The 55,389-nt window shown below is 68.9% G+C and carries 58 protein-coding genes (1 of these 58 only partly in view); 21 read left to right on the top strand and 37 right to left on the bottom strand.

The window, feature by feature from the left end:
* On the bottom strand, window positions 1-449 hold the start of the coding sequence (locus MVA01S_RS05220) for a nitrate/nitrite transporter (RefSeq protein WP_003933153.1). It extends 991 nt beyond the left edge of the window; 449 of the gene's 1,440 nt are visible here — the first part of the coding sequence; the start codon lies at window positions 447-449; its stop codon lies beyond the left edge, outside the window.
* Between the two features lie 152 nt (window positions 450-601).
* Between MVA01S_RS05220 and MVA01S_RS05215 the strand changes: the two genes are divergently transcribed.
* The 3 genes from MVA01S_RS05215 to MVA01S_RS05205 are packed head-to-tail and all read left to right on the top strand — an operon-like array spanning window position 602 to window position 3,734.
* The gene (locus MVA01S_RS05215) at window positions 602-952 is read left to right on the top strand and encodes a hypothetical protein (RefSeq protein ID WP_003933154.1); all 351 of its coding nucleotides are present in this window, start codon (window positions 602-604) and stop codon (window positions 950-952) included.
* Complete coding sequence (gene nirB / locus MVA01S_RS05210; RefSeq protein WP_003933155.1) at window positions 952-3,420, top strand: nitrite reductase large subunit NirB; 2,469 nt, start codon at window positions 952-954, stop codon at window positions 3,418-3,420. The genes MVA01S_RS05215 and nirB overlap by 1 nt, the downstream gene beginning before the upstream one ends.
* A gap of 8 nt (window positions 3,421-3,428) precedes the next feature.
* Window positions 3,429-3,734 (top strand): Rieske (2Fe-2S) protein, encoded by a 306-nt coding sequence (locus MVA01S_RS05205; protein ID WP_003933156.1) that lies wholly within the window; start codon window positions 3,429-3,431, stop codon window positions 3,732-3,734.
* Between the two features lie 50 nt (window positions 3,735-3,784).
* On the opposite strand, the gene MVA01S_RS05200 is transcribed toward MVA01S_RS05205, so the two are convergent.
* Complete coding sequence (locus MVA01S_RS05200) at window positions 3,785-4,411, bottom strand: TetR/AcrR family transcriptional regulator (protein ID WP_003933157.1); 627 nt, start codon at window positions 4,409-4,411, stop codon at window positions 3,785-3,787.
* Between the two features lie 104 nt (window positions 4,412-4,515).
* Here MVA01S_RS05200 and MVA01S_RS05195 point away from each other — a divergent pair, with 104 nt between their 5' ends.
* Together MVA01S_RS05195 and MVA01S_RS05190 are read left to right on the top strand one after the other, a co-directional pair.
* Window positions 4,516-5,445, top strand: coding sequence for a metal-dependent hydrolase (locus MVA01S_RS05195; protein ID WP_003933158.1), 930 nt, complete (start codon window positions 4,516-4,518; stop codon window positions 5,443-5,445).
* A complete protein-coding gene (locus tag MVA01S_RS05190) occupies window positions 5,438-6,601 on the top strand; it encodes a DUF7802 domain-containing protein (RefSeq protein ID WP_003933159.1) in 1,164 nt (387 codons plus the stop codon). The genes MVA01S_RS05195 and MVA01S_RS05190 overlap by 8 nt, the downstream gene beginning before the upstream one ends.
* Here MVA01S_RS05190 and MVA01S_RS05185 read toward each other — a convergent pair.
* From MVA01S_RS05185 to MVA01S_RS05165, 5 genes are read right to left on the bottom strand one after another with little or no spacing between them, the layout of a single operon-like run.
* A complete protein-coding gene (locus tag MVA01S_RS05185) occupies window positions 6,541-7,500 on the bottom strand; it encodes an alpha/beta fold hydrolase (RefSeq protein WP_003933160.1) in 960 nt (319 codons plus the stop codon). The genes MVA01S_RS05190 and MVA01S_RS05185 overlap by 61 nt on opposite strands.
* Before the next feature lie 24 nt (window positions 7,501-7,524).
* Window positions 7,525-7,917, bottom strand: coding sequence for a universal stress protein (locus MVA01S_RS05180; protein ID WP_040542945.1), 393 nt, complete (start codon window positions 7,915-7,917; stop codon window positions 7,525-7,527).
* A gap of 2 nt (window positions 7,918-7,919) precedes the next feature.
* Window positions 7,920-9,461, bottom strand: coding sequence for a tripartite tricarboxylate transporter permease (locus MVA01S_RS05175; RefSeq protein WP_003933162.1), 1,542 nt, complete (start codon window positions 9,459-9,461; stop codon window positions 7,920-7,922).
* Window positions 9,462-9,977 (bottom strand): tripartite tricarboxylate transporter TctB family protein, encoded by a 516-nt coding sequence (locus MVA01S_RS05170; RefSeq protein WP_003933163.1) that lies wholly within the window; start codon window positions 9,975-9,977, stop codon window positions 9,462-9,464.
* Window positions 9,974-10,957 carry a Bug family tripartite tricarboxylate transporter substrate binding protein gene (locus MVA01S_RS05165; protein WP_003933164.1) on the bottom strand — a complete coding sequence of 328 codons (984 nt, stop codon included), beginning with the start codon at window positions 10,955-10,957 and terminating at the stop codon, window positions 9,974-9,976. Before MVA01S_RS05165 ends, MVA01S_RS05170 begins: the two co-directional genes overlap by 4 nt.
* 125 nt (window positions 10,958-11,082) lie before the next feature.
* On the opposite strand from MVA01S_RS05165, the gene MVA01S_RS05160 reads away from it, so the two are divergent.
* Window positions 11,083-12,693 carry a sensor histidine kinase gene (locus MVA01S_RS05160; RefSeq protein ID WP_003933165.1) on the top strand — a complete coding sequence of 537 codons (1,611 nt, stop codon included), beginning with the start codon at window positions 11,083-11,085 and terminating at the stop codon, window positions 12,691-12,693.
* On the top strand, window positions 12,686-13,351 hold the full coding sequence (locus MVA01S_RS05155) for a response regulator (RefSeq protein ID WP_003933166.1): 666 nt from the start codon (window positions 12,686-12,688) through the stop codon (window positions 13,349-13,351). The genes MVA01S_RS05160 and MVA01S_RS05155 overlap by 8 nt, the downstream gene beginning before the upstream one ends.
* On the opposite strand, the gene MVA01S_RS05150 is transcribed toward MVA01S_RS05155, so the two are convergent.
* Genes MVA01S_RS05150 through MVA01S_RS05140 form a run of 3 tightly spaced genes read right to left on the bottom strand, consistent with a single transcriptional unit; the run spans window position 13,348 to window position 15,985 of the window.
* Complete coding sequence (locus MVA01S_RS05150) at window positions 13,348-14,358, bottom strand: extracellular catalytic domain type 1 short-chain-length polyhydroxyalkanoate depolymerase (RefSeq protein WP_003933167.1); 1,011 nt, start codon at window positions 14,356-14,358, stop codon at window positions 13,348-13,350. The two genes, MVA01S_RS05155 and MVA01S_RS05150, sit on opposite strands and share 4 nt — an antisense overlap.
* Window positions 14,355-15,074, bottom strand: coding sequence for an ABC transporter permease (locus tag MVA01S_RS05145; RefSeq protein WP_003933168.1), 720 nt, complete (start codon window positions 15,072-15,074; stop codon window positions 14,355-14,357). The genes MVA01S_RS05150 and MVA01S_RS05145 overlap by 4 nt, the downstream gene beginning before the upstream one ends.
* A 20-nt stretch (window positions 15,075-15,094) precedes the next feature.
* Window positions 15,095-15,985 carry an ABC transporter ATP-binding protein gene (locus MVA01S_RS05140; RefSeq protein WP_003933169.1) on the bottom strand — a complete coding sequence of 297 codons (891 nt, stop codon included), beginning with the start codon at window positions 15,983-15,985 and terminating at the stop codon, window positions 15,095-15,097.
* Window positions 15,986-16,238: 253 nt separating this feature from the next.
* Between MVA01S_RS05140 and MVA01S_RS05135 the strand changes: the two genes are divergently transcribed.
* The 3 genes from MVA01S_RS05135 to MVA01S_RS05125 are packed head-to-tail and all read left to right on the top strand — an operon-like array spanning window position 16,239 to window position 19,487.
* Entirely contained in the window at window positions 16,239-17,300 is a 1,062-nt protein-coding gene (locus MVA01S_RS05135; RefSeq protein ID WP_003933170.1) for a sensor histidine kinase, read from the top strand.
* Window positions 17,297-17,899: a response regulator transcription factor gene (locus MVA01S_RS05130; protein WP_003933171.1), complete on the top strand. Its 603-nt coding sequence runs from the start codon at window positions 17,297-17,299 to the stop codon at window positions 17,897-17,899. The genes MVA01S_RS05135 and MVA01S_RS05130 overlap by 4 nt, the downstream gene beginning before the upstream one ends.
* A 55-nt stretch (window positions 17,900-17,954) precedes the next feature.
* Window positions 17,955-19,487 (top strand): alpha/beta hydrolase, encoded by a 1,533-nt coding sequence (locus MVA01S_RS05125; protein WP_204249567.1) that lies wholly within the window; start codon window positions 17,955-17,957, stop codon window positions 19,485-19,487.
* Here MVA01S_RS05125 and MVA01S_RS32290 read toward each other — a convergent pair.
* Both MVA01S_RS32290 and MVA01S_RS05120 read right to left on the bottom strand, forming a co-directional pair.
* Window positions 19,436-19,708 carry an SGNH/GDSL hydrolase family protein gene (locus MVA01S_RS32290; RefSeq protein ID WP_306307745.1) on the bottom strand — a complete coding sequence of 91 codons (273 nt, stop codon included), beginning with the start codon at window positions 19,706-19,708 and terminating at the stop codon, window positions 19,436-19,438. The two genes, MVA01S_RS05125 and MVA01S_RS32290, sit on opposite strands and share 52 nt — an antisense overlap.
* Window positions 19,681-20,649 carry an SGNH/GDSL hydrolase family protein gene (locus tag MVA01S_RS05120; RefSeq protein WP_306307744.1) on the bottom strand — a complete coding sequence of 323 codons (969 nt, stop codon included), beginning with the start codon at window positions 20,647-20,649 and terminating at the stop codon, window positions 19,681-19,683. Before MVA01S_RS05120 ends, MVA01S_RS32290 begins: the two co-directional genes overlap by 28 nt.
* Window positions 20,650-20,924: 275 nt before the next feature.
* On the opposite strand from MVA01S_RS05120, the gene MVA01S_RS05115 reads away from it, so the two are divergent.
* Window positions 20,925-21,842, top strand: coding sequence for an NADP-dependent oxidoreductase (locus MVA01S_RS05115; RefSeq protein ID WP_060941548.1), 918 nt, complete (start codon window positions 20,925-20,927; stop codon window positions 21,840-21,842).
* Between the two features lie 115 nt (window positions 21,843-21,957).
* A complete protein-coding gene (locus MVA01S_RS05110; protein WP_003933010.1) occupies window positions 21,958-22,629 on the top strand; it encodes a GntR family transcriptional regulator in 672 nt (223 codons plus the stop codon).
* A gap of 14 nt (window positions 22,630-22,643) precedes the next feature.
* Here MVA01S_RS05110 and MVA01S_RS05105 read toward each other — a convergent pair whose 3' ends face one another.
* Genes MVA01S_RS05105 through MVA01S_RS05095 form a run of 3 tightly spaced genes read right to left on the bottom strand, consistent with a single transcriptional unit; the run spans window position 22,644 to window position 25,419 of the window.
* A complete protein-coding gene (locus MVA01S_RS05105; RefSeq protein WP_040542902.1) occupies window positions 22,644-23,573 on the bottom strand; it encodes a DUF5996 family protein in 930 nt (309 codons plus the stop codon).
* 1 nt (window position 23,574) lies between these two features.
* Complete coding sequence (locus MVA01S_RS05100; protein WP_003933012.1) at window positions 23,575-24,771, bottom strand: amino acid ABC transporter substrate-binding protein; 1,197 nt, start codon at window positions 24,769-24,771, stop codon at window positions 23,575-23,577.
* On the bottom strand, window positions 24,772-25,419 hold the full coding sequence (locus MVA01S_RS05095) for a hydrolase (RefSeq protein WP_003933013.1): 648 nt from the start codon (window positions 25,417-25,419) through the stop codon (window positions 24,772-24,774).
* 240 nt (window positions 25,420-25,659) lie between these two features.
* On the opposite strand from MVA01S_RS05095, the gene MVA01S_RS05090 reads away from it, so the two are divergent.
* The 5 genes from MVA01S_RS05090 to MVA01S_RS05070 are packed head-to-tail and all read left to right on the top strand — an operon-like array spanning window position 25,660 to window position 30,236.
* Window positions 25,660-26,547, top strand: coding sequence for a fumarylacetoacetate hydrolase family protein (locus MVA01S_RS05090; RefSeq protein WP_003933014.1), 888 nt, complete (start codon window positions 25,660-25,662; stop codon window positions 26,545-26,547).
* Entirely contained in the window at window positions 26,544-27,653 is a 1,110-nt protein-coding gene (locus MVA01S_RS05085) for a zinc-binding dehydrogenase (RefSeq protein ID WP_204249568.1), read from the top strand. Before MVA01S_RS05090 ends, MVA01S_RS05085 begins: the two co-directional genes overlap by 4 nt.
* 27 nt (window positions 27,654-27,680) lie before the next feature.
* Window positions 27,681-28,610, top strand: coding sequence for a VOC family protein (locus MVA01S_RS05080; RefSeq protein WP_003933016.1), 930 nt, complete (start codon window positions 27,681-27,683; stop codon window positions 28,608-28,610).
* Window positions 28,607-29,017, top strand: coding sequence for an N-acetyltransferase (locus MVA01S_RS05075; RefSeq protein ID WP_003933017.1), 411 nt, complete (start codon window positions 28,607-28,609; stop codon window positions 29,015-29,017). Before MVA01S_RS05080 ends, MVA01S_RS05075 begins: the two co-directional genes overlap by 4 nt.
* The gene (locus MVA01S_RS05070) at window positions 28,998-30,236 is read left to right on the top strand and encodes a glutaminase (RefSeq protein WP_003933018.1); all 1,239 of its coding nucleotides are present in this window, start codon (window positions 28,998-29,000) and stop codon (window positions 30,234-30,236) included. Before MVA01S_RS05075 ends, MVA01S_RS05070 begins: the two co-directional genes overlap by 20 nt.
* Here the strand turns inward: MVA01S_RS05070 and MVA01S_RS05065 are convergent.
* The 4 genes from MVA01S_RS05065 to MVA01S_RS05050 are packed head-to-tail and all read right to left on the bottom strand — an operon-like array spanning window position 30,217 to window position 34,540.
* On the bottom strand, window positions 30,217-31,950 hold the full coding sequence (locus MVA01S_RS05065; protein ID WP_003933019.1) for an aminotransferase class V-fold PLP-dependent enzyme: 1,734 nt from the start codon (window positions 31,948-31,950) through the stop codon (window positions 30,217-30,219). The two genes, MVA01S_RS05070 and MVA01S_RS05065, sit on opposite strands and share 20 nt — an antisense overlap.
* Window positions 31,947-32,714, bottom strand: a complete 768-nt coding sequence (locus tag MVA01S_RS05060) for an amino acid ABC transporter ATP-binding protein (RefSeq protein ID WP_003933020.1) — start codon at window positions 32,712-32,714, stop codon at window positions 31,947-31,949. Before MVA01S_RS05060 ends, MVA01S_RS05065 begins: the two co-directional genes overlap by 4 nt.
* Window positions 32,707-33,597 carry an amino acid ABC transporter permease gene (locus MVA01S_RS05055; protein ID WP_003933021.1) on the bottom strand — a complete coding sequence of 297 codons (891 nt, stop codon included), beginning with the start codon at window positions 33,595-33,597 and terminating at the stop codon, window positions 32,707-32,709. Before MVA01S_RS05055 ends, MVA01S_RS05060 begins: the two co-directional genes overlap by 8 nt.
* Window positions 33,587-34,540 (bottom strand): ABC transporter substrate-binding protein, encoded by a 954-nt coding sequence (locus MVA01S_RS05050; protein WP_051015379.1) that lies wholly within the window; start codon window positions 34,538-34,540, stop codon window positions 33,587-33,589. Before MVA01S_RS05050 ends, MVA01S_RS05055 begins: the two co-directional genes overlap by 11 nt.
* A gap of 293 nt (window positions 34,541-34,833) precedes the next feature.
* Between MVA01S_RS05050 and MVA01S_RS05045 the strand changes: the two genes are divergently transcribed.
* Window positions 34,834-36,093, top strand: a complete 1,260-nt coding sequence (locus MVA01S_RS05045; protein ID WP_003933023.1) for a cytochrome P450 — start codon at window positions 34,834-34,836, stop codon at window positions 36,091-36,093.
* Here MVA01S_RS05045 and MVA01S_RS05040 read toward each other — a convergent pair.
* Together MVA01S_RS05040 and MVA01S_RS05035 are read right to left on the bottom strand one after the other, a co-directional pair.
* Window positions 36,066-36,740 carry a GntR family transcriptional regulator gene (locus MVA01S_RS05040; RefSeq protein WP_003933024.1) on the bottom strand — a complete coding sequence of 225 codons (675 nt, stop codon included), beginning with the start codon at window positions 36,738-36,740 and terminating at the stop codon, window positions 36,066-36,068. The genes MVA01S_RS05045 and MVA01S_RS05040 overlap by 28 nt on opposite strands.
* Before the next feature lie 15 nt (window positions 36,741-36,755).
* Complete coding sequence (locus MVA01S_RS05035; protein WP_003933025.1) at window positions 36,756-38,300, bottom strand: GMC family oxidoreductase; 1,545 nt, start codon at window positions 38,298-38,300, stop codon at window positions 36,756-36,758.
* 69 nt (window positions 38,301-38,369) lie between these two features.
* On the opposite strand from MVA01S_RS05035, the gene MVA01S_RS05030 reads away from it, so the two are divergent.
* Complete coding sequence (locus MVA01S_RS05030) at window positions 38,370-39,197, top strand: MerR family transcriptional regulator (protein ID WP_003933026.1); 828 nt, start codon at window positions 38,370-38,372, stop codon at window positions 39,195-39,197.
* Here MVA01S_RS05030 and MVA01S_RS05025 read toward each other — a convergent pair.
* The 3 genes from MVA01S_RS05025 to MVA01S_RS05015 all read right to left on the bottom strand — a co-directional run bounded on the left by MVA01S_RS05025 (window position 39,187) and on the right by MVA01S_RS05015 (window position 41,288).
* On the bottom strand, window positions 39,187-39,999 hold the full coding sequence (locus MVA01S_RS05025) for an alpha/beta fold hydrolase (RefSeq protein WP_003933027.1): 813 nt from the start codon (window positions 39,997-39,999) through the stop codon (window positions 39,187-39,189). The genes MVA01S_RS05030 and MVA01S_RS05025 overlap by 11 nt on opposite strands.
* Before the next feature lie 87 nt (window positions 40,000-40,086).
* Entirely contained in the window at window positions 40,087-40,929 is an 843-nt protein-coding gene (locus MVA01S_RS05020; RefSeq protein ID WP_003933028.1) for an SDR family NAD(P)-dependent oxidoreductase, read from the bottom strand.
* Window positions 40,926-41,288: a hypothetical protein gene (locus MVA01S_RS05015; protein WP_003933029.1), complete on the bottom strand. Its 363-nt coding sequence runs from the start codon at window positions 41,286-41,288 to the stop codon at window positions 40,926-40,928. The genes MVA01S_RS05020 and MVA01S_RS05015 overlap by 4 nt, the downstream gene beginning before the upstream one ends.
* Window positions 41,289-41,335: 47 nt before the next feature.
* Between MVA01S_RS05015 and MVA01S_RS05010 the strand changes: the two genes are divergently transcribed.
* Entirely contained in the window at window positions 41,336-42,058 is a 723-nt protein-coding gene (locus MVA01S_RS05010; protein ID WP_003933030.1) for a type 1 glutamine amidotransferase, read from the top strand.
* Here MVA01S_RS05010 and MVA01S_RS05005 read toward each other — a convergent pair.
* Entirely contained in the window at window positions 42,040-43,389 is a 1,350-nt protein-coding gene (locus MVA01S_RS05005) for a TIGR01777 family oxidoreductase (protein WP_003933031.1), read from the bottom strand. The genes MVA01S_RS05010 and MVA01S_RS05005 overlap by 19 nt on opposite strands.
* Before the next feature lie 103 nt (window positions 43,390-43,492).
* Between MVA01S_RS05005 and MVA01S_RS05000 the strand changes: the two genes are divergently transcribed.
* On the top strand, window positions 43,493-44,164 hold the full coding sequence (locus tag MVA01S_RS05000; RefSeq protein WP_003933032.1) for a phosphoribosyltransferase: 672 nt from the start codon (window positions 43,493-43,495) through the stop codon (window positions 44,162-44,164).
* 6 nt (window positions 44,165-44,170) lie between these two features.
* Here the strand turns inward: MVA01S_RS05000 and MVA01S_RS04995 are convergent, their stop codons facing one another.
* From MVA01S_RS04995 to MVA01S_RS04940, 12 genes are all read right to left on the bottom strand, one after another.
* Complete coding sequence (locus MVA01S_RS04995) at window positions 44,171-44,566, bottom strand: phage holin family protein (RefSeq protein ID WP_003933033.1); 396 nt, start codon at window positions 44,564-44,566, stop codon at window positions 44,171-44,173.
* A 30-nt stretch (window positions 44,567-44,596) separates the two neighbouring features.
* On the bottom strand, window positions 44,597-45,415 hold the full coding sequence (gene wag31 / locus MVA01S_RS04990) for a DivIVA-like cell division protein Wag31 (protein WP_003933034.1): 819 nt from the start codon (window positions 45,413-45,415) through the stop codon (window positions 44,597-44,599).
* A 195-nt stretch (window positions 45,416-45,610) separates the two neighbouring features.
* On the bottom strand, window positions 45,611-45,901 hold the full coding sequence (locus tag MVA01S_RS04985; protein ID WP_003933035.1) for a YggT family protein: 291 nt from the start codon (window positions 45,899-45,901) through the stop codon (window positions 45,611-45,613).
* 122 nt (window positions 45,902-46,023) lie between these two features.
* Window positions 46,024-46,668, bottom strand: coding sequence for a cell division protein SepF (locus tag MVA01S_RS04980; RefSeq protein WP_003933036.1), 645 nt, complete (start codon window positions 46,666-46,668; stop codon window positions 46,024-46,026).
* Window positions 46,665-47,486 (bottom strand): YggS family pyridoxal phosphate-dependent enzyme, encoded by an 822-nt coding sequence (locus tag MVA01S_RS04975; RefSeq protein WP_003933037.1) that lies wholly within the window; start codon window positions 47,484-47,486, stop codon window positions 46,665-46,667. The genes MVA01S_RS04980 and MVA01S_RS04975 overlap by 4 nt, the downstream gene beginning before the upstream one ends.
* Entirely contained in the window at window positions 47,483-48,193 is a 711-nt protein-coding gene (gene pgeF, locus MVA01S_RS04970; RefSeq protein ID WP_040542906.1) for a peptidoglycan editing factor PgeF, read from the bottom strand. Before pgeF ends, MVA01S_RS04975 begins: the two co-directional genes overlap by 4 nt.
* A gap of 20 nt (window positions 48,194-48,213) precedes the next feature.
* Window positions 48,214-49,386, bottom strand: coding sequence for a cell division protein FtsZ (gene ftsZ / locus MVA01S_RS04965; RefSeq protein WP_040542908.1), 1,173 nt, complete (start codon window positions 49,384-49,386; stop codon window positions 48,214-48,216).
* Window positions 49,387-49,577: 191 nt separating this feature from the next.
* Complete coding sequence (locus MVA01S_RS04960) at window positions 49,578-50,471, bottom strand: cell division protein FtsQ/DivIB (protein ID WP_003933040.1); 894 nt, start codon at window positions 50,469-50,471, stop codon at window positions 49,578-49,580.
* Window positions 50,468-51,898 carry a UDP-N-acetylmuramate--L-alanine ligase gene (gene murC / locus MVA01S_RS04955; protein WP_003933041.1) on the bottom strand — a complete coding sequence of 477 codons (1,431 nt, stop codon included), beginning with the start codon at window positions 51,896-51,898 and terminating at the stop codon, window positions 50,468-50,470. The genes MVA01S_RS04960 and murC overlap by 4 nt, the downstream gene beginning before the upstream one ends.
* Window positions 51,895-53,061 (bottom strand): undecaprenyldiphospho-muramoylpentapeptide beta-N-acetylglucosaminyltransferase, encoded by a 1,167-nt coding sequence (murG, locus tag MVA01S_RS04950; RefSeq protein ID WP_040542910.1) that lies wholly within the window; start codon window positions 53,059-53,061, stop codon window positions 51,895-51,897. Before murG ends, murC begins: the two co-directional genes overlap by 4 nt.
* Window positions 53,058-54,638 (bottom strand): putative lipid II flippase FtsW, encoded by a 1,581-nt coding sequence (gene ftsW / locus MVA01S_RS04945; protein WP_003933043.1) that lies wholly within the window; start codon window positions 54,636-54,638, stop codon window positions 53,058-53,060. The genes murG and ftsW overlap by 4 nt, the downstream gene beginning before the upstream one ends.
* A 14-nt stretch (window positions 54,639-54,652) precedes the next feature.
* A partial coding sequence (locus tag MVA01S_RS04940; protein ID WP_303621341.1) for a glutamate ligase domain-containing protein occupies window positions 54,653-55,389 on the bottom strand: 737 nt, incomplete at its 5' end.

The raw sequence follows: 55,389 nt of genomic DNA, 5'->3' as shown, positions 1-55,389 counted from the left end.
GAGGAGGCGAAGTTGCCGCCGCCGAGACCGGCGAACGCGGCGACCACCATGTAGGTGGTGTAGGACGCCGGGTTCTTCATGTAATACAGCGTCAGCACCGTCGGGATCAGCAGCAGCAGCGCGCTGACGATCGTCCAGTTACGGCCGCCGAACCTGGCCGGGGCGATGGTGTACGGGATACGCATGAACGCACCGACCAGCGTCGGCACCGCGACCAGGTAGAACTTGCCCGCCGCGTCGATGCCGTAGACGTCCTGCGGCATGAACAGCACCATCACCGACCAGATCGACCACACCGAGAAGCCGACGTGCTCGGCGACGATGGACCAGATCAGGTTGCGTCTCGCGATCGATTTGCCCCCCGACTCCCAGGCCTCGACGTCCTCGGGATCCCAGGTGTCGATGTCGCGCGTTCGTTTCGCCATGGCCTCAGTGAAAGCCCAGGTCATTCCCTGTCCGTTGCACGTCGATGACCGGAGTGAAAACTCGCCCTCACACCGGCTCCGGGCTCACGGTGAGGGGTTCGCGCTGTGATCGCAGGGATCCACAGGCGTGTTGCGGGGGAAACGCCTCCGAAACACCCCGCTCCTAGCTTCGAGCCATGACCGACGGAAGCAGACCGCAGTTCCTGCAGGGGGCGTTCACGTTCGAGGGCGGCGGCTACGACAAACCGGTACCGATCGACGCGCCGCGCTACGTGGTGCCTGCCGGAGCCGTCACCCAACCGGTGTACTTCCGGGGCGGGAACTCCACCGAGGAGATGATCACCGTGGTGCTGTTCCGCGACGGGGTGCCGATGCGCTACTTCCCGATCGCGGCCAAGGGTGCCACCCACGTCGCGCTGCGGGTGGTCGAGGACCTGCTCGGCGACACCGTGCTGGAGCTGCACGTCGCCGCACCGGACGGGGTGAAGGGCACGGTGATGCTGGATCTGGGCCTGGTGGAGATCTGATGGCCCAGCGGCTGGTGGTGGTCGGCAACGGGATGGCCGGTGTGCGCGCCCTGGAGGAGGTGCTGGCGCGGGGCGGAGCCGACCATTTTCAGATCACCGTCTTCGGCGACGAGCCGTACGGGAACTACAACCGTATCCTGTTGTCGAATGTGCTTGCCGGGGTGGAGGATCCGGCTGAGATCTATCTCAACGCGATGGACTGGTACACCGACCACGGCATCGACCTGCGCGCCGGGGTGCGGGTGGTGCGGCTCGACACGTTCGCCCACCTGGTGCACGCCGACGACGGCACCACACTGCACTACGACAAGCTGATCCTGGCCACCGGCAGCCGCTCGTTCTTCCCGCCGATGGCGGGGCTGTGGGCCGACGACAAGACGCTGGCCGACGGCGTGTTCGGGTTCCGCACGCTCGACGACACCGCGGCCATGATCGCCGAAGCGAACACCAGGACCAAGGCTGTCGTGATCGGTGGCGGGCTGCTGGGCCTGGAAGCCGCGCGCGGACTGCAGAGCCGCGGCCTGACCGTGGAGGTGGTGCACGCCGCGCCGACGCTGATGAACGCCCAGCTCGACGACCCGGCCGGCGCGATCCTGCGCAGGTCGGTGGAGGACCTCGGGATCGGGGTGCACCTGGAGAAGCGGACCACTGAGGTGCGCACCGACGACAGCGGGCGGCTGCGAGGGGTGCTGTTCGCCGACGGGACCCGGCTGGACTGCGACATGCTGGTGATCGCGGCCGGCATCCGACCGAATGTCGGCCTGGCACAACGGGCGGGGCTGACCGTGGAACGCGCGATCGTCACCGACGACCACATGCGCTCGGTCGACGACGACGACGTCTACGTCGTCGGCGAGTGCGCCCAGCACCGCGGCCAGGTGTACGGGCTGGTGGCGCCGCTGTGGGAGCAGGCCAGGGTGCTGGCCGACCACCTGACCGGCACCGACCCGGCGGCGGCCTACCACGGGTCGCGGGTGGCCACCAAGCTCAAGGTCGCCGGGGTCGACGTCGCGGCCATGGGCGTCAAGGGGCCCGAGCATCCGGACGACGAGTTCGTGCAGTACAGCGAGCCCAGGCACGGCGTCTACAAGACCGTGGTGATCCGCGACGGGAAACTGGTGGGCGCCACGCTCGTCGGGGATGTGTCGAAGGTGGCGTTTCTGACCCAGGCCTTCGACAGCGGGCTGCCGCTGCCCGACGAACGGGTGTCGCTGCTGTTCGACATCGGCACCCCGGACGTCGCGGTGGGGGTGGCCGAGCTCGCCGACGACGCTCAGGTGTGCAACTGCAACGGCGTCTCCAAAGGCGCGCTGGTCTCCTGCGTGCGAGCCGGCGAGACGTCGGTGTCCGCGGTGATGGCCAAAACCAAGGCGGGAAAGGGTTGCGGGTCCTGCAAGGAGCTGGTGGGCCAGGTCGTCGACTGGGCGGCCGGCGGCGCGGTGACCGAGGATCCGTCGGCGTCCTGGTACGTGCCGGGCGTTCCGTACGACAAGGCCACCTTGATGCGTCATATCCGTGATCTCGAACTGCATTCGGTGTCTTCGGTTTTCGCGGCGCTGGCGCCCGACGGCAAGGAGGACGCCGGATCGAAGATGGCCTTGGCCTCGCTGCTGGAGATGATGTGGGCCGACGAATTCGTCGACGAGCGCGATGCCCGGTTCATCAACGACCGGGTACACGCCAACATCCAGCGCGACGGCACGTTCTCGGTGGTGCCGCAGATGAAGGGCGGGGTGACCGATGCCGCGCAGCTGCGCAGGATCGCCGACGTCGCCGAGAAGTACGCGATCCCGATGATCAAGCTCACCGGGGGTCAGCGCATCGATCTGCTGGGCGTGCGCAAGGAGGACCTGCCCGCAGTGTGGGCGGATCTGGACATGCCGTCCGGGTACGCCTACGGCAAGAGTTTCCGGACCGTGAAAACCTGTGTGGGCAGCGACTTCTGCCGGTTCGGTGTCGGTGACTCGACGGCGCTGGGCATCGCGATCGAGGAGCGCTTCAAAGGTCTGGCCAGCCCGGGAAAGATGAAGCTCGCAGTCACCGGGTGTCCGCGCAACTGTGCCGAGGCGCTGTGCAAGGACCTCGGGGTCGTCGCGGTCGACGGTGGCCGCTGGGAGATCTACGTCGGCGGCGCGGCGGGCGCGCACATCCGCAAGGGCGATCTGCTCGCGACCGTCGACGATGCCCAGACCGTGATCACCCTGACCGGCCGGTTCCTTCAGTACTACCGCGAGAGCGCCAACTGGCTTGAGCGGACCTACAAGTGGGTGCCCCGGGTGGGCATCGAGCACATCCGGTCGGTGGTGGTCGACGACTCCGAGGGCCTAGCCGCCGGCCTCGACGCGCGGATGCAGAAGTCCGTGGACGCCTACCGCGACCCGTGGCAGGACGGCCGCGAACCGTCTTCGGTGGGGCAGTTCCGTCCGGCGCTTCCGCTGCTGCCGCTCCCCCGGGTGCCGGTGCAGTGAGCGTCGGGGTGACGATCGACATCGGCCTGGTCGACGAGATCCCGGTCGGCGAGGGCCGCACGTTCGCGGTCGACGGGACGCAGATCGCGGTGTTCCGGCTGCGGGACGGATCGCTGCGCGCGGTCGACGCGGTGTGCCCGCACCGGGGCGGACCGCTGGCCGACGGTCTGACCGACGACTGCGTGGTGGTGTGCCCGCTGCACGGGCACACGTTCGACATGAGCACCGGCGCCGAGGTGTCCGGCGCGGAGCTGTCGGTGCGCCGCTATCCCGTGGAGGCCGCGGACGGGACGATCCGGTTGACCCTGCCCTGACGAGTTACGTGACGGGGTGGCGGTTTTCGCCGCTCTTCTGCGCCGTGGCGTTACGCAAGTGCGTCACCGGGTGACTGTTGCGCCAGGATCGCGCTGCCGAGCCAGCGTTTGAGGAAGCGTCGCAGCTCCTCGGGCGGCCGGTCCGGGTCGTTGGGCGCGACGAAGAACGACAGCATCGTGCGCAGCGTGAACTCGACCAACTCACCCAGCGCCGCATCGTCGTAGCCGAAGCTCTGCCAGTCGACGTCGAAGCGGGTGATCATGCGCATGCCGAAGTCGCGTGCCAGCGCCGAGGCGACCTCGCTGGGTCGGGCCGCCGAACTCGGCGCCGACAACAGGATCGCCAGATGCGGGATCGCGACGACGGCGTCGAGGGTGAACATGACGCCTTCGGTCATCGCGTCGGCGGGATCGTGGATTCCGCGGACGTGGGCGGCCAGCGAATCGAGGAACCCGTCGACCGATGCGATCGCGGCGGCACGCATGAGTTCGTCGGCGGTCGGAAAGTACCGGTAGACCGTCTGCCGGATCACCCCGAGGGACTCGGCGACGTCGGCGATGGTGATGGCTGCGCCGGTCTCGGCGATCAGGTCGACGGCGGCGGCGACGATGCGCTGCGCGGCCTCGGAGTCGGTGGCCGGCGGATCACCGCCCCAACCTCGGCGTTTGCGTGCCATCGTGGGTCCGACGCTAGCACAGGCGTTGACGCCGGACCGGCGATGCAGTAATCATACATTCACAGCCATCTCTGTATGATTACCGACGATTGTCGAGGACCGGTATGACCGACCTGATAGTGCGCAAACTGCGATTCGCCTTCGCCGAGCACGACGTCCCCTTCCTGTGGAACGAGGCCAACCCCGCGTTCTCGGCGATGGCCAATGCGGTGTCGTTCCTGGCCGTCGGCTTCGAGAAGATGATCGGCGGCATGATCCCGGAGGCGATGCCCCACATCACCGATCCGGCCGTCGCCGAGGAGGCCGATGCGTTCGTCCGGCAGGAAGGCCAGCACTCGATGGCCCACCGGCAGCACGTGAAGGGGTTGATCAGGGCCTATCCCGGGCTGAAGGGCACGCTCGACAAGGTCATCGACGCCTACGACGACATGACCGCCAACACCCCGCTGAAGTACCGGCTGGCCTACACCGCCGACCTGGAGGCCACCTTCACCCCGGTGTTCAAGCTGATGCTCGACCACGACGACACGCTGTTCGCCCCCGGCGACGACCGGGTCGCCTCACTGTTCCTGTGGCACTTCGTCGAAGAGGTCGAACACCGCAGCTCGGCGCTGATCATCTACGACGCGGTCGTCGACGACCCGTGGTACCGGATGCGGGTCGCACCCAAGATCTTCAGCCACGTCATGGACATCATCCGGCTGGTCTCCGAGGACTTCAACACCCACGTCCCGCTGGCCGAGCGCAAGGTCGACGCGATGTCGACGTTCCGCATCCACCGGCGCAAGAAGGCGCTGCTGCAACGACTTCCGTTCGTCGATGCGCCTTATGACGGCCCGTTCGCCAACGCGTTCAGCCATCTGCCGCTGCGCGAGCAGCTCGTCGCGCTCAACGGCGTGGTGCGCAGCCAGATCCCCGGCCACGACCCGACCCACGAGAAGCTGCCCGCGCTGGCCGACCGCTGGTTCGAACGCTACGCCGCCGGTTACGACGTGACCCAGTGGTACACCGCCAAGGAGGCCGCCGATGTCTGATCTGTGCACCCCCACATTCGCCGATCTCGCTGCGCGGCTGGGGTTCTCGTGTGACACCGCGGGCGGGCTCGTCGAGCTGCGCAACCCGTTCGCGCTGGAGAACTGGACGCTGCCGGTGCTGGAGCTGACCGTCGTCGTCGGCGCGGTGCTGGCCCTGGTCTATGCGATCCGGCGGCTGCGCAGGCACAACGATCCAACCAACATCGTGCTGTGGTTCGGCGCCATCGCCTACCTGCTCATCATCGAGCCGCCGCTGTACTTCCCCGCCGCGTTCGGTATCGCCGAACACGTCGACACGATGTTCGCGCACAACGTGTTCACGGTGGAGTTCCTGTGGGGCCGGCTGCCGCTCTACATCGTCGCGATCTACCCGATGATGGCCACGGTGGCGTTCGAGATCGTGCGCCGCCTGGGCGTCTTCCGCCGGTACGGCACCGTCGTCGGCGCGGTCTGCGTCGGGTTCGTCCACCACGCGTTCTACGAGATCTTCGACCACCTCGGCCCGCAGCTGCGGTGGTGGGAGTGGACGCTGGACCATCCGATGGCCCAGCCGTTCTTCGACTCGGTGCCGCTGCCCAGCGTGGTGGTGTTCGCGACGCTGTGGCCGATGTCGCTGGCGCTGTGCGTGCAGTTCTTCATCGGACGCCACATCGAGGCGGGCCGGCAGTTCACCGGCGCTCAGGTGGTGCTGCGCACCGTGGTGATCGGCGTGCTGGCCTCGATCGGCACGGCGATCCTGCCGCTGCCCGCCACCGCCGCGGCCGCCATCTCGGGCAGCACCACGGTGGGCGGGATCGTCTACGCCGCGGAGTTGGTCGTCATCAGCCTGGTCGCGATCCCGGTGTTGTACCTGCAGTGGCGGCGGCGCGCCGAAATCGCCGCGACACCGGGTGATTCCAGCCGGCTGATCTTCGGCTACGCGGTCGCGTATCTGGTGGTGCTGGCCGCGCTGTGGGTCGCGGCGCTACCGGCTCACCTGGGCGCGGTCGACGGCCTCACCGCAGCCGGTGACCCGATCGGCAGCCTGTGGTACACCGTGGTGTGCTTCGTGATCGCGGGCCTGAGCCTGGCCGCGGCGTGGACCACCGAACGCGTTCAGGACCGCGCGGCGGTGAACCAGTCGACCAGCGTGCCCGCGAACAGCGCGGGGTCCTGAGCGTGCATCGAGTGGCCCATCATCGGGAATGACCGGTAGGTGAGCGGCGCCCCGCTGTTCTCGACGAGCTCGACGACGCGGGCGGCCTGATCGTCGGTGGCGGCGCCGATGAGCGAGCCGGATTCGTCGTCGAGCATCCGGAAGTGGTGGGTGAACAGCACCGGCACCTTGACCTGGCTCAGCATCACCTGATGGGGGCAGCCCGTCGTGAAGGTGCCGCCGACGAACGCCCGACCCCACTCCGGGTCGTACTCCTTGAGGTGCTGCGGCGGCTCGGCGGTGCCGCCGGCCAGCGCGACGTGGGCCTGCCAGCCGGCGAGTTCCTGCGGTGCCCCGGCGACGAAACCGTCCCAGTCGCCGATGCTCCACTGGTCGCCCAGATACTTCACGTACAGCGCGAACAGCGGACCGACGGTGGACATCAGTCCCGGGCCGATCACCGGGTCGAGCTCGGAGCTGAAGAACGGCGGATCCTCGTAGCACGCCGCCAGCACCTGGCCCGGTTCGGCGAACGCCGACAGCCACGCGCTGAGCAGCCCGCCCGACGACAACCCGCTGACGAAGGCGGGCCTGCCGATCACCCCGTCGAGGAAGCGGACCAGATCGTTGCCGATGTTGTCCAGGGTGTACCGGCGCGGGGTGCGCGTGGAACGGCCCTGCCCGCGCAGGTCCACGGCGTGCACGTGGAAGTGCTCGGCCAGCAGGCCCATCGCGGGCTCGTAACCCCACCACGATTCGGTCTGGCCCGGGATCAGCAGCAGCGGCGACGCGGACGCGTCACCGGCGACCGCGTAGTTCAGCCGGACTTCGCCGGTGTCGAAGAGCTGCTCGGGATAAGCGTGCCCGACATAGGTGGACTCGGGTGCGTGCGGACCGAAAACGCCTGCGTACCTTCCCATGAAATCAGGGTGTCACACGGCTGATCACGACTCTGGAGGCTTGACCGCGAGCACCGGTTTCGGGCACTCCAGGATCACCTTCTGCGCGACGCTGCCGAGCAACAGCTTGCCCACCGGGTTGCGGTGCCGGATACCGACGACGAGCAGCTCGGCGTTCGTGCGGCGCACCACGTCCAGCAGTTCGTCGGCCGGGTCGACACCGACCGGCTGAAGAAGTTCGTAGTCCACGCCGCATTCGTCGAGCCGCATCTGCACGTCCTGGGTCTCGGCGTCCCCGGCGAACCGCGTGTCGACGTAGGACTCCCCCGAGGTCGCATTGACCACGACCAGACCCGCGCCGCGCAAGTTGGCCTCGGCGATGCCGTGTTCGAGCGCGGCGTGCCCGAACGGGTCCGCGGTGTAGCCGACGACGATGATGGTCATGAGTGCGACGCCTTCGCTTTCTGGTCCTTGTCGTCCTCGACGATCAGCAGGGTCTCCTCGCTGCGGTGCATGAGCCGCAGCACCAGCGGAGCCAGCAGCAGCAGCGCCATCAGCACGTAGGTGACGATCGCCACGGGTTCGGTGAACAGGCTGCCCCACTCGCCGCCGCCGAGCTGAAGGCTCTGCCGCAGCTGACGTTCGATGCGCGGCCCCAGGATGACCCCGATGATCAACGGCAGCACCGGAAGTCCGAAGCGGCGCATCATCAGACCCATCAAGCCGAAGATCAGCAGCAGTACCAGGTCCAGCGGCTGCAGGTTGACCGCGAACGCACCGAGGGTGGCGAAGAACAGGATCCCCGCATAGAGGTAGGGCCGTGGCGTGCGCAGCAGTTTGGCCCACAATGGCGCCAACGGCAGATTCAGCGCGAGCAGCAGGAAGTTGCCGATGAACAAGCTGGCGATCAGCGTCCAGATCAGCAGGGGTTCCTTGTCGAACAGTGTGGGGCCGGGCTGGATGCCGTAGGACACGAACGCCGTCAGCATCACCGCGGCGGTGGCGTTGGTCGGCAGACCCAGCGACAGCATGGGCACCAATGTGCCTGCGGCCGAGGCGTTGTTGGCCGCCTCGGGGCCCGCGACACCTTCGATGGCGCCCTTGCCGAAGTCCTCGGGATGCTTGCTCAGCCTCTTCTCGGTGATGTAGCTCAGGAAGGTCGGCAGCTCCGCGCCGCCGGCGGGCAGCGCACCGAACGGGAACCCGTACGCGGTGCCGCGCAGCCACGGCTTCCACGAACGCTTCCAGTCGTCCTTGCCCATCCACGGCCGGCCGACCGGGATGACCTGGACCGGCCGCCGCCGCAGATGCGCGGCGACCCACAGCGCCTCACCGAGGGCGAACACCGCCACCGCGATGACGACGATGTCGATGCCGTCCGACAGCAGCGGCAGACCGAAGGTGGCGCGCGGCTGACCGGTCAGTGAGTCGATGCCGACGACACCGATCGCCAGGCCGAGAAGCAGCGAGATCACGCCGCGCATCTTCGACGAACCCAGCACCGCGGTCACCGCGACGAGGGCGAACAACATGATCGCCAGGTAGGACGGCGCACCGAGGGTGACCGCGAACCGGGAGATCGCGGGCGCGAACGCGGCCAGCAGCGTGGTACCGATGGCACCGGCGACGAACGACCCGATGGCAGCCGTGGCCAGCGCCTGCGCGGCTCGGCCGGCTTTGGCCATCTTGTTGCCCTCTAAGGCGGTGATCACCGACGAGGACTCCCCCGGGGTGTTCAGCAGAATCGACGTCGTCGAACCGCCGTACATGCCGCCGTAGAAGATGCCGGCGAACATGATGAACGCCGCGCTCGGGCTGACGTTGTAGGTGATCGGCAGCAGCAACGCGACCGTCATCGCCGGGCCGATGCCCGGCAGCACGCCGACGGCGGTACCCAGCAGGACGCCGATCACGGCGTACATCAGATTTGTCGGCGTTGCCGCCTCGGCGAACCCCTGAAGGAGCCAGTTGAAGTTCTCCATCTACAGAATCCCGTCCAAGATGCCTGCGGGCAGCGGAATCCCGAGCCCGGAGTAGAACGCGTAGAAACTGGCGATTCCCAGCACCGCGCCGATGGCGAAGTTGCGCACGTAGTGCTTGCTGCCCAGCACGGTTGCGCACCCGCCGAAGAACAACGCACTCGCGATGGTCCAGCCGAGCGGCTCGACGAGCACGATCAGCAGGACGAACAGTCCGACCAGGAGTCCGACGGTGCGCCAGTCGCTGGGCATGTCGGGGTCGATGTCCTCGCCCGCGTCGGCCTCACCCTTCAGCCCCCGCGGGATGGCCACGGCCAGAACCACGGCCATCACCAGCAGGGCCGCCCCGATGAAGATCGGAAAGAACCGTGGCCCAACAGGATCGACCTCGGCGTAGCCGCCCGGCATGGACAGCGCGTCGTAGACGAGGAACGCGCCGACCAGAACCATGACGGCGCAGACGATGTACTGCGCGTAATCGGGCGTGACCTTCTCGTCGGTTCCAACCTCGGTGCTCATACCAGCCCCAGATCTGTCAGCGTCGATTCGACGCGCTGGTCCTGCTCTTCGAGGAAGCTCTCGAATTCCGGGCCGGTCATGAAGGCGTCCGTCCATCCGTTCTTCACCAGCGCCTCCTTCCATGCATCGGTGGCATGCAGTTCTTCCAGGATCTTGACCATCGCGGCGCGGTCGTCATCGGAAATGCCCGGTGGTGCAAGCACTCCGCGCCAGTTGGTGAAGGTCAGGTCGATCCCGGACTCCTTCAGCGTCGGTGCGTCGACACCTTCGACGCGCTCGTCTCCGGACACCGCGAGCACGCGCACCTGACCGGCCTCTATCTGGTCGACGTACTCACCGAGGCCGGACGTACCCGCAGCGATCTTGTTGCCCAGCAATGCCGTGAGCAGGTCGCCACCGCCGTCGTAGGAGATGAAGTTGACCTTCGTCGGGTCGACGCCAGCGGCTTTGGCCGTCTCCATCGGGAACAGGTGATCGGGGCCGCCGGGATTGGAACCGCCGCCGACGGTGACCTTGGCGGGATCGGCTTTCCACGCGGCGATGAAGTCCTGCACCGTCTTGAACGGCGAGTCGGCCGGAACCAGGATGCCCTCCTGTTCCTCGACCATCTTGGCCAGCGCGGTGGCGTCGGACGCGCGGGCGGTGGAGCCGTTGGTGAAGACCGCGCCGACGACGCCGAGCCCCATCATCATCATCAGGTCGCCGTTGCCGCGTTCGTTCATCAGGCGCGCCATCGCGACGGTGCCGCCGGCGCCGATGACGTTGAACACCTCGACGCGTCCGGTGATCTCTTCGTCCTCCATGATCTTGACAGCGGTGCGCGCGGTGAGGTCGTATCCACCGCCGGGGCTGTTGGGCACCATCATGCGCAGGCGGTGCAGGCCGGTCTCCTCCCCGCGGGTGACCCCGCAGGCCGAGAGCAAGAGCGTGGCGATCATGGCGATGACCACGCCCACGATCGTCCGGCGCCGTGCGAACATGTCGTCCCCAATCACTTAGTGGTGATGCTCAGCAATACTGGACCCCGACAGTGACCTACGTCACCTATGTGAACGCAAAGGAAATAGTGGTCATTAAGAACACGAGGTCAGCGGCCGCCGGCCTGATGCGGGGACGCAGCCTCGCCGGGCAGTTCCTGGCGTTCCAGCTGGTGGTCGTCGCGGTGGTGCTCGTCGCCGTCGCCGGGGTGTCGGTGGCCCAGTCCGAGGGCGAGTTCCGTGAGGTCCGGGGCCAGCGGATGATCGCCGTCGCCGAGAACATGGCCTCGACGCCGATCGTGCGCGAGCGCACCGAACAGCATCCGGCCGACCCGTTCGTCGCGCGCACGCTGGCGCCGGAGGTGGACCGCGCGGTCGCGTTGTCCGGCGCCACGCTGGCCGAGATCCTGGGTCCCGACGGCACCGTGCGGGTGTCCTCGGATCCGTCGCGCGGCGGTGCCCGGGTCGACCTGGGGCCCAGCCGTGCCGACGAAGGCCGCGCCTGGTTCGGCGATGCCGACATCGACGCCACGCACAGCCTGGTCGGCCAGGTGCCGATCCTGTCCACCGACGGGCAGGTGCTGGCGGTGGCGTCGGTGAGCGAGGCCTACCCGTCGATCTGGGCGCTGCTCAGCGGGGCCGGTGAAGGCCTGCTGCTCTATCTGGGCCTGGGCGCGGCGCTGGGCCTGGTCGCGTCGTGGCTGCTGTCCCGCCGGATCAAGCGGCACACACGGGGCCTGGAGGTGGCCGAGATCGCCAGCCTGGCCGACCACCGCGAGGCCCTGCTGCACAGCATCCGGGAAGGGGTGATCGCGGTGAACAACGAGGGCGAGATCACCCTGCTCAACGACGGCGCGCGCGACCTGCTCGGGGTGCCCGACGACGCGGTCGGGCTGCGGGTGGGCACCGCCGGGATCGACCCGGCGGTGGTGTCGTTCCTGGCGGCCGCCGAGGACGGCGAGGGTTCCGGCGGCGCCGGCGACACGGTGATCGCGACCAGGACGCGGGTGCTGACGTTGAGCCGGCGGCCTGCCACCAGTCAGGGCCGCCGGATCGGCACGGTCATCACGATGCGCGACAGCACCGAACTCGCTGCGCTGCAAGGCCAGTTGTCGTCCCACAAGAGCGTCACCGACACCCTGCGGGCGCAGACCCACGAGTTCGCCAACCAGCTACACACGATCTCCGGTCTCGTGCAGCTCGGCGAGTACGATGCCGTGCGTGATCTGGTGGGGACCTTGACGCGGCGGCGCGCCGAGATCAGCGACGCGGTGACCCAACGCATCTCGGATCCGGCGGTCGCGGCGCTGCTGATCGCCAAGACGTCGCTGGCCGCCGAGAGCGACGTCGCCCTGTCCCTGGACCCGCAGTCGCATCTGGCGGTGCTCGACCCCGCGCTGGCGACCGACGTGATCACCTTGCTGGGCAACCTGATCGACAACGCCGTGGACGTGTCGGTGGGTGCGCCGCACGCGCAGGTGACGGTGTGCATCGATGACCGCGACGGGTTGGCGATCTCGGTGCTCGACTCCGGACCCGGTGTGCCCGAACATCTTCGCGAGGCGATCTTCGCCCGCGGGGTCACCTCCAAGCCCGAGGTTCCCGGGGGACGCGGCATCGGCCTGGCGCTGGTGCGCCTGGTGACCGCGCAGCACGGCGGCACGATCGAGGTGGACGACGGGCCCGGTGGCGGAGCCCGGTTCCTGGTGCGACTGCAGGCGGTGTCGCACCATGCGTGACGTGCTGGTCGTCGACGACGACTTCATGGTCGCCGAGATCCACCGCCGGTTCGTGGACCGGGTGCACGGGTTCCGCGCTGTCGGCGTCGCCCGCAGCGGCGCCGAGGCGCTGACCGCGACGAGGGAGCTACGGCCGGCGCTGATCCTGCTCGATGTGTACCTGCCCGACATGACCGGCCTGGAGGTGTTGCAGCGCTTGCGTTCTGAACGCGACCGGGTGGACGTCATCATGATCACCGCGGCGCGTGAGCTCGACACCGTCCGCGGTGCGCTCGACGGCGGCGCAGCTGACTACCTGATCAAGCCGTTCGAGTTTCCCCAGCTGGAGACCAAACTGCAGGCCTACGCCACCCGGGCCGACGCGCTGCTGTCGGCGAGCGGGGCCGACCAGTCGTTGATCGACTCGCTGTTCGGAGCGCCGCAACCCGCACCGGCCAAAGTGTTGCCCAAGGGCCTCGGCGCCGAGACCGGCGAACTGGTGCTGGCTGCCGTGCGCGACGCCGGCGAAGTGTCGGCCGCCGAATGCGCTGACCTGGTCGGGATCTCACGGGTCAGTGCGCGACGCTATCTGGAGCACTATCTGAGCGTCGGCGCGCTGGAGCTTCGGCTGCAGTACGGGGTGGGCCGGCCGGAACGCCGGTACCGGATCGTCGGCTAGCGCATCGGATGACGTCTCGCGAATTCCCACGCGAGATCGCTGGCGGCCGGGCCGGTCCGGTCGGTGAACAGGCCCTGGCCCGCCGGGCCCGGGTAGGCGTGGCCCATACCCTCGACGAGGTACGACTCGACCAGTGTTTCACCCCGCGATGTCGACAGAGCGCTTCGGGTGTAGGCACGCCGGCCCGAGCTTGCCGGCACGGTCTCGGATTCTTCGACCAGGCCCAGGCTGTCGTTCAACAGGCCGTCGTCCACCAGATCGTTCACCGCCGTCCAGTGTGCGACAAGCCGCGTGGCCACCGGGGCTGGCACCACGTCGTCGGTGTCCCCCTGGATGACGAGCAGCGGCACCTGCCGGGCCCGCTCCCCCATCTGGGCCCACGCCTGGCGGGCGGTGTACACCGGCGGGGTGGCGTCGGGATTCTCGGGATCGACCTGGTTCAAACCGTATTCGCCGCCGGCGACCGACACGACGGTGGCGAACACGTCGGGATGGGTCGTCCCGAGGATCACCGCGGTGCCCGCGCCGGAGGAGGCCCCGACGACGTGCACCTGATCCGGATCCGCGTGGTAGTCCGCGACGACCTGCCGGGCCACGCCGGCGAGCAGAGCGGGTTCTCCCGTATACCGGTGCTGCTGCCGGGGGTCGCCGGAGTTCCAGCAGTTGAGCTTGTTCTGGAACATCCGCTGGGTCGGGTAGACGACGATGAACGCCTCCCGGTCGGCGACGCTGTTGAACTGCGTCGTGGCTTTCATCGAGTTCCACCCGAATCCGGTCATCCCGCAGCCGTGGATGGCCATCACCACCGGGAGTCTGGTGGTGCCGTCGTACTGGGGCGGCAGGTGCACTTGATAGCGCTGGCGGTCGCCGTCGAGGGTGTACACGTGGTTGCGGTCGCCGTCCTGCATCCACCAGGGCAGGCCCAACTGGACAGCGGCAGTGCCGAGTCCCGTGGCGGCGACGAGGATCGCCACGATCGCGGACAGGATCCACCGCCGGCGCGTCATCGTCGCGGCTCCCAGCGGAACAGCCTCGAGGCCAGCACGGTCGCCACCGCCGCCCAGGACAGCGTCGGCACCAGCAGCAGCGCGGATTCCGTCACCGGCACGCCTCCGTTCCACGCGTCGAGGATCATCTCGGTGGCGGAACCTCCCGGCAGCAGCCGCTTGAGCACCGCCATGTTCTCGGTTCCGGTGATGCCAACCCAACTCGCCACGGCGATGATTCCCAGGCTCAACGGCAATGTGGTGACCTGCGCGTGTTCGGGTGACCGGGTGACCCCCGCGGTGGCCATGCCCAGGACGAGCATCATCGCCCACGTCGAGGCCACGGCCCCCACCAGCAGCGGTACGTTCGACGGCGCGCCGCTGATCGCGGCGAACACCGCCAGGATGACGGCCACCTGGAACAGCGAGATCGCGGCCAGCGGCAGCATCAGCCCCCCGAGAATCGCCGGGTCGCCGGCCGCGGTCGAGCGCAGCCGCTTGAGGAACAGACTCTGCCGGCGAGCGGCCAGGGTGGTCACCGTCGCGGCGTACAGGGTGAACGCACCGATGGTGAAGACGATGACCGCGCTGATGTATCCGAGGCTGCCGATCGACGCGAACAGGTCGCGGTAATGGATGAAGAACGCACTGGCCGCCACGGGCATCAGGAAGCTGGTGATCAGCACGGCGCGGTTGCGGAGGAGTTGTCGCAGTTCGCTTCCGGCGATGGTGAGCATGGGAACCCCTTCTGCGGTGGTCACTGGGCGCCCGCACCGATGGCGCGGAAGACGTCGTCGAGCCGGGTGGGAGCGGCGGAGAGCCCGACGAGTTCGATCCGGTGCGCGCCCGCCCAGTCGAGAAGGTCCTTCAGGTCGGCCTGCAGGGTGAACGTCTCGATGACGTAGGTTCCGTCCGCTCTGCCGGTCGCTGCGCGCGGCGGTGCGGGAGCGTCGTGGGCGAGTGAGAACCGGATGACCGCCGGCAGGGCGCGGGTGAGCTCGGCGACTGTTCCCTCGCGGTGCAGAACTCCGCGGTGCATCAGGCCGATCCGGTCGGCCCGCTGCTGGGCCTCTTCCAGATAGTGCGTCGTGAGCACGATGGTGGCGCCGTCGGAACGGAGTCGGTGCACCGCGTCCCACAGCGCGTCCCGCGAGTGGATGTCCAGGCCCGTCGTCGGTTCGTCGAGGAAGATCAACTCCGGCCTGCCGTACACCGCGGTGGCGAAGTCGAGGCGCCGTTTCTCACCGCCGGACAGTTGAGACACCCTGACCTCGGATTTTGCGGTGAGGTCGACGACGTCCAGCACCCGCTCGGCGGAGTCCGAGCGGCCGGTGAGCCGTCCGATCAGCCGAACGGATTCCGCGACGGTCAGATCCGGGGAGAAACCGCTCTCCTGGAGCATGATCCCCACCCGGGGGCGCACCGCACGCCGGTTTGCGGGGTTCTCTCCGAAAATCCGGACGGTGCCCGAGGACGGACCGCGGTGCCCTTCGACGACCTCCAGGGTCGACGTCTTGCCTGCCCCGTTGGTGCCCAGGAGCGCGTAGAGTTCGCCCGGCCGCACGTGGAACGAAACGTCCTTGACCGCATGGAAATTGCCGTACACCAGGTTCAATGAATCGACATCGATGACGGGACTCGAAGGCATGCGCCCATTCCAGCGCCGACCGGCCCGCCGCGCCAGGCTGGTAGCGTCATTTCATCGGAGTGACATTACGGCGCGTTGCTTGTGACGCTGCGTCACTACCGGCTCGGGCGCCGGGAGCCGATGATGAGTAGTGGCCTCATTCGTCGTACAGGTGAAACCGACCGTGACAACGCACCCCGATAGTTCTGCGCCGCAGCTGTTCTCGTCTCCCAGGCCCGCGGCGGCACGCCGTAGGTTCCGCACTCTCAACCTGATGTTCTTCCTGCCCGGTTTCGCCGCGGTCGGGGCATTCCTGATCGCCAGGCAGGCGCAGACCTGGCAGCAGGCGGTGGTGCTGGGGCTGGGGGTGGCTGCGGCGCTGCTGGCGTTCGAGCGGTGGACCGCCGACGCGCTGGCCCCTGTCGCGCTGCCCTGTCTTGCCGTGGCGGCGGCGGTGTGGCCGTTCGGCGCTCTGCTGATCGACAGCGTGGAGCAGGGGGCGTTCTTCGCCATCACCATGGTGGGAAGCCTGATCGTCCCGACACTTCCCCGCCACCGCGCACTCGCGGCGTTCGGCCTGGTGGGCTATGTGGCCGCGGTGGGAGTGCTGGCGGTGGCGACCACACCGCAGGCCGGTACCGGCGAGCTGATCGCCGACGTCATCGTCCCGACCGGTGTCACCGCCACGGTGACCGGTCTGATGTTCCCCAACAGGCGTTTCTACGACGTCGTGGCCGAACTCGAGGAAACCCGCGAACGGGATGCGGAGTTGGCGGTGGCGCGGGAACGGGTGCGCTTCGCCAGTGACCTGCACGATATCCAGGGACACACGCTGCACGTGGCCAAGCTCAAGATCGCGTTGGCGCAGAAGCTGATCCACCGGGACGCCGCGCGCGCCGAGCAGGAACTGTGCGAGATCCACGATCTGATCGCCGACACCATCGCCCGGACCAAAGAACTGGCCTACGGGCAGCGGCGGCTGAACCTGTCCGTGGAGCTGGAGAACGCACGCAATCTGCTCGAAGCGGCGGGTATCGACGTGCAGGTCGACCGGTGCGCCGAGGTCACCTCCCCCGCCATCGACCTTCTGGCACAGGTGTTGCGGGAGACCACCACCAACATCCTGCGGCACTCCCGGGCCACCCGCGCGCAGATCGTGCTGACCTCGCACAGTCTCACCGTCGTCAACAACGGCGTCAGCGAGGCGGTGCTACCGGAGTTGCACGGGCTCGCCGCGCTGGCCCAACGGGTGGCGGATCGCGGTGGCGAACTGACCGCGGCATTGGACAACGGCCACTTCCATACGGCGGCAACGTTTCCGGAGCAAGCTTCGTGACCACCGTGGTACTCGCCGACGACGAGGTGCTGCTGCGCAAGGCGCTCGCCTCACTGCTGCCCCTCGAAGGCGACATCACGGTGGTCGCGGAGGCCGTCGACGGGGCCGACGCGGTCCGAGCCACGCTGTCCCACCAGCCCGACGTGCTGGTGATCGACCTCGAGATGCCCGGGGTGGACGGCCTGGCGGCGGTCGCCCAGATCCGCCGGGTGTTGCCCGACCAGCGGATCCTGATGCTCACCCGGCACGCCCGGCCGGGGGTGCTGCGCAGCGCGTTGAAACTCGGAATCCAGGGGTTCGCCAGTAAATCCGCCGAACCCGCACATCTCGCGGCGATCATCGCCGCGCTGCACGAGGGCCGCCGATGGATCGATCAGGACGTCTCGGCCGCGGCGATCGTCGACGACTGCCCGCTGACCGACCGCGAGATCGACGTGCTGCGCGTGACCAGCCAGGGCTACTCGGTGGCCGAGATCGCCGCACAACTGCACCTGGCGCAGGGCACGGTGCGCAACTATCTGTCCAGCGCCATGCAGAAGACCCAGACCCGCACCCGCCACGAAGCGGCCCGGTACGCCCGCGAACACGACTGGCTGTGAAGCACATGACGTGGCGTCACTGGCGGCGCGGCAGGCCCACTCCCATCCTGGGAACGTGAACACTTCCCGCCTGTTGCTGCTGATGCTCACGGCCACGCTGACCGCCTGCGGCACAGGCACTTCCACGACGTCGACGCCCTCCGGTCTCGGACGGTTCCACAGCCAGCAGATCGCGTGGGAACCGTGCGGCGGTTACGCCACCACCTCCATCGAGACTGCGGTCTTCGACCGGGCGACGACGGCACAGTGCGGCTATCTCGAGGTTCCGCTCGATTACCGGGAGCCCCACGGCGACACCGTGCGCCTCGCCGTGATGCGGGTGCCCGCCGTCGGTGAGGCCGTCGGTTCGCTGGTGATCAATCCGGGTGGGCCCGGCGGGTCGGGCTTGTTCGCCGCCGCCGCGACGGCGCTGTCGTTGCCGGGAAGCCGGGTCACCGACCGGTTCGATCTCGTCGGTTTCGACACGCGCGGTGTCGGCGCCTCGGAGCCGGCGGTCGACTGCTTCACCGATGCCGAGGCCGACCGGGGTGACATCGTGCTGACCACCCAGGGCACGACCGTGCAGTGGACAGCGGAGGACACCAGGCACGTCTTCGAACGGTGCGCGCAAGGTTCGGGCGGCGCTGACGTCCTCGCCGGCCTGGGCACCCGCAACACCGCGCGCGACATGGACGTGCTGCGGGCGGTGCTCGGTGACGAGCGGTTGACGTTCCTGGGCCAGAGTTACGGGACGCGACTGGGCGCGGTCTACGCCGAGCAGTTCCCCCGTAACGTCCGCGCGATGGTGCTCGACGGGGCCATCGACCCCAGCCAGCGGACCTTCGAGCGCCGCGTGGGCGCCTTCTCCGGGTTCCAGCGTTCCTTCGAGCAGATGGCCGCGTTCTGCGCCACCCGGCCCGGCTGCCCGCTGGGCACCGACCCGGCCGCGGCCACCGACAGGTTCCACGAGATCGTGCGTCCGCTCTACGCCGCGGCGATACCGGCGCTGGACTCCGAGCTCGACTTCGACGGCGCCGTCGGCGGGGTGATCTCCGGGCTGTACTCCGAGGCGGCCTGGCCCCGCGTCATCGCCGGGATCGCGCAGGTGCAGCAGCAGGGACGCGGTGACGAACTGCGGCAACTCGGTTACGACTTCGCGCTGCGCGACGCCGAGGGCAACTGGACCAATTTCACCGAGGCGCTCTACGCCACCAACTGCATGGACGAGGAGCGGCTCAGCGAGCGTGACGGGAACACGTTGCGCGCCCGCATCTTCGAAGCGGCACCGTTCATGGATCCCGGGGTCGTCCTGACCGGCGCCCGCGACGGGTGCGAGCACTGGCCGGCCGAACCGACGCTCGGCTTCCCCTATGCCACCGATATCGACGGCCTTCCCCCGACGCTCGTGGTGTCGATCACGGGCGACCCGACCACCCCGCATGCCGGGGGCATCCGGCTGGCACAGACTTTGGGCAGTGCGCTGCTCACGGTGGAAGGTGAGGGACACACCATCGTGACGGCCGGAACGAACCAGTGCGTCAACGACATCGCCGCCGATTACCTGGTCGATCTGGTGTTGCCGGACGAGGGCGCGACCTGCCGGCTGTGAGCGGTGAGCGCGACGAATCGCTGCGCGATGAGGCGGTGAGTGGCGGCATCGGGGTGCAGGTTGTCGGGCAGCGGATGCGTCGCCTCGTCGCCCGGTCCGTACAGGTCGAGACCGTCGACGTAGGACAGGTGCGGATCGTCGGCCTGTCGCTTTCCCACGATCTCGGCGAGCTGCTCACGGATGCCGCGCAGGGTCAGACGACGCAGTCCCGCGTTCGGCACGACGGCATCGCCGGGTCCCCCACCGCGACGAAGCGCACCACGCCCGCCGCCAGTGCTTCGACATCGAAACTCCCCGGTCCCGGGGTGGACTCGTGGATCGGGCAGTGCAGTGGTCCGATGACGATGAGTGGCGTTGTCGGGTGCCCGTCGCGGATGGTGTCGAGGAACCCGTGCACGGCGGGGCCGAACGCGCGCTTGCGCATCAGATCCGAGTTCACCAGGTTGATGCCGATCTTCACGCTGATCAGATCGGCGGGACGATCGCGAATCACCCTGGCCACGAACGGATCCAGCATGGCGCTGCCGGAAAACCCCAGGTTCACCAGATCGAGGTTCCCCGCCGCGGCCGCCAACGCGGGCCAGGTGGTGCTGGGGGTGTCCGCATTGGAGCCCTGACTGATCGAGCTGCCGTGGTGAACCCAGGTGGGCCGGCCGGCCGACACGGGCTCGATCGGTGCGTCGGTGCGCACGCCGACCAGTTCTGTTCGCTCGTAATGCGGCAACCACAGCTCGAGCGTCTTGTCGTGCGACGCCAGCCCGTCGAAGCGCAACGTCGCCGCCCCGCCCGACTCTGTCTCGCTCGCGCCTGTGGACGGATCGATACGCACCAGGTCACCGCCGAACACCGCCGCGTGCCGAACCCGCCGATTGTCGATCAGCAGATCCACGACACCGTCGGCACGTGGCGGCACACCTGTCAGCACCACCCGCGTGCGCAGGAGGTCGAGTTCGATCACGGTCGCGGCGGTGCGCACTGCCAGCCGCACGCCCGAGGGCTGCGCTTGCGCACTCAACAGCTGTGGATCGTCACATTGCGCACGCGCGGCGCGCGGCAGACGGTGCGGAAGCCAGCCGCGGCCGGTGTCCTCGAGTTCCGCGAGTCCGGAGAACAGCTCGGCGGTAAGCGGATGCGACATCAGATCGAGGCTCCGTGAGGTCATCCCGACACGCTACGTATCCCCGATGCTGCGACGCAGCGGCCAAGAATGCCGGAGATAAATATCGATATTAGCCGCGAATATCGTGGAGAGGTGCTAGGTTGGGGAAGCGAGTCGTGACACGCACGGCCATGCCGGGAGGAACGAACGCATGAATGAGGTTCGGCCCCTTCGCTTTCCCACCCACCGAGAAGACTGAGCATGCCGGCCATCACGACAGACACGCTCACCCTGCCCGATTCGGCGTGATCCCCGCACAACACCAGGAAGATGAGTAGATGGCACGGACAGTTCAGTTCTCCGAATACGGCGGTACCGAGGTGCTCCGGGTCGTCGACGAGCCGGCGCCGGACGCCGGGCCGGGACAGGTGCGCATCGCGGTGCGGGCAGCAGGCGTCAACCCGATCGACTCGAAGATCATGCAGGGTTTCATGCAGGAGATGATGCCCCTGGACCTGCCGGCCGGGCTCGGGTCCGATGTGGCCGGGGTCGTCGACCAGGTCGGCACCGGCGTCACCGCGTTCCAGGTGGGCGACGAGGTCATGGGAAGTTCCCTGTCCCCCGCGATTTCCGAGTACGCACTGGCGGATTCGGCCAACCTGATCGCCAAACCCGCCGAGATCGGCTGGGAGGTCGCCGGCAGTGTGGCCGGCGCAGGCGGCACGGCATGGACCGTACTGAACCGTCTCCAGGTCCACGAGGGTGAGACCCTGCTCATCCACGCCGCGGCCGGCGGGGTGGGGACGTTCGCGGTTCAGCTCGCCGTCGCACGAGGCGTCCGGGTGATCGGCACGGCCGGTGAACACAACTTCGACTACCTGAAATCGATTGGCGCCGAGCCGGTGAGCTATGGCGACGGACTGCTCGACCGCGTGCGCGCCATCGCACCGGACGGGGTGGACGCCGTCCTTGACGCCTCCGGCCGCGGCGAGATCCCGGTCTCCATCGAACTTGCCGGCGGCCCGGAGCGGGTGCTGACCCTGGTCGCGTTCGATGCCGCCGAGACCGGGATTCAGATCTTCGCCGGCGGCACCGGCGACGACCGGGGGCCGGCACTGCGAGAGATCGTCTCGCTGATCGCGAAGGGTTCGCTCACCGTCCCCATCTGGCGCGCCTTCCCGCTGGACGAGACCGCTGCCGCGCTGGAGGCCAGCAGTGCCGGGCACCTGCGCGGCAAGATCGTCGTGCTGCCCTGACCGCCGCAAGCTCTTCCGGTCGGACGTCGACACCGGCCGTCTATCGCGTTACTCCACCGTAATCTCGATACACTGGCGCCATCGACCATCATTTGAGGGCAGGAGCTGTCGCCCCATGACGCGGACCACAGAGGTGTACGACACCCTCCTGGCCGAATTGCTCAACGGGCAGCTCGCCCCCGGTCAGAAACTTCTGCTGGTCGCGATCGGTGAACGTCTCGGCGTGAGTCAGTCCGTGGTGCGCGAGGCGCTCACCCGGCTTGCCGCACAGGGCTTCGTCGTCGCGACACCGCAACGCGGGTTCAGGGTGCGGGAATTGTCGGTCGACGACATCGTCTGTCTGACCGAGACGCGGGTCCAGGTGGAGACCGCGGCGCTGCGGCTGGCCATCCAGCGCGGGGACGTGCACTGGGAGGCGGGCATCCTGACCTCGCATCACCTGCTGGATCAGACACCGTTCTTTGCTGAGGACCGGACCGTCAACGAGGAATGGAACGTCCGCCACCGCGAGTTCCACCGCGCTCTGCTGGCCGGATGCAAGAACCCCTGGATGGACCGGGTCACGCAAGCGATGCGTGACAATGCCGAGCTCTACCGGCGGTGGTACCTGGTGCTGGCCGACGGGCATCCGCACGACTTCGCGATCGAACACGACAAGCTCAAAGACCTGGCCCTGGCCCGGGACGTCGACGCCGCGGTCGCACTGCTGACCGAACACATCGAGAGGGCGCCTCGCGAGCTCATCGCGTACGCGACCGAACACGGCGTCGAGGGCTTCCAGGGCTGACGCGGTCGGCGACCTCAACCGGCGCGGCGGCCGGGGTCGACCTCCAGCGCCTCACGGTCCCATCCCGCCAGCTCCGCGGCCGCACCGTAGGTGAACTCAAGGAAGTCCAGCACACACTGATCCGGATCCTCTGCCGCCCGGGCTGTTTCGTACGGAAGAAGGTACTGGCGCAACTCCTGGTGGTAGAAGACACCCTCGGGACGGCCGGCGAAGTCGGCGTAGCCTTCCGGTTCGGGGTACGCGTAGGAGTAGAACGCCCCTTCGTCCCCACCTCCCGGCCAGAACCCGCAACTGCTCAGCTCGTGGGAATAGCCCTCGACCATCACCCAGTCGGCACAGTTCGGTGCGCCTCCGGGATGGCGGGGCGCGGGCCGGCCGGAGAACCGACTGCAGGCCAGATCGAAGGATCCCCAGAAGAAGTGCACCGGACTGACTTTGCCGGCGAACCGGGAACGGAACTGCCCGATCACCCGGTCGGCCTGCACGAGTTGCTGCCAGAACGCGTGGGCTGCGGCGGGATCGTAGCCGACGTGCTCGTCCTCGGCGAACGGAATCGCAGGATCAACCTCATTGGGCCGCTTGGTGATTCGCGTCGCGACGCCCAGGCGGTCGAGCAAAGCCAACGTCTCGTCGTGGAACTGCGCCACGGATCGGTCGCGTAGGTCCACACGGTCGGAGCCGCCGTCGCTCACCCGCACCGACAGTGTGTGGTCCAGGAAGTCGAACTCCATGTCGAAAAGCCGGGTGCCCACCGGGATGGCCGACGTGGTCAACCCTCGCGGCGAGACGTACAGCGGTACCTGCCACCAGTGGTTCAGCAGCGGCGCATGCGCCAGCCGCACCTTGCCCACGATCTGGGTCCACATGTGCAACGATCTGCGCGTCGACTCCCACTCGTCAACGCGCAGGGACGGCCATCCGCCGCCCGGTGTGGAAAGGGTCATGTCAGCCTTTCGATGGGACGGCTTCAGCGTAAGGGAAGTCGAGGTCGCCGGAACTGACATTGCGCGGCGCCACCACCACCTGCCGGGAGCCGTCACGGAACTGGGCGGCGTCGTGGCCGGAGATGCCCCGGAACTGGACCTGCAGGACCCTCGGCTGCGCCCACTCCCCGTTGGCGCCGAACCTGACGTCGCCCATCACGGTGTGAAAGGTCGCGGCTCGCGCGTACTCGGAGAGAGCGGCGTCGTCGATGCCTCCGGTCGCTTCGACGGCCCGGGCGAGCACCTGCATCTGCGCGTACGCCGGCGGCGCCATGTAGTGCCCCAGGACGTCGACGCCGGCGTCGGTGGCGCGATTCTGGTAGGTGGCGAGCATCTTCTCGACACCGGGGAACGTCATGGCGGGTCCGGGCACCCAGTACTCGTAGTTGACGAACCCGTTGAGCAGCGGCCCCAGCGCGGCGCGCACTTCGGCGTTCTGCGGGCCGATCATCGCGCCCCCGACCATCTTCGGGCGGAACCGGTGGGCGCTGATGGCGCGCACCAGCCGGATCGAGTCGTCGAGGTAGGAGCAGAGGAACAGGACGTCGCAACGGCTGTCCGCGACAGCATCGAGGACGGGCCCGAAATCCTCGGTGTCCAATGGATACGTGGCCTCGTGCACGATCTCGATGCCGTACTTCTGCGCGTTGGCCCTGGCGCCGAGCACGGGGTTACGCGAGAACTCGGCGTCGGCGGACAGCAGCGCTGCGGTGGTCGTCCGCGCCTGCTGTTCGGCGGCGAGGGCGAAGAACCCTTCGGTGAGTGCGGCATTGGGATCGGGTCCGGTGGGGATCATCGCGAAGTAGTTCGGGTAGCCGAGTTCGTTGTTGACCCCCAGTCCCATCAAGCCGACGAAGAAGCGCTGTCGCTCCATGATCACCGGCATCGCCGGAAGCAACGTGTTGGTGCCGTACCCGCCGATGACGAGATCGACGCCGTCGTCGTCGAGCAGACGCCGGTAGAGCCCGGGAACCTGTGAGGCGTCGCCCTGGTCGTCGTAGCAGAGCAGTTCCACGGGGCGGCCCAGCAGCCCGCCGCCGCGGTTGACGTCCGCCAACCAGATGTCATGGGCAAGCCGCGCCGACCGGGCGTTGCCGGCCACCGGGCCGGTCAGCGGCATGCAGTACCCGATACGGATCGGCGCCGAAATGTCGGACACTCAGACGTCCGCGCGGTCGCGGGCAGTGAGAAGCTGCGTCTCCCACGCGTAGGCGATGCCGCTGCCGCCGCCGTGCTCCAGGATGACGTCGGTGAAGCCGGCCGCGGTCTCCTCACGCGCCCAGTCCCGTTGCCACTCCGACAGCACCGCGAGCCAGGTGATCGGGACCGCGCCTGCGGCGACCATGCGTCGCACCGCCATGTCGTGGGATTCGGCGGACACGCCGCCGGAGGCGTCGGTGACGATGAAGACGTCGTAGCCCTCGGCGAGGGCCTGGATCGTCGGCATCGCCAGACACACCTCGGTCCACAGCGCGGCGAGAATGAGCTGCTTGCGGCCGCTCGCCTTGACGATGTCGACGACCTTCTCGTCCTCCCAGGTGTTGATGAAGGTCCGGTCGATCGGCTTCTGGTCGGGGAAGACATCCTGCAGTTGCTTGATCAGGTAGCCGCCGCGCTCCTCGAGCACGGTGGTCAGAATCGTCGGCACGTCAAAGGCTTTCGCCCCCTTCGCCAGTCCCACCACGTTGTTTACGATCACCGCCGGGTCATGGCTGTTGAGGTTGGTGAACTGGTAGGGCTGGTGGTCGATCAGCACGACGATGCTGTCCTGCGGACGCAGTAGGGCGTCGAGACCGGTGTTGGGCATGGGAATTCTCCTTCAGTGATTGCGCGATCAGCCCACACCCGGGACCACGTGAACCGCCACTGCAGTTGTCGTCCAAACCCATTCAGCGGACGGAGCGGCACACCGCGGTTCTCCACAGCCGGTGTCGGTGCGGCCAGCCAAACAGCATTCCGTCGATCTGTCAACGTAATATCGATATTTATTGTTTTATCGTGAATCGCATCGTAAGGTCGAGGGCAACGACGCAGGGAGAACCACCGCATGGCCGACGCCGTCTGGGCACTCGCGCAGTACCGCACCGCACGCGGTGTCGCGACCGGAATCCTCGCCGACGGTGCCCTCCTGGCCGCGCCGCGCACCCTGGCCGACCGCACCGTCATGGAACTGCTTCACGAGTGGGACCACTGGTCCGAAGCCCTGCGCACAATCGATCTGGGCGCCCTGACCCCCGTCGACGGGGATCTGGTGCCGCCGCTGACCTATCCCGGTAAGGTGATCTGCGCAGGCGCGAACTACTACGATCATGCCGACGAGATGGGGGTCGATCGACCGGATGCATCGGCCGATCCGTTCTTCTTCCTCAAGGCGCCGACCACCACGATCATCGGTCCGAGCGCCACGGTCGCGGTTTTCGACGACGCGCGCTCGCAGGTTGATTGGGAAGCGGAGCTGGCCGTGGTGATCGGCAACCGGTGCCGCGACGTCGACATCGCCGACGCGGTCGACGTGATCGCCGGATACGCTGTGGCCAACGACATCTCAGACCGTGGGTCCTTCCACCGAAGCAACGCGGTGGCCGCGCCGTTCGAATGGGACTGGCTCGCCCACAAGAGCCAGGACGGATTCTGCCCGCTCGGCCCAGGCCTGGTTCCCGCCTGGCTCGTCCCCGATCCCCAGTCGCTCAAGATCCGTCTCGACGTCAACGGCCACGTCAAACAAGACTCCACCACCGCGCAGATGGTGGTGTCCGTCAACGGCCTCGTCGCTGCCGCCAGCCGCGTGATGACCCTGGAGCCTGGTGATGTCCTCCTCACCGGAACTCCCGCCGGCGTCGGCATGCCGCGCAATGACTTTCTGCGCCCCGACGACGTGATCACCGTGGAAATCGAAGGCGTCGGGCGCATCTCGAACAAGGTGGTCGCCAAGTGAGGCCCGCGGCAGACACTGCGGTCCCGGGCTGGCCCACGCCGGCGGCGTCGATACCCGCGACGATGCGGGCGGTCACCTTCCACGAATTCGGCGGTCCCGACGTGCTGCGCGTCGACGAAATACCCACCCCCAGGCCAGGTCCCGGTGAGGTTCTGCTCCGTGTCGCCGCCGTGAGCGTCGGGCGGCTTCTCGACGTCGTGGCGCGGTCCGGCCGCCACCCGTATGCGAAGTACACGTTCCCGCACGTGCTGGGCGCCGAACATGTGGGTGTGGTCGCGGCGGTGGGAGACACCGTGACCGGGGTGGCACCCGGCGACCGGGTGGCGACGTTTCCGCTCGTCACCGACCCCGCCTGCCCGTTCGTCGCCGCGGGCCACCCCGAGTTGTCGCCGACCGGCCGGATCATCGGCACCCACCTGCCCGGCGCCTACTGCGACTACATCGCGGTACCCGCCACCAATGTGTCGGCCGTGCCCGATGACATCAGCCCAGCCGACGCGGTCGCGCTTGCACTTGCCGGCGCGGTGGCGATGAACCAGTTCACCAGGGCGGGACTCGAACCCGGGCACCGGGTGATCGTCCAGGGAGCCTCCTCGGCGCTGGGATCCACCACCGCACTGCTGGCGCGCCATCTCGGCGCACGGGTGATCGTCACCTCACGCAGTGAACACAAGCGCGCCAGGCTGCGGGCACTCGGTTTCGACACCGTTCTCGAGGGGGCCTCCCCGACCTTCGCCGCCGACGCCCGCGCCGCATTCGACGGCCACGGCGCCGACCTCGTCATCGACAACCTCGGCGACCCGCGCGTGTGGGCCAACGGAATGGACGCCCTCGCCATCGGCGGCGCCATGGTGTCCTCGGGCGCGTTCATCGGCCGGACCGTCCCCGTGGACCTGCAGCGGCTCTACACGCTCGGGCAGCGGGTCATCGGTGTCCGCACCGGCAACCTGGCCGCGGCCGACCGGGTGTGGAAGGAGGCCGCCGCAGGTTTCCGCAGCGTCGTTGACCGCACCTTCGCGATGTCGGAGGCCTCCCGCGCGCACGAGTACGTCGAATCCGACGCCGGGGTTGGTCGTGTCGCGCTGCTCACCGAACCCCCGTCATGACCCTGCCGTGGCGAGAAAGGCACCGAAATGAGCGCTGAAACACCGCCCGCGAACTCCGCGGCCGAACCCGCAGCTCCGGTGTCCAAACTCGGCTACGTCACGTTCGACACGCCCGACGTGCAGCGGATGACGTGGTACTACACCGAGGTCCTCGACTTCGAAGTCGTCGAACAGGCCGACGACTACGCGTATCTGACCACCGGCGCCGATCACCACTGCGTCATCCTCCGCAAGGCCGAACAGGCCCGCGCGCGGTCGGCGGTCGGCTACGAGGTGTGGGGTTCGGTCGCCGACGCCCACCGCCGGCTGCACGACGCCGGCTACCAGACCGAGCGCCGATCCGACGTCGCGCCGGGAACTCCGGATGTGGTCGTCATGAGTGAACCCTCCACCGGCGCCGAACTACATCTGTTCGAGAGCCAGTCACCCAGCGGTGTCGACGGACGGTCGATCCTGCGTCCGGCCAAGCTCGGTCACGTCGCCGCGTTCACTGCCGAACTCGAACAACTGCAGAGCTTCTATCAGGACCTGCTGGGCTTCAGATGGTCGGACACCATCGGCGACTTCTTCGTTTTCCTGCGGTGCAACGCCGACCACCACGCCGCCAACTTCCTGCGCAGCACCGCCAGGACGGGCATGCACCACATCGCCTACGAGATGCGCGATCCCAATCATCTGATCGCCATGGTCGACCATCTGGCGAAGAACGACTTCCGGTTGCACTGGGGGCCGGGCCGTCACGGTCCGGGCCACAATCTGTTCACCTACCACCGGGACCCCGACGGCAACACCGTCGAACTGTTCACCCAACTCGACGTCATCCACGACGAGTCCAAGGGTTACTTCGAGCCCCGTCCCTGGCACGAGCAGTATCCGCAGTATCCGCGCACCTGGGAAGTCGACATCGCCACGATCAACATGTGGGGCCCGATCAACGAAGAGGAGTTGAAGCGATGACCCGACAATCGACCGACAGCACCGGTGCACAGGTGACGGTGGACCTCGACGAATCACCACCGGTCAGCGCTTACGTCCTACGCCTGGCCGACGGAACACGGCCCGGCCGTGCTGAATTCGTCGATCCCCCCGACACGGCCGGTGAGCGCATCTTCTTCCACACCGAGGTCGACGAGGAGTTCAGCGGGCGGGGTCTGGCGGGTCTGCTGCTGCGCGCGGCGCTGGCCGACAGCATCGGCAAGAACCTCACCGTCGTCCCGGTGTGCCCGCTGTTCGCCCGCCACCTGAAGAGGCACGGCGGTGAGTTCCTCGCCGACGGCGGCCGATTCCGCCGGCCGACGAAAGCCGACCTCGCCCTCGTCAGCCGCACTGTGCGTGAGGAGGGGCATGCGGTCACCGATTCCTGACTACCTGACCGAAACACTCGGCGACATCGCGTCGGACACCTCGGGGGCACCGGCGGACTACATTCCCGAACTGGCGACGGCGGACCCCGAGCGGCTCGGCGCCGCCTTCGCGATGGTCGACGGAGCGGTCTACGGCGCCGGAGACGTCAATATCGAGTTCACGATCCAATCGATCTCCAAGCCGTTCGCCTACGCACTGGCGCTCGCCGATCGCGGCTTCGACCCGGTGCTGGCCAAGGTCGGCGTCGAACCGTCCGGTGAGGCCTTCAACGAGATCTCGCTCGAAGGCGGCTCCGGGCGTCCGCTCAACCCGATGATCAACGCAGGCGCCATCACCACGCACTCACTCGCCGGGCCCGTGGGGCTGGACGCGGCGGAACGGTTGCAGCGTGTGGTGGACGGCCTTTCGGCGTTCGCCGGCCGCCGCCTGACAGTCGATGAATCGGTGTGCGCCTCGGAGATGGAGCACGCCCACCGCAACCTGGCCATCGCCCACATGCTCCGCAGCTACGGCGTGCTCACCGAGGACCCCGCCACCGTCGTCGAGGGCTACACCCGCCAGTGCTCCCTGCTCGTCACGACGCTCGACCTGGCGGTGATGGCCGCGACGCTGGCGAACCACGGAGTCAATCCGCTCTCCGGTGAACGCGTGGTGCCCGAGCCCGTGGTGCGCCAGGTGCTCAGTGTGATGTCCACCTGCGGAATGTATGACGCCGCCGGCGACTGGGCGACCCAGGTCGGTATCCCGGCCAAGAGCGGTGTGGCCGGGGGTCTGATCGGCGCGCTTCCCGGACAGCTCGGGATCGCCACGTTCTCACCACGTTTGGACGCCCACGGGAACAGCGTCCGCGGAGTGGGCCTGTTCGGCCGGTTCTCGTCCGACATGGGTCTGCACGTGATGGAGGTTCCGGCCGCCGGCCGCGCGGTCGTGCGGTCCAATCACGTCGCCGGTGCGGGACCCGACGCGGTCCGGGTCATCGAACTGCAGGGCGGGATTCGCTTCGCCGGCGCCGAGCGGGTGGTGCGCGAGGTCACCGACACCGCGCCCACAGAGAACCGGGTGGCACTGGATCTCACGATGGTGTACTCGATCGACGACGTCGGCCGTCGGATGCTGCTGGAGATCGTCCGCCGGCTCACCCTCGACGGTCACCAGGTCGCCCTGATCGACCCCGAGGGCATCCTGCCCGTCCCCGAGGTCAGCCCCGAATCTCGTTGAGGTAGTTGTAGATCGTGTACCGGGTCACGTCGAGTCGGCCGGCGACGTGGTCGACCGAATCCCGGATCAGGAAGAACCCCGCCTCGTCGAGTTCACGGACCACGGCGGCCTTCTGCTGCTTCTTCATCTCGGACGGCTGCACACCGACCTTCGCGATCGCCCGGTCCACCAGGAATCGCTGCAGGCTGTCGACGTCCGGCGGGAAGCTCTCGTCGCGGCGTCGGACGTCCTCCGAAATCGCCTCCGATAGCTCGCTGTTCACGCACAGGCAACCGATGGCGACCCCGTCGGCGTCGCGCAGGAACAGGGTCGACGAACGGATGGGGCGCCCGTCGGGGTTGTTCGTCCGGTAGTTGATGAGGTCCTGGGTGGTCCCCCGCCGGATCAGGCCGAGTAAGAGGTCGGTCATCGGTCCGCCGACGGTGCGGTGGGTCAGATCGCCGGCGATCGCGGCGATCGAGTCGGGCAACCGCGAGAAGTCGTGCAGCAGCACCTCGTTGCCAGGGCCCAGCATCGCGGCCAATCCGTGCACGGCCGGGATCAACGACGCCAGCACGTCATGGGTGGCGGCGCCCGTCGCGGCCGGGGCCGGCCTCGAATCCGCCCTGCCCGGGGCGGCCAGTGACCTCAGCGCCGCCCGGAGCCGTTCGGCGACGTCCGGGGACGTCGACGCGTGCGGGGAGAGCCGGATGTGGTCGGGCCGCACGGTGGCCGCGATTCCGGCGGCACTCAGCGCGGTCCCCGTCTGCTCGGCCGGACAGTCGGGCAGCGCGAACGCGAGAATCCCGGCACGCCGGCCACGTTCGGAGACGATCCGCGCCCCGCACGAGAGCAGGACCTCTTCCAGTGCGTCGACGCGCTCTGCGATGGTGGCGGCGATCGCGCCGACACCGGTGTCCTCCACCAACTCCAGGGCCGCGGCGAACGCCCCGGAGGTCACCGGGCTCAGATTCGAGATCGACCAGGCTGCCGCGGTCCGGTCGGGCGGATGGATCGTGTTGTCGAACAGGCCGGGATCACGGGCACCGGTCCAGCCCGAGAGCACCGGATCCATCCGCTCCAGCGCCCGGTCGGACAGCATCGCGAACCCGGTGCCCCACCCCGCCCGCAGCCACTTCTGCCCGCCGACGACCAGGATGTCGGCGATCTCCCAGGGCTCCTCGACCACCCCGAAACCCTGGATGCCGTCGACGACCAGCAGCCGGTCTCCGACCACGTCGCGCAGCGCGGCCAGGTCGGCCCGGTAGCCGGTGCGGAAATCGACCGCACTGACCGACACCACGGTCACGTCCTCGCTCAACGCGGCGGCCACCCGGTCCGCGGTGACGTGGCCTTCCGGCAGCGCCCGCACGGTCAGCCGGCCCGCCTGTTCGGCGCGGGCCCACGGGTAGGTGTTGGCGGGGAACTCCGCGGCCGAGACCAGCGCGGTGCCGCCCGGGGCGTTGAACGCCGCCTGCATCAGCCCGAGACTGGTGTGCGGCTGCAACACGATGTGGTCGATGTCGCTGCGGCACAACCGGGCTGCGACCGCCTTGGCGCGGGTCTCTTCGCGCATGAGTTCGTCCACGGTGGAGGGACCGGCCTGGGTGGCCTTCTCCAGCAGCCGGGCGGTGGTGTCCAGCACGGCATGCGACGGCGGGCCGAAGCGGGCGAAGTCCAGATAGCCCTCCGGCTCGGAGAACTGCAGCCGGTAACGCGGGGAAAGAGGCTTCACGCAAGCACCCGGGCCAGGAACTGTCGCGTGCGCTCATGCTCGGGATCCTTCAGAACGCGCTCCGGGGGCCCGGTTTCGACCACCGAACCGTCGGCCATGAAGACGATCTCGTCGGCGGCCTCGGCGGCGAACCCGATCTCGTGGGTCACCACGACCATGGTCATTCCTTCGTCGACCAAGGTGTTCATCACCGCGAGCACCTCGCCGACGAGCTCCGGGTCCAACGCCGAGGTGGGCTCGTCGAACAGCATCAGTTTGGGTTTCATGGCCAGCGAGCGCGCGATCGCGACGCGTTGTTGCTGACCACCGGACAGCTGCGCCGGATAGGCGTCGGCGCGTGGGGCCAGGCCGACCCGGTCGAGCAGTTCGAGGCCGTCCTTGCGCGCGGTGTCCGGCGGAACGCCGAGAACGCGGATGGGGCCCTCGATGACGTTCTCCAGCGCGGTGCGGTGGCCGAAGAGGTTGAATCGCTGGAATACCATGCCGATGTCGCGTCGCTGCCTGGCGACGTCGCGTTCGCGAAGCTCGTAGAGCTTGCCGTTGCGCAACTCGAAGCCGATCGGCTTCCCGTCGACCCAGACCTGACCGGCGTCGATGGTCTCCAGGTGGTTGAGGCAGCGCAGGAACGTGCTCTTGCCCGCCCCCGACGGACCGAGCAGACACACCACCTGGCCGCGGTGCACCTGCAGATCGATTCCCTTCAGTACCTCGGTGTGTCCGTAGCTCTTCCGGACGCCGAGGGCCTGCAGCAGCGGTTCAGACACGGGCGCTCCTCATCAGCGGGATGGCGCGCAGCGCCCGGCCCGCCTGCGCGGCGGCACTGCGCTCACTTCCCCCGAACGTGCGCTCCAGATAGTGCTGGCCGACACTGGCGATCGTCACCACCACCATGTACCAGACCGCGGCGGCGAAAAGCGTCTCCATCACCAGCAGGTTGTGCGAGGAGATGTTGTTGGCCGCGTGCAGCAGCTCGGTCACCCCGATCACCGACGCGATCGACGTGCCCTTGAGCATGTCGACGAAGTCGTTGCCGGTCGGCGGGATGATCACCCGCATCGCCTGGGGCAGCACCACTCTGCGCAACGTCATCGCCGGGCCCATGCCGATGGACTTCGCGGCCTCGACCTGCCCGGAGTCCACACTGTTCAAACCGGCGCGCACGATCTCGGCCATGTAGGCGCTCTCGTTGAGCGCCAGCCCGAGCAGTGCCGCGGTGAACGCACTCACCAGCACGTTGGTCGGTTCGTCGACGAGGTATCCGCCGAACGGCAGCGGAATCGAGATCTGCGGGATCACCAGCGCCAGGTTGTACCAGATCAGGATCTGCAGCAGCACCGGCAGACCGCGGAACAACCAGATGTAGCCGCCGGCGAACCATCGGGAGACCGGGTTGGCACTGCGCCGCATCAGCGCGATCACGATGCCCAGGACGATGGCCACCGCCTGCGCGATGACTGCGAGCAGCACCGTGTTGACCAGGCCGACGAGCATCACCCGGTAGACGACGAAGTCCGGCACGGACGCCCAGTCGATCTGTGCGCGCGTCAGCGTGACGAGGACCAGCGCGAGCAGGCCGACGATGATGCCCGCGCTGAGCCACCGTCCCCAGTGCCGGAGCCGGACGATGGGCAGCGGCTCAACCGCCATTGATCGCCGTCTGGGTCAGCGCGCCCTGCTCGACACCCCAGCTCTGCAGGATCTTCAGATAGGTACCGTCCTCGATCAGCGAACTCAGTGCCTGGTTGACCGAATCACGCAGTGCGGTGTTGGTTTTCGCGAACCCGATGCCGTACGGACCGCCCTCGATCGGCGGCCCGGGAACCACGTCGAACGCGTTTCCGTCGTTGGCGGTCCTGGAGATGTAGACCGCACTGGGCAGGTCGTTGAGAATCGCCGCGACCCGGCCTGTGCGGAGCTGGTTCTGGTTCTGCGTGTCGCTGTCGGTCGCCGTGACGTTGATCGCGGGCTCGCCGGCCTGCACGCATTTCTCGCTCTGGGCGGTGGCGAACTTCTGGTGGCTGGTGCCCTGCACGACGGCGATGTTCTTGCCGCACAGTGTGTCCGGACCGGTGATGCCCTCCGGATTGCCCTTCTGCACCATGATCGTGATGCCCGAGGAGAAGTAGTCGACGAAGTCGATCTGCTGCTGACGCTCTTTGGTGTCGTTCATCGCGGCCATCGTCATGTCGATGCGGCCGGACTGCAGGCTGGTGATCAGCGAGCCGAATGCCATGTCCTGGTAGGCCATCTCCACGCCGAGCTTGGACCCGATGGCCTTGGCGAGATCGACCTCGTAACCGATCGGGGTGGTGCCGTCGCCGGCGTAGAAGTTGTTCGGCGCCGACTGGATGTTCGAGCCGAGGTTCACCGTCTTCGACTCGGCGATCGCCGGCGGGAGCGCCGCCGACAGTTCGGGGTCGGGTTGGATCTCGGCGATCAGTGCCGCGTTGTCCGGGATCGCCGCCTGCCCTTCGGTCGCCTCGGGTTGCCCGGCGCCGGTCTGGGATCCCCCGCACGCGGTGAGCCCGACGGCGAGGACCCCCGAGAGCAGCACGGTGAGTCGAAGACGACGTGTTGACGGTGATCTCATTTGGCCTCCAGGTGTGATGCCCGCAAAACTACAACAAAAAGTTGAAGTCGTCTCTACAAACAGTTGAAGCCCCCGCCCGTCCCCGCCGAAACCGCATTCCACGCGGTCCGCACGTGCTTTTTTCCACCTCAGATGCAATCTGGGCGGAAGCGGGAAGCTGCGCACGAAACGACCCGTACGTAGTCCTACCGTCGGAGCCCTCCCCCAAACAGGTAGTCGACCACCCACGACGCCTGCGCCCACCGACCCTAGCGTCGGACGGTATCGGCACCACCGGACCGAGAGGGTTATCGATGAGCATCGATGGCATCACCGCCGTGAGCATTTTCGACGCGGATCTGCCCACCGTCGACTACGAGAGCGCCGAGAGCCCGGCCGAAGCCCATCGGCGCCTCGCGGCGGCCCGCGCCCGCGCGCCCATCGCGATCGGATCGCACGGGCTCGAGGCACTCACCTACGAGACCGTGCGCACCGTACTGCGCGACGATCGCTTCCAGATCCCGAAGGGCTTCGCGCTCGCCGCACAGGGCGTCACCTCCGGGGAGCTGTGGGACATCGTCGTCCGCGGACTGCTCAGCCTCAACGGTGAGGAGCACCACCGTCAAAGGCGGCTCGTGGCAAAGGCATTCACCCCCCGTGCCGCCGGCCGTCTGCGGAACACCTGCGCCGACGTGATCGCCGAACTGGTGTTCCGGGTCGCCGGCGACGGGCGCTGCGACGCGGTGGCGGACGTCGCCAGGCACTACCCGATCCCGATCATCTGCGAGCTGCTCGGGACCCGGCGCGAGGACTGGGACCTGTTGTCCGACTGGGCCGAAGACATCTTCAAGGTCTTCGACTGGAACGTGGTCGAGGACGGTCCGGTGATCGTGCGGGCATGGCGCGCACTGGAGGCCTACCTCGACGAGATGGTCGCCGGACGACGCGGCTCCCTCACCGACGACCTGTTGTCGGACATGATGCGCGCCGAGATCGAGGGCGACCGGCTGACGCACGCCGAGCTGCTCACCCTCGGCGCGACCCTGCTGATGGCCGGCACCGACACCACCCGCAACCAGCTGGCCGCCGCGCTCGAGGTGTTCTGCGACCACCCGGAGCAATGGCGACTGCTCGCCACAGATCCGGATCTGGCAATGGCCGCGGTGGAGGAGGCGATGCGCTACTCCCCGGTCATCTTCGCGACGCTACGGGTGGCGGTCGAGGACGTCGTCCTCGCCGGCTACACGATTCCCGCGGGCACCCCGGTGCTGGCCAACATCGCCTCGGCCAACCGCGACGACACGGTCTACGCCGAACCCGGACGATTCGACATCACCCGGAACGACGCTCCGGCGATCCTGACCTTCGGCGGGGGCATGCACTACTGCCTCGGCGCGCATCTGGCTCGCATCGAACTCACCGAGGCGCTGACCCTGATGGCCCGGCGGATGCCGCAGATCCGGCGGGACGGACCGTCGTCATGGAAGCCGCTGACCGGGATCACCGGACCGGCGACGTTGCCGATCGCGTTCGGCGACGGCTTCGCTCAGAGCTCCGCGGACGGCTCCGACTGATCGACCAACTGTGACAGCGTCTGCCAATTACGTTGTGTCGCAGCGGCTGCGCCTTCGGCGTCACCTTTGCGGCACAGTGTGATGATCTGCTTGTGCTGGGCGATGGAATCGCGCCCCGACAACGACGAGAACCGCAGATACTCCACGCGCCGCAGCACCGGGGTCACCTGTTCGAGCACCTGACCGATCACCTCGTTACGACACGCCTCGACGGCCACCTGATGGAACGCGTCGTCGCTGCGCAACGCAGCCTCGGCATCGGATGCCGAGACCGCGTCGGCAAACGCCTTGTTCGCCCGGGTCATCGCGTCGTATTCGGCTTTGCCCATCAGTGGGACCGCGGTGCGCACCGCGAGCGCATGCATCGCCGCGGCGACATCCTGGGCGTTGAGCACTGCCTGGCGTTCTATCGAGGCGACCACGGTGGACCGGCCCGGAATGGTGTGCACCAGACCTGATGCCTCCAACCGGGCCAGCGCCTCCCGTATGGGCGTCCTGCTGATTCCCAACCACTCTTCGAGGTCCGGGTCGCGCAACTTCTCGCCGGGAGCCAACGTGCCGTTGATGATCGCGTCGCGGATCGAGAGGTAGGCCTGGTCGCGTAACAGCGATCGGCGGTGTTTTCCCCGCTCGGTCGGCACCGGCACGCAAAGTATCGTATATCAGCCCCGGATCAGGTCAGCGCCCTTCTCCCCGATCATGATCGTCGCGGCGTTGGTGTTGACCGACACGACCCTGGGCATCACCGACGCGTCCACCACCCGCACGCCGTCGAGGCCGTGCACCCGCAACTGGGGATCCACCACCGCGGCGGGGCCCGACCCCATCATGCAGGTGCCCACCGGGTGGAAATAGGTGCCGGTGGCGGTGGCCAGGAACGCGCGCAGCGCCTTCGGATCGGCGGCCTCGGGCCCGGGCAGTACCTCGCGGCCACGCCACTGGGCAAACGGCTCGGTGGCCGCGATCTCACGGGCCACCCCGATACCGTCGACCATCCGCCGTACGTCGGACTCCGCGCCGAGGTAGTTCGGGTCGATGAGCGGCGCAAGCTCCGGTTGCGGCCCCGCCAGACGGATCGAGCCGCGCGCCTCGGGCGCCATCACCGCGACCCCGAACGTGAAACTGTTCGCCGGTGCCGACAGGTGCGGAGGGACGAACGGCAGGTGGATGAACATCAGCTGCATGTCCGGGCCGTCGACCGAGGGACCACTGCGCCACACCAGCGACGTCTCGGCGTGGTTGTTCTGTCCGACGGGTAGCGGCTGCGCGGCTTCGTACACCACCCCGCACACCGGGTGGTCGTGCAGATTCCGGCCTACCCCGGGCAGGTCGTGGACCACGTCGACGCCGACGGCTTCGAGTTCGGCCGCCGGACCGACACCGGACAGCAACAGCAGTCGCGGCGAGTCCACCGCACCCGCGCTGACAATCACCTCCGCCTCTGCGTATGCCGACAAGGACCGTCCCGCCCGATCGAATTCAACTCCTGTGCAACGGTTTCCGTCGATGATCAGTCTGTGTGCCCGAGCGCCGGTCAGCACGGTCAGATTGGGCCGCCGGCCCCGCACCGGGTGTAGATACGCCGTCGCAACGCTCTGCCGTGTGCCGCCGGTGATCGACAGATCGTGCCAGCCGACGCCCTCGGCACATGCGCCGTTGGGATCGTCGGTGACCGGGAAACCGGCCGCGACGGCACCCCGGAGGAACACCTCGGACAGCGGGTTGGCCGCGTCCGGATGTGCCGGCGCCGGCCTCATCGGGCCGTCTGTGCCGCGATAGCGCCGATCACCGCCGTCGACCGTCTCCATGCGCTTGAAGTACGGCAGCACCGACTCGTAGTCCCAGCCGGGACAGTTCCAGCTGTCGAAGTCGTTGGGGTGCCCCCGCAGGAACACCATCGCATTGATGCTGCTGCTGCCCCCGAGAGTGTGGCCTCTCGGCCAGTCGTGCCGCAGGCCGGTGGTGCCCGCCTGGGGGACCGTGCCATAGGCGTAGTCGACCTCGGTCCCCCACAATGCCGGCCACACAGGCGGCGCGGCGATCTCGGGCCTGGTGTCCTCGGGGCCGGACTCCAGCAGAAGAACCCTGACGCCCGGGTCCTCCGACAACCGGGCCGCCAGCACGCAACCCGCCGAACCGGCGCCGACGATGATGTAGTCGTACCGAGTCGTCTCGGACCGATTCGACTCCGAGTTCAAGACAGTCATGAAATTCCTTTACTCACAGATGTGTTCGATAAGTTCCATACAAAGAAACGCGGGAAAGGAGCGGTTCGCATGCATCCAGGGCTGAGCATCGGCGAATTCGCCACGTTGACCCACCTGAGCGTGCGGACGCTGCGCCGCTATCACCAGGCGGGCCTGTTGGAGCCGGCGTGGGTCGACGACTTCACCGGCTACCGCTACTACACGGCCGAGCAGATCCCGACCGCACAGGTGATCCATCGGCTGCGCCAACTCGATGTGCCGCTGGCCGAGGTCGAGTCCATCCTGTCGACCGACGACCCCCGGCAGCGCACCGAGGTGATCTCGGCCCACCTCCGCAGGCTGGAGGCCGAACTCGACCGGACCCGCGCCGCCGTCGTGTCGCTGCAGCGCCTGCTCAATCCGGAACCGGCCGAGATCGACGTCGAGTTGCGCTCCGTGCCTGCCCGCACCGTCGCCGCCATCAGCGGCATTGCCAGCCAGGAAGATTCGCTGACCTGGTATGACTCGGCGATGGCCGAGTTGGATGCCGCCTTCGGTCCGGAGGAACGTACCGGGCCGCCGGGCGGGCACTACGACAACGAATTCTTCACCCACGGGTCCGGCCTGTTCACCGTCTTCCGCCAGGTCCGCCGTCCTCGCGCATCGGGGCGCATCGAAGTGGTCGACCTGCCGCCCGCCGACCTCGCCGTCACGGTGCACGCCGGTGCACACGATGACATCGACGTCACCTACGGCAGGCTGGGCACCTGGGTGGTCACCCACGCGCTGGCCGTCGACGGGCCCATCCACGAGATCTACTCGGTGGGCCCCCGCGACACGCCCGAGTCCGCCGACTGGCGCACCGAGATCGGTTGGCCCGTCTTCCGTCTCGCGGACGGCCCGACGGTCAGCTCGTGACGGCACCGGCCGCGGCGCCGATCAGCTCGGCGACGGCTCCGGGCTGCGACACGGTCACCGCGTGGGAGGCGTCGACCTCCACGGTCTGTGCGTTCGCGCGCTCACCCATGAACCGCCCGGCCTCGGCCGGCACGGCAAGATCCCCGGTCGCGACCAGGTTCCAGGACGGGACGCTCTTCCATGCCGCCTTGGTGGCCGGATCCTCCAGCGCGGTCGCGGCGATGGGCCGCTGGGTCGCGGCCATCGTCGTGGTGAGGTTCTCGGCGACGTCGGCGGCGAACACCTTCTGGAACTGGTCCTGCCGGATGTAGAGGTCGTTTCCGGTGCCGCCGCCGGGAAGCGGGAACGGCACGGTGTCCAACGCGGGACCCAGCTCAGCGCCGGGGAACCTGGCGGCCAGCTGTGAGGTGCTCTCCCCCGGCTCCAGGATGAAGCTGGCGACGTACACCAGCGCCTTCACATTCGGCGCGCCGTCGGCCGCCTCGCTCATCACCGACCCGCCGTAGGAATGACCTGCCAGCACGACAGGTCCGGAGACGTGGTCGACGACGCTGCGCACATAGTCGGCGTCAGGACGCAGACCGCGCAGCGGATTCGCCACCGCCACAACGGGGTACCCCTCGGAACGCAGAATCTGCACCACCCCGTTCCAGCTGGACGAATCGGCGAAAGCGCCGTGTACGAGCACCACGGTGGGCTTGGCGGCCGCGGCCTCGGGCTCGGCGGCCGCCCCACCGCACGCACTGAGCGCGGTGAGCGCCACGCTCGCGGTCGCCACCGCGAACACCTGTCTGATCTTCATCGTCATCCTCCATCGAAGTCACCAGCCCGGGGCTAGTCGCAATATATTGCATATTGCTTGCCGGGTAAAGCGCCTCCGATCCCGCGACTATTCCCCGTCTGGGAAATCCGCCCCCCGGGAGAGGTTTTCGTTCCGGCGCAATTCGGCCAGCGCGCTCTCCAGCGTGTCGGCCACCGCGTCGAATCCACCGCTGCCGAGCACCAGGCGCTGCGGCGGCGGCTCCTGCGCCATGGCGGCGAGCACGGCGCGGGCACCGCGGCCAGGGTCACCGGGCTGCTTGCCGTCGGCCGAGACCATCGCCTCACGGACCTCGCGCAACATCGGCTGATACTCGGGGATCGACTCGCCTACGGGCTCGTCGGCGAACCCGGAGTAGGCCCGGGTGCGGAACGCCCCGGGCTCCACGGCCAGCACCCGGATCCCGGTCGACGCCAGCTCGTCGCGAAGCACCTCGGTAAGCCCCTCAAGCGCGAACTTGGTTGCGCTGTAATAACCGAAGCCGGTGGTGCCGCGCAGTCCCGCCACCGACGACATGTTCACGACCCACCCGCTGCCCCGCGCCCGCATCCCCGGCAGCGCGGCCCGCAGGACGGTCGGCACGCTGAAGAAGTTCAGCTCGAACATCGCCCGCACCTGGTCTTCGTCCATCCCCTCGACGGAGCCGAACCAGCCGCGGCCTGCGTTGTTGACCAGCACGTCGATGCCGCCGAAATGGTTCTCGGCGGCGCGCACGGCGGCGCGCACCTGGTCGCCATCGGTGACGTCGGCGGTGACCACCAGCACGCGGTCGCCGTGCCCGCGGGCCCAGCTGACCAGTTCAGCGGGCCGGCGCACCGTCACCGCCACCCGGTCCCCGGCCTCCAGCGCGGCCTCGGCGAGGGCCATGCCGAATCCGCCGGGTGTACCGCCGGTGATGAACCAGGTCTTCACGGCTCGATCACCAGCCGGCCGACCAGCTCACCGGCCATGGTGAAGCGGTAGTGCAGATCGGCCACGCCGCCGGGAAAGTCACCCTCCAGGCGTTGGAGCACGTCGTATTCGCCGGCACCGGTCTTCGCGGCGGCGCGGAACTCGGTGGTGTAGGTGTACTCGCTGCCCGCGGTGGTCAGCCAGCCGGCGACCGCGGCCCGGCCGGTGTGGGTATGGCCCTCGTCGGTGACGGTGGCCTGGTCGGCGAACGCGGCCAGCGCCCCGTCCGCGTCACCGTCGCGGTGTGACGTGAGATACGTGATGACCGCCGCGGGCAGGTCTGCCCACGCGATCGATTCCGAGTGTGTGTCCGTTGCCATGTGTCCACGGTGAGGTCTCCCCTCGGGGGAGAGTCAATAATGGCTGCGTGACATCCAAGGTTCTGTTTCTGGTCAACGAGCACATCGCGACCGAGGCGTTGCTGGGCGACGCGTTCGCCGCGGAGGGATTCGACGTCGACACGTTCGAGGTGGTGCCCGCCGAGCGCGCCGACGACCCCGCCGGCGAGGTGGCCTTCCCCGACCCGGCCGGTTACGACGTGATCGTCCCTCTGGGCGCCAGCTGGCCGGTGTACGACGAGGCGTTGCGCCATACCTGGGTGGGCGCCGAGATGCAGTTGCTCCGGGACGCCGCGGACGCCGGAATCGCCCTGCTGGGAGTGTGTTTCGGCGGCCAGCTGCTGGCACAGACGTTCGGCGGATCGGTGGCGCGGTCACCGCGGCCGGAGATCGGCTGGTACGACGTGCTCAGCGACCGGCCCGAGATCGTCCCCGGCGGACCGTGGTTCCAGTGGCATTTCGACCGCTGGACCCTGCCGCCCGGCGCGACCGAGATCGCGCGCACACCGAACGCGTCGCAGGCATTCGTGCTGGGCCGCACGCTCGCGCTGCAGTTCCATCCCGAGATCGACGCCGATCTGCTCAAGATCTGGCTGGCCGCCGACCGCGACGGCGAGGTCCTCGCCGCCGGCCTGGATCACGACGTACTACTCACCCGCACAACAGAACTCGCTGAGGACACCGCGCCCCGGATCCAGGCGCTGGTGCGCGGGTTCCTGACCCACGTGGCCGGTCACCCACGTCCGAGCTGATGCGCCAGCGCGTCACCGACGTCGGGGTGGCGGAACGGATGCCCGGCCGCCAGCAGCTTGGCCGGCACCACCCGCTGGCTGGCCTCGGCCAGCTCGCGGGCACCGTCGGCGCCCAGCAGGATCCGCGGACCCAGTGCAGGAACCGGTACCACGGCGGGCCGGTGCATCACCCGCGCCAGCTCCCGGGTGTACTCGGTGTTGCGGACCGGCTCCGGCCCGACCGCGTTCACCGGCCCGTCGAAGCGCTGGTCGTAGAGCACCCGGTGGTACACGTCCACGAGGTCGTCGAGGCCGATCCAGGACAGCCACTGCCTGCCGCTGCCCAACCGTCCACCCAGCCCGGCCGCGAACAGGGGGCGTAACAGTGCCAGCGTGCCGCCGTTGGCGGCCTGGACGATGCCGGTGCGGACCCTGACCACCCGCAACCCGCCGTCGCGGGCGGGGTCGGTCGCCGCCTCCCAGTCGGTGACCACATCGGCCAGGAAGCCCTCGCCGCGCGTACTGTCCTCGGTGAGCTGGGTGTCACCGCGGTCGGCGCCGTAGAACCCGATCGCCGAGGCGCTGACGAACGTGTGCGGCCCGTCGGGCGCGGACGCGGCGGCCCTGGCCAGCAACCGGGTCGGCGCGATGCGGCTGTCCCGGATCGCGGCGCGGTGCTTGTCGGTGAAGCGGCCCGCGATCGACGCGCCGGCCAGGTGTACGACGGCGTCGACGCCTGCGAGCAGCTCCGGCGCCGGATCCTCTGGCTCCCAACAACGTTCGTCCTCACTCTGGGCGGGGCCGCGGACCAGCCGGATCACCCGGTGCCCACCGCTACTGAGGAACGCCGACAGCGCAGAGCCGACCAGGCCGGAGGACCCGGTGATCGCCACGGTCAGCGGCGCGACGCCGGCCACCTCGGCCCTGCGATGGGCGGCGAGGTCGTCGGTGAGCTGGCGCTGCCGGTAGACGAACGTGGACCGCAGTGCCGCGGCGGGCACCGGGGCCTCGACGCGGTCGCACACCCGGGTCCCGCTGCCGGCGTCGGTGAACGAATGGGTGTGCCGCCAGCGCCCGATCACCCGCGGCGGCCAGGACGCGGGCCCGTGGGACGAGAGCTCGTCGGCGAACCGGCTGCCCTCCACATACGCCGTCGGGTCATGGCGGGCCACCCACCGCAGTCCGCCCGGCAGGCCGAGCACCGCCACCCCGTCGGCCAGTGACGACGCCTCGGACACCACCGACATCGGCTGCCAGGGCGGTACCAGCCGGCGCATCGCGCCGCGACGGGAGTGCCACCGCCAGACCTCGTCACGGGGGTGGTTGACGACGCACTCGTACTCGATGCCCATAGCGCTCCCGGGTGACGGTGGGGGGTTTCGGTAACCATTCGGCGCCGCCGCGGCCGCGGATTGCCGCCGACTGCACGAGGGTATTCCGCCACGGGACGATCCGATGGCCGACAGGATGCGCACATTCCGGGACCGCCGCGACGCGGGGCGGGTACTGGCGCGCGATCTGGCCCGCCATCGCGGCGAACCGGACCTGCTCGTGCTGGGTCTGGCCCGCGGCGGCGTTCCCGTCGCCTGGGAGGTCGCGCACGACCTGCGCGCGCCGCTGGACGTGTGCCTGGTACGCAAGCTCGGGGTCCCGCAGTGGCCTGAGCTGGCGATGGGGGCGCTGACCAGCGGTGGGATAGTGCTCAACGACGACCTGGTGCGCGACCTCGGCATCGCCGACAGCGCGGTGCGGGAGGCCGTGGACCGTGAGACCACCGAACTGCACCGCCGGGAAGAGGCCTACCGCGGCGACCGCGGTCCGCTGATGCTGCAGGGGCGCACCGTGATCCTGGTCGACGACGGCCTCGCCACCGGGGCCAGCATGATCGCGGCCGTGCGCGCAGCGCGGCAGGCGGGCGCGCGGCGGGTGATCGTCGGGGTACCGGTCGGCCCCGCCTCGGTGTGCCGACGGTTGCGCACCGAGGCCGACGAGGTGGTGTGCTCGACGATGCCACCCGATTTCCGTGCGGTCGGCCAGGTGTTCGCCGATTTCCACCAGGTCAGCGACGACGAGGTGCGCGACCTACTCGCCACCCCGGCCGACGGGCACGAATCGGCCCACCGCTGAGCGAAGTCAGTTCTTCGGGGTCTGTCCGTCGGTGCGGGGCTCGGATTCGACGTCCACCGCCGCCGGATCCTCGGCAGGCGAGCCGGCGGGTGACTCGTCGAAAGACCCGTCGTAGTTGTCGTCGTAATCCTCGGCGATCGGCGCCTCGTCCGGATAGTCCTCGTAGTCGGACCCGACTGACTCCGGATCGCCGGAATCAGTTGCCGCCGCATCAGATTCGTCATCGGATTCGTCGTCCGAATCGCGGTGGGACCGCTCCCGCAGGGCGTCGACGATCAACAGGATGACGCCGATGGCGCTGGCCGCGATACAGACCCACGCGATGAGTTCGTTGCTGGTGACCACGGCCATCACCAACGCCGCCAGGCCGATGACGGCCAGGACGAGCGCGGCGATCAGCATGGGTCAGACCCGGTTCGCAGCGGCACGTGACTAGTTGTTGCCCCGGTTGAACTGATTGAAGCCACCGTCGTTACCGGCACCGGAGTCCACGGGTGCCGCCGAGCCGCGCTGACCGAGCTCCTCGAGCTGAGACTCCAGGTAGGTCTTGAGGCGGGTGCGGTACTCGCGCTCGAAGGTGCGCAGCTGTTCGAGCCTGCCTTCGAGCACCGTGCGCTGCTGGTTGATGGTTCCCATGATCTCGGAGTGCTTGCGCTCGGCGTCGGCCTGCAGGGCGTCGGCCTTCTCCTGAGCCTGACGCAGCTGGGTCTCCGACCGGCTCTGCGCATCGGCGAGCATCGCGTCGGCGCGCTGACGCGCCTCGGTCACCGTGGTCTCGGCGGTCTGGCGGGCCTCGGTGACCATCGCGTCGGCCTGAGCGCGGGCGTCGGCGAGCATCTTCTCCGACTCGGCCTTGGCGCTGTTGGTCAGACGGTCCGCGGTGTCCTGGGCCAGGCTGAGCACCTTGGCCGCCCGCAGATGCTGGTCCTCCATCGCGGGAGCTGCGGCCTGCGCGGGCGGAGCCTCGTAGGCCGGCTCGGGCGTCGGAGCCGGTGCGGGTTCGGGCTCCGGCTCGTAGACTGGCAGCGTCTGGGTCGGCTGGGAGGCGCCTTCGCCGGCCCTGGCCTGAGCCAGTTCCTGGTCCAGCTCAGCAACCCGCTGACGCAGGTCACTGTTCTCCTCGATGAGGCGGGACAGCTCGTTCTCGACGAGGTCGAGGAACGCGTCGACCTCGTCCTCGTTGTAGCCGCGCTTACCAATAGGTGGCTTGCTGAATGCCACGTTGTGCACGTCGGCAGGAGTGAGCGGCATTGTCTGCCCCCTTGAAGTCTGGACCGTCAACTGAATTCGAAGTGTAAAGCCTTGCTTGCAACGTAACTGGCGTCCATCCTGTCACACCTGACCCGGCGGTTGCAGGCGAGGTCGATAATTAATATCCGAACCCGACATTCCGCTGGTGACGCCCAGCGTCCGGTGCCGCGGTTTCACCACGCCGCCGGCCTGCGGTCAGACCGCCGCCCCGAACGCGAGCTGCATGCCGATGAACGCGAGCAGCAGCAGCACCATGATGGACAGGTCGAAACGCACCGCACCGATCGTGAGCTGCGGAATCAGGCGTCGCAGCAGCTTCACCGGCGGGTCGGTCAGCGACATGATGATCTCCAGGATCACGACCGTGGCGCCGCGCGGATGCCAGTCCCGGCTGAACGAACGGATGAACTCGACCACGACCCGGGCGATCAGCAGGAGCCAGAAAACGAACAGCGCGAAACCCAGGATCTCGAAGAAGAGCGCCAACGAAGCCGACCTCACTCAGGCAGATGTGTGACTTTGACTACAGGCTGCGGACGCAGCCCGGGTCGCTTCGAGCCGACAACGCCCGCGCGACGCCGCCAGCCTACCCGGGGTGCCCGGGGTGGCTACTGGTAGGCGTAGAAGCCGGCCTCGGCGATGCGCCTGCGCTGCTCGGCGGTCACGTCGACGTCGGCCGGAGAGAGCAGGAAGACCTTGGTGGCGACCTTGTCGAACGAGCCGCGCAGCGCGAAGGCCAGCCCGGCGGCGAAGTCGACGAGGCGCTTGGCGTCGGCGTTGTCCATCGAGACCAGATCCATGATCACCGGAGTGCCGTCGCGGAAGCGCTCGCCGATGGTGCGCGCCTCGCTGTAGTCCTTGGGCCGCAGCGTGGTGATCTTCGCCAACGGGCTGCCGGCCTCGAACAGCTCGGCCATCCCCCGCGGGTCCATCGCGAGTGCGCCGCGCGTCGAACCCCGCATCCCACCGAAACGCGGTGGGGTGCGGTCGAATTCGCGCGGGCCGCGCAAACGCGGCTCGAAGCGGGCGTCGTCGAAGCCGACCCGGTAGGGAGCCGGTTCGTCGTATTCGCGACGCCGCTCGTCGGCCGGTCCTTCGTAGCCGCGCGCGTAGCCTTCGTCCTCGAAGCGGTCCTCGCGGGGACGCCGGTACCCGCGCCCCGCGGCGCGGTCGTCGTCCTCGTAGTAGTCGTCCTCGTAGTCGTCCAGCGGCGCCATACCGAAGTAGGCCTTGACTTTGTGCAGTGTGCTCATTGTGAGGACCCTTCGTGCGGAGAAGACTCAGGAAAGTTCGGCAAGTTTGGTGTCTGTGATGACGGTGTGACTGGTGTGACTACTTCCGGTGACGTTAGCGGTCGCGATCCCAGGAGCGCGGTACCGACACGCACACAAGTAGATCCGTGTCGGATCGCCGTTTCGAGATCGCCGGACATGCCGGCGGACAGCCCGAGACGTTGCTGATAACCGCGTTGTACCCGGTCACGCTCCTGCTCCAACCGGGCGAACGCTTCGCCGGCATCGGAGTTCAGCGGCGGAACCGCCATCAGCCCGACGAACTCCAGACCGGGCGCGGCGTCGATCGCGCCGCACAGGTCGTCGACCCGGCCCGAGGCGGCGACGTCGACGCCGCCCCTGCTCTCGTCCCCGTCCAAACTGATCTGTAGAAACACCCGCAGCGGCGCGGTCCGCAGCCCGTCGTCCAGCGCCTCTGCGGCGGCCCGGTCCAACGCCGCGATCACCTTGGAGCTGTCCACCGAGTGCGCCGCGTAGGCCCAGCGGGCCACCGACCGCGCCTTGTTGCGCTGGATCCGCCCGATCATGTGCCAGCGCAGCGGTGCTCCCCCGACGAGTTCGCCGACCTCCGCGATCTTGGCGGTCGCCTCCTGGTCGCGGGACTCCCCGAAGGCCGAGCACCCCAGTCGGTACAGCGCGACCACGTCGGTGGCCGGGAAGAACTTGGTCACCGGCAGCAGTTCGATCTCGCCGGCGTCGCGACCCGCGGTCTCGGCGGCGCGCGCGACCCGGTCCTGCAGCCCACGCAGCGCTCGGCCGAGCTCCTCCTCGCGCGTCATGGCGCGGGCTCCAGCCAGATCACCGAGGCCATCCGCCCGGTCGGCGCGTCGCGACGGTGACTGAACAGTTTCGCGTCCTCAACCGTGCACCGGGGGTCCACGTCGACCGACCGGACGCCGAGCGCGCGCAGCTGGGCCGCGATGCCGGCACGCAGATCGAGCCCCGGCGTTCCGCGGTGCGTCGTGGTGCGGCTGCCCGGCAGTGCGCGCTCGACCTCGGCGGCCATCTGCTCGGGCACCTCGTAGTTGCGGCCGCTGACCGCGGGGCCGAGCAGCACCGACACGTCCTCGACATGGGCTCCGAGGCGGGTCATGGTGTGCAGTGCCCGGGCGACGATGCCCGCCGCGGCGCCCACCCGGCCCGCGTGCACCGCGGCGACGACCCCGGCGCGCGCGTCTGCCATCAGCACCGGCACGCAGTCGGCGGTCACCACCGCCAGCCCCAGTCCCGGGGTGGTGGTCACCAGCCCGTCGGTGGCCTCGACCGTCTCACCGGCGCGGTCGACCACGGCGACGTCGGCGCTGTGCACCTGGTTCATCCACACGATGCGGTCGCCCAACCCGAGGGTGGCGGCGAGCCGGCGCCGGTTGGCCGCGACCGCGGCCGGTGCGTCACCGACGTGGTCGCCGAGGTTGAAGGTCGCGAACGGCGGTTTGGAGACACCACCCGCGCGGGTGGTGGTCACGCGTCTGACCCGGAATGTCACGGGCGGGACCCTCCGGCCGCTCAGTGGCGCATGAACGGCGGCACGTCGACGTCGTCGTCGGAGATACCGCCGTCGTCACCGCCGCCGATCCGCACCGTCGCGCCGTTGGTGTGCCCGGCGGGCACGCTCGCCGGATCGGCCGGATCGAAGATCGACGAGTTCACCCGACCGGCCTTACCCGGCGCGATCGGCTGGTTCGGCGCCGCCGCGGCGGCGGCCTCACCGGTGACCGGCTTGCGTCCGGGTCCCGCGGCGTCGAAGCCCGCGGCGATGACCGTGACGCGGACCTCGTCGCCGAGCGAGTCGTCGATGACGGTGCCGAAGATGATGTTGGCCTCGGGATGGGCCGCTTCCTGCACCAGCGAGGCGGCCTCGTTGATCTCGAACAGGCCCAGGTCGCTGCCGCCGGCCACCGACAGCAGCACGCCCTGGGCACCCTCCATCGAGGCTTCCAGCAGCGGGGAGTTGATCGCGATCTCGGCGGCCTTGAGCGCCCGGCCGTCTCCGCGCGCCGAGCCGATACCCATCAGCGCGGTGCCCGCGGAGCTCATGACGCCCTTGACGTCGGCGAAGTCCACGTTGATCAGACCCGGGGTGGTGATCAGGTCGGTGATGCCCTGCACGCCGTTGAGCAGCACCTCGTCCGCGCTGCGGAACGCGTCCATCAGCGACACCGCGGCGTCACCCATCTGCAGCAGCCGGTCGTTGGGGATGACGATCAGCGTGTCGCAGCTCTCGCGCAGCGACGCGATGCCGTCGGCGGCCTGGTTGCTGCGCCGCTTGCCCTCGAACGAGAACGGACGTGTCACCACACCGACGGTCAGCGCGCCGAGCTTGCGGGCGATCGACGCCACCACCGGCGCGCCGCCGGTGCCGGTGCCGCCGCCCTCACCGGCGGTCACGAACACCATGTCGGCGCCGCGCAGCAGCTCCTCGATGTCGTCCTTGGCGTCCTCGGCGGCCTTGCGGCCCACTTCGGGGTCCGCGCCCGCGCCGAGACCGCGAGTGGAATCGCGGCCGACGTCGAGTTTGACGTCGGCATCACTCATCAACAGCGCCTGCGCGTCGGTGTTGATCGCAATGAACTCGACGCCCTTGAGACCCTGTTCGATCATCCGGTTGACGGCGTTGACGCCGCCGCCGCCGATGCCGACCACCTTGATCACAGCGAGGTAATTATGCGGGGGGGTCATCGAACGCCCTTCCTGCCTGGTTTGTAGGTCCTTGAAGCGGATAACCGCTGGAGCAAACCCTCAACCTCAACAAGAGGCTTAGAGTTATGTCAAGTTGTTCCGCGCAACCAGAACGTTAGGGGTGGTCACCGCGCACGCTGGGCAGGCGCGCCGAAACGACACGACAAAATTCAGTGATTCCGGCTGCGTCACTACTTGACCGTCGGCAGATCCGGGCTGGAGACGTCGTAGACCTGCCCGGGCTGGGTCAGCAGCGCGGCCAACTTGAGCGCCTTCTCCTCGGTGCGGTCGGTGGTCCCCCACACCACCGTGCGCCCGTCGACCAGCGTCAGCGTGATCGCGGCCACCGACGGCGCCGACACCCGGCCGACCTGGACGGCGACATCGGGCCGCAGCGAGGTCATCACCTGCAGCGCGGCCATGGTCGCCGGATCGTTGGGCCCGGGGTTCTCGGCATCCAGGTACGGGATGCCCGGCGGCGGCGGACCGACGGCGAAGTCGACCCCGTCGCGGTCGAACAGGTGCACCCCGTCGGGATAGTCCCTGAGCACCACGGGAACCCGTTCGACGATCGTGATCCGCAGGGTCGACGGATACTGGCGCTGCACACGGGCGGAGGCGATCCGGCGGATGCCGGCCACCCGCTCGGCGACGGTGTCGGTGTCGACCTGCAGCAGCGGCGTGCCCGACGTGACGCCGGCCGCCGACACCACCTCGTCCTGGGTGACCGCCCCCACCCCGACCACCACGACACTGCGCACCGACATGATCGGCGTGAAGTACAGCAGCAGACCCATCCCCACCACCAGGACCGCGGCGACCACGGTCCACATCAGCACCTTGAGTCCGCGGACGGTGCCCCGCCCGAGCGTCCTGGTCTCCGGCGCCGGGGTGCCCATCGCCCGCCGCTTGGCCTCTCTGCGGGCCTGCTCGATGGCCGTGGCCCTGGCCTGCGCGGCCCGGCGCTCCTCGCGTTCGCGCCTGGCCTGTCGCCGTGGGCCCTCGAAATCCTCTGCGGCATCCGGGGTCTCGGCCGCAGTTTCGGTCGGTGGAATCGCGGGGCCGTCCTCGGTCGGCTCGGTCATGCCCTGGCGTCCACCTCGGCCAGGATTTCCCGCCCCAGCAGCGTCACGTCGCCGGCGCCCATCGTGACCACCACGTCGCCGGGGCTGACGATCTCGGCCACCCGGGCGGCCACCGCGGAGAAGTCCGGGATGTAGGTGACCGGGGCCGACACCGCGTCGGCGACGGTGCCTCCACTGATCCCGGCCAGCGGTTGCTCCCGGGCCGCGTACACGTCGAGCACGACGACCGCGTCGGCAGCGCTCAGCGCCTCGCCGAATTCCGACGCGAAAGCCTCGGTGCGCGAATACAAATGGGGCTGGAACACCACGATGGCACGGCCTCGACCCGCCTGTTCGACGACCGCGCGCAACGCGGTCAGCGTGGCCCGGACCTCGGTCGGGTGGTGGGCGTAGTCGTCGAAGACCCGGACCCCGCTGGCGGTGCCCACCAGCTCGAAACGCCTGCGCACACCTTCGAATCCGGCCAGCCCGTCGAGGACGGTGTCCAGGTCCGCGCCCGCCTCCCGGGCCGCCAGCAGCGCGCCGAGCGCGTTGAGCGCCATGTGCCGGCCCGGGACCGACAACCGCATCGTGCGGACCCGGTCCTCGCCGGCCAACCGGATCTCGGCGACCGCGCCGGTCCCCTGCTGGGTCCACTCCACCAGCGTCGCGTCGAGATCCGCGGCGCTGCCGTAGCGCAGTACCCGCACCCCGGTGGCCGACACCCGGTCCGCGAGCGCGCGGGCGCCGGGGTCATCGTCACAGACCACAAGCGCCCCACCGGGTTTGATGCGGGCCGCGAACTGGTCGAACACGTCGGTGTAGGCCTCGACGCTGCCGAAGAAGTCGAGATGGTCGGCCTCGATGTTGGTGACGACCACGATGTCGGGGCGGTATTCCAGCAGCGATCCGTCGCTCTCATCGGCCTCGGCCACGAAACAGGAGCCGCTGCCGTGATGGGCGTTGGTGCCGGCCTCGCCGAGATCTCCGCCGACCGCGAACGACGGGTCGAATCCGCAGTGCTGCAGCGCGACGATCAGCATCGACGTGGTGGTGGTCTTTCCGTGCGTGCCGGTCACCATCAGCGTGGTGTGCCCGGCCATCAGCTTGGCCAGCACCGCGGGTCGCAGGATGACCGGAATGCCGCGCCGGTGCGCCTCCACCAGTTCGGGATTGGTCTTCGGGATCGCGGCGTGGGTGGTCACCACCGCGGTGGGCCCGCCGGGCAGCATGTCCAGCGCGGTCGGGTCGTGCCCGATGCGGATCTGCGCGCCCCTGGCGCGCAGCGCGATCACCCCGCGCGAGTCCTTGGCGTCCGACCCCGACACCAGCCCGCCGCGGTCGAGCAGGATGCGGGCGATGCCCGACATGCCTGCGCCGCCGATGCCGACCATGTGCACCCGGTGCAGTTCCGGGGGCAGGTCGCCGGGATGGCGGTGCGTGGTCATCGCCGCACCCGCCGGTCGCCTGCGTGGCGCGCGACCTCCAGGGCCACCTCGGCCACCCGTCGCGCCGCGTCACGGTGTCCGGCCAGCGCGGCCGCCGCGGTCATGGCGTTGAGCGTATCCGCGTCATTGAGCAGCCCGGGCACCGTGCCCGCCACGAATTCCGGTGTCAGCGAACGGTCGTCGACGACGATGCCGCCACCGGCCTCGACCACCGGCAGCGCGTTGAGCCGTTGCTCACCGTTGCCGATGGGAAGCGGGACATAGATCGCGGGCAGCCCGACGGCGGTGACCTCGGCGACGGTCATCGCCCCCGACCGGCATATCGCGAGATCGGCTGCCGCGTAGGCCAGGTCCATCCGGTCCAGGTACGGCACCGCGACATACGGCGGCTCCCCGGACTGCGGCGTGCGCAGCTCGAGGACGTTCTTCGGCCCGTGCGCGTGCAGCACCGAAATGCCTTGTTGAGCAAGCTTTTCCGCGGCACCCGAGACCGCCCGGTTGAGTGACTGCGCGCCCTGCGAGCCGCCGAACACCAGCAGCACCCTGGCGTCGGGCGCGAACCCGAAGTAGGCCCTGGCCTCCGCGCGCAGCGCCATCCGGTCCAGCACGGTGATCGCCTCCCGCACCGGCACGCCCACCACCTCGACGTGCGGCAGTCCCGGATCGGGCACCGCCGAGAGCACCCGCTGGGCCGAGCGGGCGCCGACCTTGTTGGCCCAGCCCGCACTGGCGTTGGCCTCGTGCACCACCACCGGGATCCGCCGGCTGGGACGGGTGCTGCGGGCGGCCAGATATGCGGGCAGCGCGACGTAGCCGCCGAAGCCGATCACCACGTCGGCGTCGACGCCGTCGAGCACCGCGCGTGTCTCGCGCACCGCGCGGCGGACCCGCAACGGCAACTTGAGCAGGTCTGCCGACGGCTTGCGCGGCAGCGGCACCGGGGTGATCAGCTCAAGGTCGTATCCGCGTTGCGGCACCAGCCGGGTCTCCAGGCCGCGCGCGGTGCCCAGCGCGGTGATCCGTACGCCCGGGTGCAGTGCGGTCAGCGCGTCGGCCACCGCCATCGCGGGTTCGACGTGGCCCGCCGTGCCACCACCGGCAAGAACCACAGAGATTCCCCGGTCGCTCCGCTCCTGCCCCGCCGGGACCGAGATCCCTGTCACCCGTAACGCTGACCTTCCAATGCACGGGCCCGACGGCCCTGATTACGCCGGGTATCACCGTAGCCGCCGGAGGACCTGCCCGACCGCACCGGGTGCCCGCCGGCGGCCCGGCCGGACCGGCGCTCCTGCCGCTCGGCGGCCTTGCCGGATTTGCCCGCCTTGGCTGATTTACCTGCCTTGGCGGACTTGGCGGACCTGGCCGGCTTGCTGGATCCGGCGGGCGCCTCGGTCCGGGGCCGCCTGCGCAGCCGGTCACGCAGCGCTTCGGTGCGGGTCGGCACATACGGCGCAGGCAACGGCAGCCGCAGCAGCCGGTTGACCCGGTCGTCCCGGCCCGCGCGCAGCGCCGCGACCGCTTCCGGTTCGTGCCGGGCGGCGTTGGCCATGATCCCGATCATCAGCAGGGTGGTGGCCGTCGACGTGCCGCCCGCCGAGATCAGCGGCAGCTGAAGGCCGGTCACCGGGAGCAGACCCACCACGTAGCCGACGTTGATGAACACCTGCGACAGGATCCACAGCGTGGCCGTCGCGGTGAGCAGCTTGAGGAACGGGTCGGCCGAGCGACGCGCGATGCGCATGCCGGTGTAGGCGAACAGGCCGAACAGCAGCAGCAGACCCGCCGCGCCGACGAACCCGAGTTCCTCGCCGATGATCGCGAAGATGAAGTCGTTGTGGGCGTTGGGCAGATAGTTCCACTTCGCGGCGCCCTGGCCCAGGCCGTCACCGAACACCCCGCCGTTGGCCAGCGCGAACCGGGCCTGGCGCGCCTGATATCCCGCGCCCTGGGTGTCTGCGCCCGGGTTCAGCCAGGACTGCACTCGGGCCGACCGGTAACCCTCTGCGAGTGCGAGCACCAGACCCGAGACCATCACCGCGCCCAGCGAGGTGAGGAACACCCGCAGCGGCAGGCCCGCGTACCAGAGCAGACCCAGCAGGATCACACCCATCGACAGCGTCTGCCCGAGGTCGGGCTGGGCGACGATCAACGCCAACGCGATCACCGCGGCAGGCACCAGCGGCACCAGCATCTCGCGCAGGCTCGCGTGCTCCATCCGGCGGGCGGCCAGCAGGTGCGCGCCCCAGATCGCCAGGGCGATCTTGGCCAGCTCTGAAGGCTGCATGGACAGCCCTGCCACCACGAACCAGCCGCGGGAACCGTTGGCCACCTGGCCGATACCGGGGATGAGCACCAGGACCAGCAGCACGATGGTGAACGCGAACCCGGCGAACGCGAACCGCCGCATCACGGCGATGGGGGTCCGCAGTGCGACATAGAACGCGAACAGGCCGACGATCGTCCAGAGCACCTGCTTGGCGAACACCGACCAGGGCGAGCCGTCCTGGTCGTAGGAGTACACCCCCGACGCCGAGAGCACCATGGTCAGGCCCATGGTGATCAGCAGCGCGGTGACGGCGACGATCAGGTGGAACGAGGTCATCGGCCGGCCCAGCCAGGCACCGACGCGGGTGCGCGGGAGGTGCAGTGCGGCGGCGGCGGAGGTTCCGCCGGTCACCGTCTCGGGATCGGTGGCCGGGTTCGCGCGACGGCTGCGCAGCCGCTGCAGAATGCTGCTCACGTGCGGTCCGCCCGCTACCTGAGTGCGGCGCGGACCGCGGTGGCGAACGCGTCACCGCGATGGCCGTACCCGGTGAACTGGTCGAATGACGCCCCGGCCGGCGCGAGCAGCACCGTGTCCCCGGGCCCGGCCAGGTCGCGCGCCGCGGCGACCACGGCCCCCATCAACGCCTCGGCCGGTGCCTGCTCACCAACCGGTTTCACTCGAGTCACACGAGTAACACCTGACTCATCTTTCTCAAGCATCACAGAATCCTCCCCTGTCACAACCTCCGCGACGGGGACATCCGGCGCGTGTCGCGATAACGCCTCGGCGACCACCGCGCGGTCCCGGCCGATCAACACGACTCCGGCCAGCCGGTCGGCGGTCGCGGCGACGAGCTCGTCGACCGACGCGCCCTTGAGCATGCCGCCGGCCACCCACACCACCCGCCGGAACGCGGTGATCGACGCCTGCGCGGCGTGCGGGTTGGTGGCCTTGGAGTCGTCGACGTAGGTGATGTCCTCGGCGACGGCGACGACCTCCGCGCGGTGCCTGCCCACCTCGAAGGTCGCCAGGGCCGTGGCGATCGCGGCGGCCGGAACGTCGACCGCCCTGGCCAGCGCAGCGGCGGCGAGCGCGTCGAGCACCCCGACGGGCCCGGCGACCGCGATGGTGTCGGCGGCGGCCAGCACCACGCCGTCGCCGAACGCGTTGTCGATCAGCAGGCCGTCGCGGACCCCGAGCTCGCCCGGGCCCGGCTCCCCCAGCC

The organism is Mycolicibacterium vaccae NBRC 14118 = CIP 105934 (genome assembly GCF_001552715.1).
In the GTDB taxonomy this organism is placed as follows: domain Bacteria; phylum Actinomycetota; class Actinomycetes; order Mycobacteriales; family Mycobacteriaceae; genus Mycobacterium; species Mycobacterium vaccae.
Note: the sequence above shows the minus strand (reverse complement) of the source record. Positions and strands in the feature narration are given on the sequence as shown.

Bases quoted from the DNA above. Each gene is read 5' to 3' on its own strand.
- MVA01S_RS05140 (WP_003933169.1), bottom strand. From the start codon at position 15,985: ATGCCTTCGAGTCCCGTCATCGATGTCGATTCATTGAACCTGGTGTAC.
- MVA01S_RS05155 (WP_003933166.1), top strand. From the start codon at position 12,686: ATGCGTGACGTGCTGGTCGTCGACGACGACTTCATGGTCGCCGAGATC.
- ftsZ (WP_040542908.1), bottom strand. From the start codon at position 49,386: ATGACCCCCCCGCATAATTACCTCGCTGTGATCAAGGTGGTCGGCATC.
- MVA01S_RS05185 (WP_003933160.1), bottom strand. From the start codon at position 7,500: ATGGGAAGGTACGCAGGCGTTTTCGGTCCGCACGCACCCGAGTCCACC.
- MVA01S_RS05160 (WP_003933165.1), top strand. From the start codon at position 11,083: ATGCGGGGACGCAGCCTCGCCGGGCAGTTCCTGGCGTTCCAGCTGGTG.
- MVA01S_RS05135 (WP_003933170.1), top strand. From the start codon at position 16,239: ATGTTCTTCCTGCCCGGTTTCGCCGCGGTCGGGGCATTCCTGATCGCC.
- MVA01S_RS05035 (WP_003933025.1), bottom strand. From the start codon at position 38,300: ATGACTGTCTTGAACTCGGAGTCGAATCGGTCCGAGACGACTCGGTAC.
- MVA01S_RS05170 (WP_003933163.1), bottom strand. From the start codon at position 9,977: ATGAGCACCGAGGTTGGAACCGACGAGAAGGTCACGCCCGATTACGCG.
- MVA01S_RS05110 (WP_003933010.1), top strand. From the start codon at position 21,958: ATGACGCGGACCACAGAGGTGTACGACACCCTCCTGGCCGAATTGCTC.
- MVA01S_RS05075 (WP_003933017.1), top strand. From the start codon at position 28,607: ATGACCCGACAATCGACCGACAGCACCGGTGCACAGGTGACGGTGGAC.
- MVA01S_RS05005 (WP_003933031.1), bottom strand. From the start codon at position 43,389: ATGGGCATCGAGTACGAGTGCGTCGTCAACCACCCCCGTGACGAGGTC.
- MVA01S_RS04995 (WP_003933033.1), bottom strand. From the start codon at position 44,566: ATGCTGATCGCCGCGCTCGTCCTGGCCGTCATCGGCCTGGCGGCGTTG.
- MVA01S_RS05080 (WP_003933016.1), top strand. From the start codon at position 27,681: ATGAGCGCTGAAACACCGCCCGCGAACTCCGCGGCCGAACCCGCAGCT.
- MVA01S_RS05095 (WP_003933013.1), bottom strand. From the start codon at position 25,419: ATGCCCAACACCGGTCTCGACGCCCTACTGCGTCCGCAGGACAGCATC.
- MVA01S_RS05145 (WP_003933168.1), bottom strand. From the start codon at position 15,074: ATGCTCACCATCGCCGGAAGCGAACTGCGACAACTCCTCCGCAACCGC.
- MVA01S_RS04975 (WP_003933037.1), bottom strand. From the start codon at position 47,486: ATGACGCGCGAGGAGGAGCTCGGCCGAGCGCTGCGTGGGCTGCAGGAC.
- MVA01S_RS05195 (WP_003933158.1), top strand. From the start codon at position 4,516: ATGACCGACCTGATAGTGCGCAAACTGCGATTCGCCTTCGCCGAGCAC.
- MVA01S_RS05090 (WP_003933014.1), top strand. From the start codon at position 25,660: ATGGCCGACGCCGTCTGGGCACTCGCGCAGTACCGCACCGCACGCGGT.
- MVA01S_RS05190 (WP_003933159.1), top strand. From the start codon at position 5,438: ATGTCTGATCTGTGCACCCCCACATTCGCCGATCTCGCTGCGCGGCTG.
- MVA01S_RS05025 (WP_003933027.1), bottom strand. From the start codon at position 39,999: ATGAAGATCAGACAGGTGTTCGCGGTGGCGACCGCGAGCGTGGCGCTC.
- MVA01S_RS04960 (WP_003933040.1), bottom strand. From the start codon at position 50,471: ATGACCGAGCCGACCGAGGACGGCCCCGCGATTCCACCGACCGAAACT.
- MVA01S_RS05200 (WP_003933157.1), bottom strand. From the start codon at position 4,411: ATGGCACGCAAACGCCGAGGTTGGGGCGGTGATCCGCCGGCCACCGAC.
- MVA01S_RS05150 (WP_003933167.1), bottom strand. From the start codon at position 14,358: ATGACGCGCCGGCGGTGGATCCTGTCCGCGATCGTGGCGATCCTCGTC.
- MVA01S_RS05030 (WP_003933026.1), top strand. From the start codon at position 38,370: ATGCATCCAGGGCTGAGCATCGGCGAATTCGCCACGTTGACCCACCTG.
- MVA01S_RS05165 (WP_003933164.1), bottom strand. From the start codon at position 10,957: ATGTTCGCACGGCGCCGGACGATCGTGGGCGTGGTCATCGCCATGATC.
- MVA01S_RS05015 (WP_003933029.1), bottom strand. From the start codon at position 41,288: ATGGCAACGGACACACACTCGGAATCGATCGCGTGGGCAGACCTGCCC.
- wag31 (WP_003933034.1), bottom strand. From the start codon at position 45,415: ATGCCGCTCACTCCTGCCGACGTGCACAACGTGGCATTCAGCAAGCCA.
- MVA01S_RS05105 (WP_040542902.1), bottom strand. From the start codon at position 23,573: ATGACCCTTTCCACACCGGGCGGCGGATGGCCGTCCCTGCGCGTTGAC.
- MVA01S_RS05120 (WP_306307744.1), bottom strand. From the start codon at position 20,649: ATGACCTCACGGAGCCTCGATCTGATGTCGCATCCGCTTACCGCCGAG.
- murC (WP_003933041.1), bottom strand. From the start codon at position 51,898: ATGACCACGCACCGCCATCCCGGCGACCTGCCCCCGGAACTGCACCGG.
- MVA01S_RS05050 (WP_051015379.1), bottom strand. From the start codon at position 34,540: ATGAGATCACCGTCAACACGTCGTCTTCGACTCACCGTGCTGCTCTCG.
- nirB (WP_003933155.1), top strand. From the start codon at position 952: ATGGCCCAGCGGCTGGTGGTGGTCGGCAACGGGATGGCCGGTGTGCGC.
- MVA01S_RS05175 (WP_003933162.1), bottom strand. From the start codon at position 9,461: ATGGAGAACTTCAACTGGCTCCTTCAGGGGTTCGCCGAGGCGGCAACG.
- MVA01S_RS05000 (WP_003933032.1), top strand. From the start codon at position 43,493: ATGGCCGACAGGATGCGCACATTCCGGGACCGCCGCGACGCGGGGCGG.
- MVA01S_RS05070 (WP_003933018.1), top strand. From the start codon at position 28,998: ATGCGGTCACCGATTCCTGACTACCTGACCGAAACACTCGGCGACATC.
- MVA01S_RS04980 (WP_003933036.1), bottom strand. From the start codon at position 46,668: ATGAGCACACTGCACAAAGTCAAGGCCTACTTCGGTATGGCGCCGCTG.
- MVA01S_RS05055 (WP_003933021.1), bottom strand. From the start codon at position 33,597: ATGGCGGTTGAGCCGCTGCCCATCGTCCGGCTCCGGCACTGGGGACGG.
- MVA01S_RS05115 (WP_060941548.1), top strand. From the start codon at position 20,925: ATGGCACGGACAGTTCAGTTCTCCGAATACGGCGGTACCGAGGTGCTC.
- MVA01S_RS05045 (WP_003933023.1), top strand. From the start codon at position 34,834: ATGAGCATCGATGGCATCACCGCCGTGAGCATTTTCGACGCGGATCTG.
- MVA01S_RS05215 (WP_003933154.1), top strand. From the start codon at position 602: ATGACCGACGGAAGCAGACCGCAGTTCCTGCAGGGGGCGTTCACGTTC.